Source organism: Arthrobacter sp. P1_B3 (assembly GCF_056406615.1).
The window spans coordinates 1-52,525 of sequence record NZ_JBFTZV010000028.1 but is presented as its reverse complement, the minus strand read 5'-3'; the positions used below and the strand labels follow the sequence as shown (position 1 = coordinate 52,525).

Sequence of the window (52,525 nt, the reverse complement as noted above, 5' to 3'; positions counted from 1 at the left end):
GGCGGACGGCCAGACCAAGGCCCTTGCCCTTGCCCTGCGGGTCGTGGAGGACCCAGGCGAACTCCAACTCGCGGTCGCCGAACTGCTCGACGCCAAGCCCGTCGCGGCTCCCACCGGCGACAGCACCTCACCCGCGACCAGCAAACCGGCATGTGATGGCACCGTCCTGAAAATACCATCCCCCCGGCATGGACCCCTCGGCTTCTCCCGCCCCCGGGCGCCCTTCACACCGGCCGAATCCGCCCGGGCACACCGGCTAGCCGAGCTCGCCGAGCTCACTGAATTGACACGAAAACACCCAGTACGGCCTCGGCAATAGAAAACCGGGAGGTGTCGTCCCCGCTGCGGGAACCGCCCCGAAAGGAGACAACCATGACGGCAGCCCAGTCCTCACCTATCCGCTCATGCTCGGAACTTTCCTACGGAGACGAAATCGAAGCCTGGCGCTTCGGCAAGCTCCTGCACCGAGGAAGGGTGAACCAGACCCTGCCGTCCGTGGAGATGTTCTGGATCATTTGCTCAAGGACCGGAACACGCAAGCTCGTGGACATGGAGGCCGCCGCCATTCTAAGGATTCCAACAGCACCCCGAGACGCGAGATCTGCGGCACCGCCGTCGTCATCCCGTTGATGAACCGGGTCGACAGACCGCGGACTGGTAAGCCGGCACCCGGACACAGATGACCGAAGGAGCGTAAGCATCCCCCTTAAACCCGAGGGCGGGAGGCTGGCGGACGCCGCCGTGAGGGACCGGCTTGGGCAGGGGCGTCAGCCCATCCAACCGTTCGGCGGGAGTGACTCCAAACCACTGCGGCCGACTCGGGCGGGCCTCAACTCCAACCCGGGGCGGTGCCGATTTTGCGTTGCTGCAGAGGATTGCCGCCGCGCTTTGCGATGGTGGATCACTGCGCAGGAACGAACTCCCCCTCATCAAAGCCGCCAAAGCCAGGCGCCCTCAGGCGGCAACGCTACAGGACCGCACAATCAATGGTCGGCGCCCTGGCTCTCACCAAAGGCGGCGAGTTGGCCCTCCAGACCCATGATGATCGTGTCCAGCGCCAGGTGGAAGACGCGGTTCTCGTCACGGCCTGGAGGGGTGAGCCCATCTTCGCCGACACTGGGGGGGTTAAGGCTCGACCACCGGTGGAGCGCGCCGGTGAGTTCGGCGGTGAGGACACCGTTCATGGCGAAGCCCACGAGAGCGGTGAAATGAGAGAGCTCCGAGTGCGGCACCCCTGCGGCGTCCAGGATCGCGGTGAGCTCAGTCCAGAACGGGTCGTCGGGCTGGATGAAGTCCGACTGCAGGCTGAACGAGTAGCCCATGAACCTGGGGTGGCTGTGCGCCAGCGTCCGGAACTCCGTGGCGAGCAGGCGGATGCGCTCCTGCCAGGAAGCGTCCTCCAGCGTCACGGTGCGGAACTGGGCGCCGACCATTCTCGCCACGCCCCGCAGCACGGCGTCCTTGTTCGGCACGTGGTAGTAGAGCGACATCGGGTTCGCATCGAGCGCGGTGGCAAGTTTACGCATGGTGAGCGCCTCGACCCCGTCCGCGTCGATGAGCCGCAGGGCGGCGGCGTAGATCCCGGCCTCGGTCAGAGGCACCTCTCTTTTCCTGGTCCCCCGCGGGGAACTCTTCGTTTTTTCCATACTCGGACACTATCAAATTCGTACAGCGTATGGAAATAACCTCGGCCGTGCGGCGGAATGAAGCCACTCGACATTCCGGGTTGCGATCGACCTTCCGTACGATGTATGGTTGCAATTCCATACAACGTATGTTTCTGCGGTGCATCTCCAACATCACCGACGCAACAGCCCATCCACGCCCTGCACAAAGGAGCAAACCCATGACCACTCAGTTCAAGAACGAATCGCGACCCATCAGGTCTCCGCGCGCGGTCCCGCTCTTCGGCCACACGCCGCAAATCCCCAGCACCAACCCGGTGGAGTACTTCGGCGAAGTGTCCAAGCAGTTCCCCGAGGGGCTCTACAGCATGGAGATCGCCGGCATCGAGCAGGTCTTCGTCTGGGACCCGGACCTGGTGGCCGAGGTTTGCGACGAGTCGCGGTTCTTCAAGCAGATCGACAAGACGCCCCTGGCCCATGTCCGGGACTTCACGGGCGCCGGCCTGTTCACGGCCCACCAGCACGAGGAGGAATGGGGCATGGCGCACCGAGTCCTTCTCCCGGCCTTCAGCCAGCGGGCGATGAAGGGCTACTACGGGCAGATGCTGGAGATAGCCCAGAACCTGGTGGGCAAGTGGGAGCGCAGGGAGGGCCAGCCGGTCAACATCACCGACGACTACACTCGGCTGACCCTGGACACCATCGCCCTGTCGGGGTTCGGTTACCGGTTCGACTCTTTCGCCAAGGAGGATCTGCACCCCTTCCTCAACGCGCTGCTGGAGTCGCTGGTTGAGTCGCTGCGGCGCACGCAGGAGCTGCCGATGATGACCAAATTGCGCAAGGCCGATGACAAGAAGTACCGCGCGAACATCCAGCAGATGCGGGACCTGGTCGAGAGTGTGATCAGGGAGCGCCGTGAGGGGAAGGGCACTGCAGAGGATGACCTGCTGGGTCTGATGCTGGAGGCCACCGACCCGGAGACCGGCAAGGGGCTGGACGACGACAACGTCCGTGACCAGGTAGTGACGTTCCTGATCGCCGGTCACGAGACCACCAGTGGTCTGCTGTCGTTCGCCACGTACTCGCTGATGCGCAACCCGCACGTACTGGCCCAGGCCTACGCAGAGGTGGACCGCCTGCTTCCGGGCGACACGGTCCCGGACTACGACACGATCATGCAGATGGACGTAATCCCGCGCATCCTCGAGGAAACCCTGCGCCTGTGGGCTCCCATCCCGATGATCGGCAAGTCCCCGCTGGAGGACACCGTCATCGGCGGCGGCTACGAACTGAAGAAGGGAGCGCGGGTCAACATCCTCGAGGGCCCGCTGCACACCCACCCCAAGGCGTGGGACCGGCCGGAGGAGTTCGACATCAACCGGTGGCTGCCGGAGAACCGGGTCAACCACCACCCGCACGCCTACAAGCCGTTCGGCAACGGCGTGCGTGCCTGTATCGGCCGGCAGTTTGCGCTCACCGAGGCCCGCTTGGCCCTCGCGCTGGTGCTGCAGAAGTTCAAGTTCGCCGACACCAACGACTACAAGATGGACGTCCAGGAGGCGCTGACGCGCAAGCCCGGCGGCTTCGAACTGGAAGTGCGGTCCCGTCAGGAGCACGAGCGGACCGTGTTCGGCGCAGTGGACCTGCAGACCGGCGACACGCCGGCGCAGGCCGCAGTCAGCGGTGTCGGGGTGAACCTGACCGTCGCCTACGGCTCCAGCCTCGGCTCGTGCGAGGACCTGGCGCGCACCATCGCCGACCGCAGTGAGCGCTCCGGCTTCGGCACCACGCTGATCGGTCTGGACGAGCTGGGCGACAACCTGCCCACCGAGGGCCTGCTTGTCGTGGTGGCCTCCAGCTACAACGGCAAGGCCCCGGACAACGCGCAGCGTTTCGACGACCTGCTCGCTTCCGGACTCCCGGAGGGTTCGCTGTCGGACGTGCGGTTCGCACTGCTGGGGGCCGGCAACACCCAGTGGGTGGCCACTTACCAGGGCTTCCCCAAGCGGATCGAAGAAGGCCTGCTGGCCGCCGGCGCCACCCCCGTCATCGAGCGCGGCGCCGCGGATGCCGCCGGTGACTTCGACGGCATGGCCAGCCGCTGGATGGAAACCCTGTGGGCCACCCTGGCCGAGGAGTACGCCGCCGACACCTCCGAGGTGAGCAGCCCGCGCTTCCAGGTGCAGTTGCTCACCGAGGCGGACGTGCGCCCCGCGATCGTCTCCGAGCAGGCCTACCCCCTCACGGTGGTGGCCAACGAGGAACTCGTGGCCGACGCCACCGGCCTGTGGGACTTCAGCCTCGAGCCGCCGCGCCCGGCGGCGAAGTCCATCACCATCGGCCTGCCGGAGGGTGTCACCTACGAGACCGGCAACCACCTGGCCGTCTTCGCCAAGAACGAACCGGCCCTGGTGAACCGTGCCCTCGCGGCGCTCGGCGTCGACCGCGATCAGGTCCTGCGCCTGGAGCTGCCCACCGGCGGCCGCACCCACCTCCCTGTGGGCACCCCTGTGACGGCAGGACTGCTGCTCACCGATTTCCTGGAGTTGCAGGACGTGGCCACCCGCTCCCAGATGCAGACGCTGGCTGAGCACACGGAGTGCCCGTGGACCCGACCGCAGCTTCAGGCCTACACGGCCGACACCGCCGAAGCCGAGGAGCGCTATCAGACTGAGATCCTGGGCAAGCGTGTCTCCGTGCTGGGCCTGCTGGAGCGCTTCCGGGCGGTCGAGCTGCCGCTCGCGGTCTTCCTGGACATGATGGGTCCGATCCGCGCGCGGTTCTACTCCATCTCCTCCGCCCCGCTGGCCAACCCCCGCCACGTGCGCCTGACCGTGGGCCTGCTGGAAGGCCCGGCCCTGTCCGGTGACGGCCAGTACCGGGGCACCTGCTCGTCCTACATCGGCGGCCTTGAGCCCGGGGACGTCTTCTACGGCTACGTGCGCGTGCCCTCCCCGACCTTCGCCCCGCCGGCCGACCCCGCCACGCCGCTGATCCTCATCGGCCCCGGCACCGGCATCGCGCCACTGCGCGGCTTCCTGGAGGAACGCGCATCGCAGCACGAGAGCGGCACGAAGGTGGGTCTGTCGCAGGTCTTCGTCGGCTGCCGCCACCCGGAGCACGACTACTTCTACCGGCAGGAGATGCAGGACTGGGAGCAGGCCGGGATCGCCCAGGTGCACACCGCCTACTCCGCGGTGACCGGCCACCCGGCCCGGTTCGTCCAGAACGCCATCGCCAACGCCGCCGACACAGTATGGCAAGCCATCGAAGACGGCGCGCACATCTACGTCTGCGGTGACGGCCGCCGCATGGCGCCCGCCGTGCGCGAGGCCCTCGCGGCGATTCACCGCGAGCGGACCGGCAGCGACGACGAGGCCGCCCAGCAGTGGCTCGCCCAGCTCGAAGCCGATGCGCGCTACCAGCAGGACGTCTTCGCCTGATCCCCCAGACGCCGGGAGGGTGCGGCGGTCCCGACACCCCGCCCCCTCCCGGCCACCACTGAGCAAGTCAACAAAAGGAGTCATCATGGCGACGGAAACCCAGGCCACGGCCGCCCCTCACGGAGGCATCCTGGCAGCCACCGGCAAAACCGATGCAACCACATTACCGCCACCGCAACTTCCGCCTGCTCACCTTGAGCACCGGCGGGCTTGCGAGCTGACCCATACGCCATGGGCCGGCTGGTACTGCGAGACCGCAGCTGACTGAAAACCGCGGCGGTGTCCACACATTCGCCTGATCCCCCAGACTCCGGGAGGGTGCGGCGGACCCGACACCGCACCCCTTCCCGGCCACCACCCGATTGCGAACCACCACAAACCACACGGCAGCCATCGGCCCGAACCGCCAGGAAATGCCGCTCAGAGAAAGCAGATCACCATGAATACCATGCTCGCCGGACGCTTCCACCTGGACAGCAAGAAGTTCGCCGTGGAGGAGGTCCCCATCCCCGTTCCGGGCCCGGGTGAAATCCTGATCGAGGTGAAGGCCGCAGGTGTCTGCCTGTCGGACGTCCACCTGCTCGACGGTTCCCTCGTCCCACTGTTCGCCACCTCCGACGCGGTCACCGTCGGCCACGAGGTCGCCGGTGTGATCCACACCCTCGGCCCTGACCTTAAGCGCGGACTGACCGTCGGCACCCGCGTTACCCTTGAGGCCGGCAAGACCTGCGGCCAGTGCGGCGGCTGCGTGCGCCGCCGCCCCTGTACCCAGATGCGCACCGCCGGCATCGACTACGACGGCGGCTGGGCCCAGTACACCCTCGCCCGCGAGGACACGCTCATCCCCATTCCCGACAACCTCCCCTTCGATCAGGCAGCGATCATCCCCGACGCGGTTTCCACCCCCTACGCCGCCGTCGTTGCCACCGCCGGGGTGCGCCCCGCACAGTCCGTCGGCATCTGGGGCGTCGGCGGAGTCGGCGCCCACAACGTCCGGGTCGCCCGCATGGCCGGCGCCGCGCCGGTCATCGCCGTCGACCCGCTGCCCAGCGCCCGCGAGCGTGCCCTGGCCTTCGGTGCGGACTTCGCCCTGGACCCTGCCGCCGACGACTTCGCCGACCACATCCGCATGGCTACGGGCGGACGAGGCCTGGACTTCGCCTTCGACTGCGCCGGCGTGCCCGCCGTCCGAGAGCAGGCCGCCTCCGTACTCGGCCTCAACGGCGCCCTCATCCTGGTCGGCATCAGCCCCAGGCCCCTCACCATCACCGAGGGCCTGACCTTCAACTACCTCGGCAAGCAGGTGCGCGGCCACTACGGCGGCACCCCCGAGTCCGTCAGCGAGCTGGTCCGGCTGGCCGAGGTCGGACGTCTAGACCTCGCCCCCTCGATCACCGACCACTTCCCGCTCGCCGAGGCGGCCGACGCGGTGAACCGGCTGGCGAACAAGATCGGCGACCCGATCCGCCTCATCCTGGTGCCCTGACAGCTGAACAGCAGTTCATCAAGACCAGCTCGGCAGGAGCGGGTGGGCGCCGGTGCTTGAGGGAGCACCGGCGCCGGCCTCTCGTGAACTGTCGGTTTCGTCCCGGGTCTTCAGACCCACATAAGCGACAACGAGGCAGCAACGAACCTTGTTCAGCGCACATATTCACCCCCGTGACCTACCCAACAATCGAGACAATCGAGGATGCCATGTCTAGGAAACGTCACGAGTCCCCGACGGCTGCTTCGAAGGAAAAAGTCAGCCTATGGGGGCTGGTCCTACTCGGGTTTCTCGCCTCCCTAGCCTTGGTCGCGGCGCTATCTTACGTCTTCGCCGCCTACACCACGCAGAGTCTGACACCCTTGGGAAATCAGCAGACGCTGACGACTGATCAACAGTCCGGCGTTCTTCGGAACGCCGTGACAGCAGGGGCTGCGCTCGGTGTTGGTGTGACGCTGCTCCTCACCTACCGGCGTCAAAGAGCGACAGAGGAAAATCTCTCGATCACCAACAGCCTTTTGGAACTACAGCAACGGCAGCATGATACCCAGGTGGTCTCCGCCCTTAGGGACCGATACTCACTTGCAGCAGAGCAGCTGGGGAGCAAAAAGCTCCCCCTTGCCATTGCTGGCGTCCATTCAATCGAGTCCCTGACCGATGAATGGTTTGCGGAGCGCAACGAAGTTGAGCGGCAAAACTGTGTAAGTCTTTTGACTGAATTTTTAAGACTGGCCAAGAAGGACAAAGATAATCTTTCGGATGTAGGCTCTCTCATTACCGCGACCATCCTCCGCCGCTTAAAGGCAGGGCTCGAGGAGGGACGGTACTGGGGGCTGCGCATCAACATGGCATATCATGCCCCGTCCAACATTTCCGACCTATACGTCAATGGCGCACAGCTGGACCTCCGAGGCGTTCGTGCCGAGGACCGTGGAGACCATGACCTCGGCTACATGGCCAGGTGGTACGTGGCCGCCGGCAGCGTCGACCTGACCGATCTGCAGTTGGACATGGGCAATCTTCTCTTCCAGGACTCCGTGTTTCATGGCGGCAGCGTCAGATACAGTATCGACGAAAACGGCAGTGGTCGCGGTCGAATCGAATTCAACCGATGCACTTTCAGCGGAACAAAATTTGAAAATGTCGAACAAAGCCGCGATGCCCTGTCCCTAACGTTCAAAGATTGCCGATTTGAAGACGGTAGCTTCAACTTCGCCACGTATCAGCGGCCCAAATCCTTGTCCTTCATCAACTGCACCTTCGACAAGAACATATTTACAGGCAGTAAAGAAATGAGCGGGTTTGACTTCACCGAACTCTTGATTCACAACTGCGAATTTGCGGACGGCCTCCAAAAACTCGAAACCCGGAAAGCGCCAGAGGTTCCAGAGCGCGATTAGCATGGTGACGGTCGTTCCCCGCCGGCATCCCGAGGTCGGGCAATTCAGCGGGCAGCGTCTCCGTTCGCTGCCACCTCGTCGACGGCACCGCGCAGCCCGGCCGTTTGGAGTTCGGGGAGTGGACTGCTACATATTGCACGCGCTTCGTTGGCAGAGACACCCAACATTCGCAGCAGCGCCTCGGTCGCCCGATCCGTCGTCTCGGCGTCGTCGCGGTCCGGTTCGGCATGGATGAGCTGTCCGAGGAAGGTTGCCGCACCGACGGCGCACACCACGGCTACGTCGACGTCTGTCATTGTGAACCGACCGGAATCGACGCCGGCCTGAATGTCACGCCGGACACGCGGCGCCAGTCCTGTCTGCGCGCCGAGGATGTCGAGAGTTGCGTGCAGGATCACCTTGCTGAGCTGAGGTTCACGGCGGTGGAAGCGACCGGTCAACCGGAAGCTGGTGGCAAACGCGACGGCGGGGTCGTCGACGTCGGTGGTGAGCTCGTCCAGGACCGCGCCGAGGAGGTCCATGACGTGCTCGACCGCTGCCTCGAACAGCTGGTCTTTCGACTCAAAGTGGTTGTAGAAGGAGCCGATCCCAACGTCCGCGGCCTGAGTGATCTCCAGCACCGGCGTATTGGTCCGTCCTTGAGCCAGGAAAGACTGTGCTGCGCGGATCAACGCGGCGCGAGTCTGCGCCTTCCGTCGATGCGACCGGGTGGGTTCCGGGGACGAAGTTGGGGCTTGGGTCATCGCTGGCTCCTTGAAGTCATCCGGTCAAAGGAATCCTACCAGCGCGCCATCAATATAGTGAAGAAATCTTCAACTGCCCTTGACTGACGATATCTTCATAATCGAATATAGATTCAGAAAGTGAGGCTATCCATGAATGACCACCATGACCACCCTGGGACCCACAGCGACCTGCACACTGACCTGCATAGTGAGCAAGGGGCGCTGCGAGGCGAGCACCGCGGACGGGCGGCGAACCCGATCATCAAGGTGCATGACATCGCCTGGCTCGAGTTCCAGAAGCCAGACCTGCTCGCTGCCGAGACCTTCGCGCACGCCTTCGGCTTCGCCACGAGCCTGCGCACCCCTGACGAGCTGCACCTCCGAGGCACCGACACCGGAGCGCCGTGCGTGATCGTACGGCGCGGACCGAGATCGCAATACCTGGGCGCCGCGTTCACTGCGGCCGAGGCCTCGGACGTCCTTCGCCTGGCTGACGCGACAGGCACGACCACGAAAAAACTACCGGAGACCATCGGCGGCATAGGGGTTAACCTCGTGGATCCGAGCGGCGCGGCGATTCGCGTCGTCGCAGACACGCACAAACTCCCTGCACTACCGGCCCAGACGCCGCTCACGTTCAACTCCGGCCACGAGCTGGCGCGGGCCAACCAGACCCAGCGGCCACTGCGTCAACCAGCGACGGTTCAGCGCCTCGGTCACGTCGTGCTTCAGAGCACAAAGTACCGTGAAACGCTCGACTGGCACCTGGAACACCTCGGCCTGATCGTCAGCGACTTCCTCTACTACCCTGGCCAGCGCGAGCGCGGTCCGACAATGAGCTTCATCCGCTGCGACCGGGGTTCGACACCAACCGATCATCACACCATCGCGATGACGCTGGGACCGACGAACCGCTACGTGCACTCGGCATACCAGGTCGCTGACCTCGATGCCCTTGCCGCCGGCGGTGAGCTTCTGCACGACCTTGGGTACCGCCGTTCGTGGGGGATCGGCCGCCACATCCAGGGCAGCCAAATCTTCGACTACTGGCGCGATCCCAACGGATTCCTGGTCGAGCACTTCACCGATGGGGACATGTTCGACTGCACCCTCGAGCCCGGTTGGGCACAAATGTCCGCCTCCAATCTCGCCCAGTGGGGCCCTCCGGCGAGCAAGGACTTCCTCGGTATCACCCCCGGCCGGGAGTCGCTGCGCGAGCTGGCCTCGATGGTCTCAGCCCTCCGCGACGACAACGAGTTCGATTTCACGCGCCTGCGCGGCCTGATGAAAGTAGCCACCTCATGACCGTCTCCATCCTGCGTACCGCCGACAATTGGTGGGTCCACACGCCCACCGGCGCCGCCCGTATCGCCACTCTTGCGACCACCACGGGCGAGCTGATCGCCGATCGGGCGGCCATCAATGCCGCGATCGGCGGCAGCGAAACTGTGCCGGTGGAAAACCTGGACCTCATCTCGCCGGTCACAGTGCCGTGCCGCGTGGTGGCCCAGATGACGAACTTCGCCTCGCACGTGAGGGACGCCGGCATGGATCCTAAGAAAATCCCACTGACCTTCTTCCGCAAGTCCTCGGGCTCGATCAGCGGGCCCCATGACGACGTCGTCCGGCCCGGGCACGTGCGGTTCCTCGACTACGAGGCTGAGATCGGCCTCGTGATGGGCCAAGAGACCCCGGTCGGCTCGGTTATCACCGACGACACGATCGCCGACTACGTCGCTGGGCTCGTGATCACCAACGACATCTCTGCCCGCGACCTGCAACTGCCGAAGACCCAGTTCTACGAGTCCAAGTCCTACCCGAGCTTTACGCCCGCCGGACCGACACTCGTGCTCTTCGATCCCGAGGACTGGAACCGCTTTGGTGAGCTGCGGCTGCGGCTGTGGGTGAACGGCGAGGTCCGCCAGGACATGACGGTGGCCGACATGATCTACCTCCCCGTCCAGGCGCTGGGGGCACTCACCCGCTTTCAGCACCTCTCCCCCGGCGACCTGGTGCTGACTGGCACCCCTGTCGGCACCGCACTGAGCGCACCACCGAAGCCAGTCGAGATCATCAGCAATCTGCTGCCCCCGGCCACGAAGTGGCGCCTGTTCTTCAAGGCCCAGGGCCGCAATCCGAAGTACCTCAAGAGCGGTGACGTCATCGAGATCGCCGTCAGCACCGACGACGGGAAGATCGACTTGGGGCGCCAGCGCACGACGGTGAGGGACGCCCGGTGAACGGCACGACTCTCTGGCCACGGTACTCGAGCCCAGATGACATCGTCGACATTGAGAGGACCCCCCTGTCCGAACGCGGACTTCCGGCATCGACGTACGAGCTGCTGTGCCGAGCCGCCCGGCTCTGGCCGGATCGGACGGCAGTGGCAGTACTTCGGAACGCCGAGCGCTGGCAGGAACCCGCCACGCTGACGTTCGCTGAGCTTCTCGCCAATGTGAACCGGATGGCGAACCTGCTGAGACAAATCGGGGTCGGCCGCCAGGACACCGTGGCCTTACTCTCGCCCAACTGCCAGGAGCTCATCTCCGCGACCCTCGCCGCCCAGGCTGCCGGAATCGCCGTCCCGATCAACCCCGGCTTGTCCGAGGACCACATCGCCGAGCTGCTCCAGCGCTCGGGCGCGCGGGTGCTGGTGGCGGCCGGGCCCGATCTCGATCCCGTCGTCACCGAGGCCGCTTTCAGCCTCGCTAAGAAGGGCCTGGTGGACTACGTGCTCCTCATGTCACCGACCGGGCAGGCACCCGCTGGCCCGGCCTCGACCGTCGGATTCGCAAGCGTGGACTACCTGACGCGCCGGGCAGCAACCGCGTCGTCCGAGCAGTTCCACGGCGATCGGCCCGGACAAGGCGATGTGGCGGCACTCTTCCACACTGGCGGCACGACCGGCACCCCGAAGCTGGCGGCACACACCCAAGCCAACGAGGTCGCCGACGCCTGGATGCTCGCAGCCAACGACCTCCCCGGCGAGGACGCCGTGTACTTCGCCGCCCTGCCGTTGTTCCACGTCAATGCACTCGTGGTGACCGTCCTCGCTCCCCTTTTCAAGGGCCAGTCGGTCGTGTGGTCCGGACCGCTGGGCTACCGCGACCCCGCCCTCTACGGCGTCTTCTGGAAGCTGGTCGAGCACCACCGGCTTACCGCCATGAGCGCCGTCCCTACCGTCTACGCCACGCTCGCCGCGTCTCCCGTGAACGCCGACATCAGCAGCCTGCGCCACGCCATGGTCGGAGCCAGCCCCTTGCCCCCGGCCGTGCGTGCCGGCTTCGAGACAACCACCGGCGTCGCCCTCATCGAAGGGTACGGCCTGACGGAAGCTACGTGCGTAAGCGTCCGAAGCTTCCCAGGCGCCACTAACAGTTCGCTCGGCTGCCGGCTGCCCTACCAGCAGATCAAGTCGGTGCACGTCGACGACGCCGGTCACTGGCACGATGTCGGACCAGGCGTAAGAGGCCAGCTGGTGATCAAGGGCCCGACGGTCTTTCCCGGCTACGTCATCGGCAACGGCCCCGACGGCATCCTGCTCGACGGCCTCGGCAAACTGCGGGACGGCTGGCTCGACACCGGCGACCTCGGACAGGTCGATGAGGACGGCTTCGTCCAGCTCACCGGCCGTGCCAAGGATCTGATCATCCGAGGTGGCCACAACATCGACCCGGCAATCGTCGAGGACGCCCTCCTCACGCACCCGGATGTGACGGGCGCAGCGGCGGTCGGCAGACCCGACCGCCATGCGGGAGAGGTACCTGTCGCCTACGTAACATTGGCTGCTGGTGCGACCACCAGGACCGAGGACCTGATCCGATGGGCGGATGACCGGGTCGGGGAACGGGCGTCCTCGCCGAAGTCGGTCACAATCGTCAACCAGCTTCCGGTCACTGCCGTCGGCAAACTCTACAAGCTCGCGCTCCGGGCGGACGCCACCAGGGTAGCGCTGAGCGAGGCCTTGCGGGAGACGGCCGCCGTGCACGCCGTGGAGACCGATATCGAGGACGGCACGATAGTCGTCACCGTGCGAGCTGACGAGGCATCGCATGCGGCCGTCAAGCGCACCCTCGACGAGTACGGCGTCCGATGGCGGATCACGCATCGGCCCGCAGGAAAGGCGAATCGATGATCATCGTCCTCACGATAGCGCTGGTTGAATGTTTTACGGCGGCAATAGTATGAGCGCCCACAACGAGGGCGTGGCGCCGGTGGTCGTGGTCGGCGCTGGCCCTTCCGGGCTGGCTGTCGCCACCCTACTCGGCCAGTACGGCGTCGAGTGCCTCGTCCTGGACCGCTGGGAGGGCGTCTACCCGCTACCACGGGCGGTACATCTCGACGACGAGGTCTATCGCATCCTCCACCGTCTGGGCGTGGGGACGCAATTCGCTGGGCTCAGCCGACCTGCACACGGGCTACGTTTGCTCGCACCCAACCACCGGGTGCTCGCGGAGTTCCAGCGACCGGCCGATGGCGGCGCCCACGGCTATCCCCAAGCGAACATGTTTGACCAGCCGGACCTCGAGCAGCTCATGCGCAACAACCTCCGGATCATGCCTACGGTGACCCTGCGCGGAAATGTCGAGGTTCTCCGTGTGACCCAAGGCAACGCGGCAGTCCAGGTGGACTTCACGGATCGTGCCACAGGGGCACGCGAGTCGGTCCGTGCCAGCCATGTCCTCGGCTGCGACGGCGCCAGCAGCATGGTGAGGGGGGCCATCGGCGCGGAGATGGAGGATCTGGGCTTCGAACAGCGCTGGCTGGTTGTCGACGTCGACACTTCGGCGCAACTGAACCAGTGGGAAGGCATCCACCAGCTGTGCGACTCCCCCCGCGCCGGTACCTACATGCGCGTCGGAGAGCTCCGCTATCGCTGGGAGTTCCGGCTGCTGCCTGACGAGACTGCCGCCGACTTCGCGACGATGGATACGCTCCATCCGCTGATCCGGCCCTGGACCGGCGACGTCCCGGTGGACGATCTGCGCGTGATCCGGGTCGCCGACTACACCTTCCGCGCCCAGGTCGCCAATAAGTGGCGCGACCGCCGGGTCTTCCTCCTCGGCGACGCCGCTCACCTGAGTCCTCCCTTCATAGGCCAGGGCATGGGGGCGGGACTCCGAGATGCGATGAACCTGGCCTGGAAGCTCGCCGGTGTTCTTGCCGGCGAGCTCCCCGCAAGCACGCTGGCCAGCTACCAGACCGAGCGCAAGCGGCACGCGAGAAGAACTATCACCGTCGCAAAGCTGTTCGGCCTCACCATGACCGCGGGTGGTCGCGCCGGTACGGCCCTGCGGAGGTTTTTCGCACCGGGCCTACACCTCGTGGCGGGCCTTCCCGCACAGTCATGGACAGCTATACCCCTCGGCTCCCGGCTCTCGGCACTCGCCCGCACCTCCGCCGTCGGACGTCTATGCCCCAACGCCCGCACTTCGGTCATCCCGGACGGCAAGCGATTCGATGACGTCGCCGGAGACGGATTCGCGCTGCTAGCTCTCGCGATCACTCCCGAAGAGCGCGAACGGATCCTGCTCAGGGGCGCGGCGCCCGTCGTCCCGGACCCCGGATCTGAGCTCCAGCAGTGGCTCGTCCGACATCGGATCGCTGCTGCCGTTGTCCGCCCGGATCGTGCCGTGATGTTCACTTCCGACTCCGTCGCCGGGAGCCTCGCCCGCCTGCCGTCCTTTCACTCCGCGGCCGCGAAGACCGAGCGGACAGAGCGATGAAAGCGCATCGGCTCCCCATAACGTCCTCGGGCATGACCGCACTACCGGACCGGCCAAGGTGAGGCGCAGCAGAAGTGGCCGTCACACCCCGCGGGATCAACCGCTCCCATACCCGAACACAAAAGGAACACCATGAACCCCACGACAACCTACGCCACGATCCACGACAGTCTCGCCATCGACTCCGACAGCACTCAACGGCTCTTCCTCGAAGCGCGGACCGCCAATAGCTTCTCCTCCAAACCGGTCTCAGCCGACACATTGGCCGCGATCTACGAGCTGACGAAGATGAGCCCCACGATGATGAACAACCAGCCGCTGCGCATCACCTGGGTCCAGTCACCCGAAGCCCGCGAACGCCTTGCCTCGCACCTGGCCGACGGTAACCAGGAGAAGACCCGCACCGCCCCCGCAGTCGCGGTGCTGTCCTATGACAGCGACTGGCACGAACACTTCCCAACGTTCTTCCCGCCCGCCCCCGAACGCAAAGCAATGTTCGACGGCGACAGAATCAAACGCGCCGAAATCGGCAAGAACAACGCCTGGCTCCAATCCGGGATTTTCATCATGGCGGTACGTGCAGTCGGGCTCCATGCAGGCCCCATGGGTGGATTCGACGCCGCCGGCGTCGACGCTGACTTCAACGCCGGCACCACACACCGGGCGTTCATGGTGGTCAACGTCGGGGAACCWGGCGAGGACGCCTGGTTCCCACGCCTGCCCCGCCTCGCCGCCGACATCGCCGTACGAACCATCTAACTAACCACAATCCACAACCGGCAGGGTTTTCTCCTTCGACGCAGCGAAGAAGAAAACCCTGCCTTTTGTGGTGCATGGGCCCCCTCGGGGAGCACGTGCTTTGCCGCAGGACGTGTGCCTCTCGCCTTAAACCGGTGGCTCCTCACAGACGTCCTGCGAACAGAATGGGGCTTGCGCGAAGCCGCCATCTCGGGCTGGGGCGCCGTCAGCAACCGCATTGCCGCCTTGAAGGCGGGACTTGACCTGGAAATGCCCGGCACCGACGGCCCAGCGCTTACCTGGCGGCTCCCCCGCCAGCCAAGCGATACGACTCCTGCAGCAGCTCGTCCAGTTCCTCGACGTCGATCCTATCCAAGCGGACCAGCACCAGTTTCGGGGACCGCTCGTGGTGGGGCGTCCAGAAGTAGGTGTCGGGGCCGGTCCCTGCGAGTGCTTCCCGTTCCTCGGTTTTCACGGTGAGGACGCCGTCTTCCCAGATACGTGCCATCAGGGTTTTTCCGAACCATGCCGGCTGGCCCCAGCTGGGCCGCTCGCTAACCCCCGGCAGTCCACGGCAGATCTGGCGGACATCTTCCTCTGTGGCCATGGTTCACTGTGGCACCGGAGCCCCTGACCAGGCAACGCCTGCCCTCCCTAGGGAGACTTCCAAAAATTGCTTCGACCACAGGCGGTCAGTATTGCGGCCTACCTTCCATACGTTGTATGGTTAAGCTTCCATACAACGTATGTTTCCGCGGTGCATCCCGCATCGTCGGCGCCGTTGCCAATACCGCCCTGTACAGAGGAGCAACCCATGACCGTCCACTCCACGGACGACCTGCCATCCAGCCCGGAAGACATCGACGCCGTCAAACCGCAAAGACACGGCGCCGGTGGGCGTTCGCGCTGGGATCTCAGCACTCTGCGCGAGCTGTGGCGGTTCAAGGAATACGGCCGGCCCGAGCGAAAGTCGCTGGCCCTGGGCGTGCTGATGAACGGCGGGCAAATGGCCGCCAATCTTGCCGCCCCCTGGCCGCTGGCGCTGGTCATCAACGACCTGCTCCAGGACAAGGGCCAAGGTAACGGCCAGGGCAAGAGCGGGATCCTGCACGCCGTCGCCGGGTGGTTCGGCGGTTCGTCGATGGCGATGCTGCTGGTCGCGGCGAGCGCGGTGGTGGCGATCACCGCTGCCGCGGGGATGTTCTCCTACCTGGGCGACATGTACATGAACGGGTCCGGCCAGCGGATCACCTCGCGCATCCGCGCGGATGTGTTCGCCTACACCCAGCGGCTGCCGATGGCCTTCCACGACCGGCAGAACGTCGGCGAGCTGACCAGCCGGGTCGTCTCCGACACGTCAACGGTGGAATCGACCCTGCGGGATGTGGGCACCGACCTCGTCCCGTCCGTGCTCACCCTGGCCGGTACCGCCGCCGTGATGGTCGCGGTGGACTGGCGCCTCGGGCTGATCGGGCTCGTCGTCGCCCCGCTGGTATTCCTGACCGCCAACCACTTCGCCGGCCTGACCCGGCAGTACGCCCGTCGCAAGCGCGCCGCCACCGGCGACCTGACCGGGCTCGTCACCGAGTCCCTGATGGGCATCCGCACCGTGCACGCGTTCGGCAGCCAGCGGGTGCAGGACCAGCGGTTCGCCACGCAGAACGACAACGTGCTCGGCCTCTCGCTGCGCTCGGTCAAGGTCAGCGCCAAGTTCTCCCCCACCCTGCAGTTGGTCGCCTCCGTGGGCACCGCGCTGGTGTTGTTCGTCGGCGGTTACGGAGCGCTGAAGGGCTGGTGGCAGGTCGGGGTGCTGGTGGTCGTCACCAGCTACCTCAAGACCATGCTCTCGCCGATGAAGTCCCTGGCCAAGCTGGCACCTAGCTTCACCCAGGGCGCCGCCTCCGCCCAACGGATCGCCGACATCCTCGACCAGCCCACCGACCACCAGGGCACCGAGGAGCCGCTGCCGGCCCGCGTCGACGGCCGCATCGAGCTGCGCAAGGTCGTGCTGGACTACGGCACCGGCCGCGGCCCGGTCTTCACTGACGTCGACCTGACCGTCACCCCGGGCGAGCGGATCGCCCTGCTCGGTGACAACGGCGCCGGCAAGTCGACCCTCCTGTCCGTGATCGGCGGCCTCTACCGTCCCACCTCCGGCCAGGTCCTGCTCGACGGGCACTCGGTCCCCGACCTCCCGGAGCGCTGGCTGCACCAGCAGGTGGCCATGGTCCTGCAGGACACCTTCCTGTTCTCCGGCACACTGATCGACAACATCCGTTACGGCCGCCCCGACGCCACGGACGCCGAGGTGGCTGCCGCCGCAGAGGCGGCCCTGGTCAGCGAGTTCGCCGATGACCTCCCCGACGGGCTCGACACCACCGTCGGTACCGGCGGGACCGGGCTGTCCGGCGGGCAGCGCCAGCGCGTCGGCATCGCCCGCGCACTGCTCGTCGACGCCCCCGTAGTGCTCCTCGACGAACCCACCACCGGCCTGGACGTTCACGCCGAGGAACTCGTTGTCCAGGCGCTGGGCCGGCTCGTCAAAGGTCGCACGATCATCGCGACGACGCATCGGCCCGCGGTCACTGCGCTGGCCACCCGCACCGTGTACCTGCGCCGGGGTGGCGTTCTGGACACCGAGCTGCCCGAGACCGCTCCGGCAGACCCTTCCGCCGACCGCACCCACCTCACAACCATCGGAGCCCTCTAATGACCATCACCGCGACGAACACCCGAGAGCCGTCCACCCACCGCACCAAGCCATCGAAGAACCAGACGGCGACTGCGTCCCCGCCCACGGCCGGCGAGGTGGTGCTGCATGCCCTCCTCGCCCAGACCAGGGCACTTCGGGAGGCCGAGCGCAAGGTGCGCGACGGCGACCCGAAGGGGGTCACCAAGATGCGCGTCGTGATCCGCCAGCTGCGTTCCACACTTCGCGGCTTCTCCCGCATCCTCGATCGGCAGGTCACTCGACCGGTGTGCGCCGAGCTGGCGTGGCTGGGCCGCCAGCTCGGCGAGGAGAACGACACCCAGAGGACACTCATCGAGCTGAAACGACAGCACGACGCCCTGCCGTCGGAGTTGATCGTTGGCCCGGTGTTCGACCACGCCCGGACCCAGCTGGACCAGCTCGCCGTCAGTAGCAGCCAGACCACCCATGCCACGCTCGACAGCGATCGCTACGCCGCGCTCCGTCAGGTGCTGGACTGGCCGCCGGCCGACCCGCCCTTCACCGAGCGCGCGGCGCGGCCCGCGGCGGAGGAGCTGCCAAAGAGCATCGCCAAGGCGCTGCGCACGCTCGACCGTCACCTCGTGGCCGCCCAGGCGCTGCCGGCGGGGACAGAGCGGGATGAGGCGCTGCACGACGCCCGCAAGGCCGACAAGCAACTCCGCTACGTGATCCACGTCGCCACCCCCGTCGTCGGCAAACCCGCCCGGCGGCTGGGCCGGCAGGCCAAGAAGCTCCAGGACCTGCTCGGCGACTACCAGGACGCGGTCGTGACCCGCCCAGTGGTGCAAGGGCTCGGTTCCGCCGCGTCGGCCAAAGGTCATCCGACCGGCACGTACTACCTGGTGGACGCCCTGGAGCAGGTCCGCACCGACCGTGTCCTGGAGAAGCTTCCGCGCCGGTTAAGCAGCCTCTACGACGAGGCGGCCTGGCTGCCCAACGCCGCCTCCCTCCAGTACGACCCGGGGACGTCAGCCGCGCGGACCGGGAGCGGGATCTGAACGCACCACAGCTGCCAACTCGAGCGTTACCGGCGGTCGAGGGGCCGCCGCAGCCGAGCGTCGGCTCGGTCTCAACCGACCACCAAGGCCAGACAGCTCCGGCCGCGTCGCGGGCCTGACCCCGCGACGCGGCCGGAACCGGGGCGCACTGTCCGTGGCTCAGAAGTCGTCGCCGAACGAGACGGGACCGCTTCGCGAAGGACTTCGGGTGATCCTTCACCCCGTCGGGGCCCAGCTCACCCCGTTGTGGGCCTTCTAGCCGAAATTCACCGCCGCCGCGCTGATCGACTGGTGCGACACCGCTGGAGTCGACACCGCCTTCATCGACCCGAGATCACCCGACAGAACGCCTTCATCGAATCCTTCAACGCCCAGTCCAGAAGGGAACAACTTTCTGGTGAAATCATCCACACCATGGCCGGAGCCAACTATTTGGCCGAGGAATGGAAATCTATCTACAGTCATGAATGGCCCCACGAGTAGCTGGACGGCATGAGGCCGAAACGCTTCTAGGAAACATGGACCGAAACAGGCCAAATTAGCTATCGCGTAGACGCTGGACTGCTAATTGGGGTCCGACCATTCACGCTGACCGGGCTGAGAACGAAACAATGAGACCTAGACGTGTGTTCGGCTCAATGTCACACTGCCYCAATGGCACTACTGAAGTTTAGCCTTGCGCAAGTCGGGCTTGTTGGGATCATGCGTCCAACGGGTCGCGGCGAGGGTGTGGAGTGTGCAGCGCTCCGACATCTCGCATCTCATCGAGGGTCACAGGTAGGAGACCAACACGCAGCGGTTCGCTTCGCTCGGACTACCCAAGTTGCTCCCGCTGCCGCAACGACAGGTCGCACTTTTTAGAATCACGCCCGGTAGGCCGGATGGGGAGGAAGCGAAGTAAATGAGCGCTGATCGGGCATTTTGGCTCCGGATCGCCCGAGTGATTGGCATCAGCGCCCTCGCTGCGTCCATTCTCCTCTCCGGCTTCGGGCCCGTGGCCACATCGGCGGCAGCGGAGTCGATGGCCGTTGCGGCGGCGTACACGCCTGACGAACTTGCGATGCTTCCTGGCGAGACGCGTGCGACAGGGCTCCGCATCCAGAACCCCACGAGCGCCCCTGTGGTGGTCAACCCGAAGATCAGGCAGGAAAGCGGCGCAGTTAGTCCACTCGTCATAACCCTTGACGAGACACCCGTGTCGATTCCGGCGGGCGGCTCGCTGACTGTGCCAGCAATCGTCACTCTCCCCGCCCGGCTGTTGTCGTCCGTCACAGTGGTCACGACGATCGGTTACACCGGAGTGGACTCGGCGGGGTCAATCCTGGCTACGCTGAAGGTCTTGCCCGGGACGATTCCGGCGCTGGCGTCGAATGCGCTCACGATCTCCCAATCTGGCGACACGGCGATGGTCGATACCCAAGCCGCAGACCTCTATTTCGGCGTCCAGAACACTAGCGCTCTGACGCAGCGCATCACAGGGGCAACGCTCACTTTCCCGACCTTTCTCAAAGTCGAATTGACTAAGGCCTCGCGCCCTGCTGACGCCCCCACAGGTTCCCTTACGCTGGATCTGCCGGACACCCTCGCCCCCGGAGACGGCGCCACCGTGCACCTACACGTAAGCGCGCCGAACGGCGTTCAGCCTGGAAGTGCCCTAGTCGTTCTATCAATAAACTACGAGGACTCGGTCGGCCAGAACGCCGGATTCGCCACGGACAGTCACAAGATTTCCCTGAGCGTGTTTGGGGAGGACGCGTTGACCGGCGCCTTCGGCGCGGCGATCGCGCCCGCGCTCTTCGTCGTTCCTGGTCTGCTGTTCGTGCTCGTCGTCTGGTTCCTGTGGTGGCGTGTGTATCCCCGCGAGTTGCCTATCGAGATCACGCCGCCGCAGACGATAACCGGCACGGTGGCCTTGGCGATCCTCGGTGTTCTTTTCGCGATGCCGTTTCCTTTTCTTTATACGGAGATTTTCGGCCGGAACTACAGCGCTGTCTACGGATTCGTCGATATCGTCCGGATCTGTGTACTAGGCATCGCAACCGGGGCAGCAGTCTGGGCGGTCGCGATAGCAGTCCGATGGGTAATCCGCCGAAATCGTTTTCAGCCGAATGACAGTGCCCGAACAGTCCTCCGCAAAATCACGCGCTTCAAGGGCAAGGCTAAGACCAAGGACAAGCTGGATCAGGTAGCTAACGCGAACTACACGAACCAGAACACAGGCAGGGTGTTTGTGCTCCGCTTCGGCCCGACTACAGCCTTAGTATGCCCCCGGATCGTGTCAAAGCCTTCAAAAGAAGGCGAGAATGCAGCAAGGTTCGATGCTCTCCTCACGGAAGGAAAGAATCGAGAGCTCTACGAACTCGTGACGGGCCCGGACTTCAGCTCCCCCGAATACCAGCCAACCAAGGATGTCGCGACTGTTACTAAGGTCAAACTGACTGACCTGACGGACTTCGGTCACGGCAGGATTGTCAGCACGGAGTCGTAATGGGTGATCGAGTCGAAGGTAAAAATGAAGGGCCGGGTGCGAGCACCCGGCCACGGCCCGCCATCGGGCGGCCCAATTTACTTAAAAGTAAATTCTATCTACTCAAAGATAGTTATTCAGTCAATTCGTTTATATCAAGTGGCCGCAAGGATAGCAATAGGGGCAGATGTCATGGCTAGTATCACTCGTTTTCATATCAGCTGGCTGCTGACATCTGCGCTTCGGGAGGTTGTCATTGATGGACTCGGTAAGCCGTCACTTAGCAGTCTGACCTCCTACACGACCGCCTTCATGGCGGCACCCACGACGGGAGCAGAATGGCTGAAGCCGTGGGGCTCCTACGAGACGGGGCACAAGTACTGGGCGGCTCTGCTCGGCTCTGGGTATTCGACGGCCCAGGCGTACTCGGGGTGGATCAAGCAGGTACCACTGTTGCGGTCTAGGGGGTTCGTGCCGACAACAAATCGCCTGAATGTCATCGTGACCTGTGAGCGCTACCTCTACCCATCCGGAGTCGGCATCGCGGTCACCGCGACGTTTGAAGGGGATTTGACGCTCGAAGCCGCGGCATCCCTCCAACAGCAATTAACTCAACTCGCGGTGTTCAAAGCATCCGACGACAAAATCCGAACGATCGATATGATTCTCCTTCACGAGGTGCAGCAACTAGAGAAAGACGTTCTCGGCAGTCCGAGTAGTAGCCCTGTGCGCGGCCTCGAGCTGACTACAGTGACAACCATTTCAGGAGCCACGGGAACAACTTCAACTGAGGAAGCGACGGCTCTGTTGAGGCAGATGTGCTATCCGGGGCAGCCTCCTGGAAATACTCTCATCATCGCTAATAAGCACGGCAAGTTTGCCGAGACGATCCGCCTTGCAGGACAGAACACGCAGGCGTCATGGTCGCCGAAACGCAGCACTACGCCCAAAGAAAGTGATGGACTAACCTGCTATCACCACAACACAGTGTTGTCCGCGCTCCACATCGCACAGTTGCTCAACCTGGCCGAACTAGCCGGCCCACAACCTGCTAAAGAGCCTGCCCACGCACAGCAGCTGTATACGCGGGCAGGCGCTGTCCTCGGCTGGGCGTACGGTGGAGAGTCTGTTTACTCGACGTATTTCGCACCGGCAGCCATCGATGATTCGCACCTCGTCAACGGCATCAACTTGATACGCAAAGACCTAGCCGGTCACGGGCCGATCCATCTCCGGAACGCCCCGACCGGACCTCAAACCACCGGTGAGCCTAGCTAAGCCTCGATCCATCGGTCAACTTGGTCGATTAGGGTAGCCAGTGCGTGATCACCTTCTACCGACGTTCGCGCCCAAGTAGCCGGGCAGCGTCAGCCACCGGTTGGCCAACTCCCGCAGTTTGAGAGCCGATCGGCATGTGGGGACGAGTAGGAGCGGACAGACCGCCACCGAATCCCGCGCGGGCAGCTCCCGAGGGCTTCGGCTCGACGCCCAGATCTGACGATCATGCCATTTGAAGCCACCGCCCGGAGGCCCTGAATGTCTCGTCGGATGCTGCTCTTCCCGGGCACGACCTGCACAGTGGGCGTCTACGCCTCGGCGAGCGGTGGAACCTTTCGCACATCCTCGTGTCATGGCCGGACGACGAGCACCTCGCGCACTGGACATGGATTCCCGCCGGGAACGTCCGCCGCTTCAGCGACTCCGAATGGGACATCGAGGAGGACCGGCGGTGTCCGGTGAAGCTGCGAGGCATGCGGTGGGTAAGCCGTCTGCCGGGGTTCCTGCCGGCATGAGGGGATCATGTGAATGGCAAGAGTTTCTTCACCACCGAGTTCTTGACGTTGCGAGGCCCGCAGCAACTCCCGCAACGGGTACCGGCACCGGGGCTTCGACACCCGCACCGGCACCCTGGACGTCGCCATCCCCTAGCTCCGGCAGGGATAGTGCTTCCCGGACTGGCTGCTGGAACGCCGCCGCCGGGCCGAGGTCGCCCTGACCACCGTGGTCGCGACCTGCTACCTGCTCGGGGTCTCCACCCGGCGGATGGAAAAGCTCCGCGCTGCTGCGTATCTGGCACGGGACGTCAACCCAAAATGATCTAGCCGCTGGTCACGGATCTTGCCGCCGACGGTGTTCCCGTGGCGGTGGACTGCAGGGTGTCGGGATTCAGCAAGCAAGGCTATTACCGGTGGAGAGCCAGCCCGGTCACGGAACGCGACTGGGTCGACGCACACCTGGTAAACGCCGCCCTGGACATCCATGCCGACGATTCTGCGTTCGGGTACCGGTTCATCGCCGACGAACTCCCCGAGAAGGGCATCATGGCCGGTGAGAACAGGGTTCAGCGCTTGTGCAGGGACCACGGCATTTGGTCTGTATTTTCCAAGAAGCGCGGACTGAACCGGAAACCGGGCCCACCGGTCCACGACGACCTGGTGGAGCGGGACTTCACCGCCGCTGCGCCGAACGAGCTGTGGCTGACCGACATCACCGAACACTCCACCGCCGAGGGCAAGCTCTACCTCTGCGCGGTGAAGGACGTCTATTCCGGAAGGATCGTTGGCTACTCGATGGACTCGCGGATGAAGTCTTCGCTGGCCGTCGCCGCGCTGGAGAACGCGGTGCGGACACGCCGCCCGGCGGGGACCGTGGTGCACTCGGACCGCGGCTTCCAGTTCAGGTCTCGCCGCTTCGTTGAATCGCTCCGACACCACGGGCTCACAGGCTCGATGGGCAGGGTCGGCGCGTGCGCGGACAACGCCGCGATGGAATCGTTCTTCTCCCTGCTGCAGAAGAACGTCCTGGATAGGCAGCGGTGGACCACCAGGCAGGAACTCCTTTTAGCCATCACGACCTGGATCGAACGGACCTACCACCGCCGGCGACGGCAAAGACGGCTGGGAAAACTCACACCAATCGAATATGAAACAATCAACCGGACCGCGCTCAGAGCGGCCTAAGACCCCGAGCCAACAAAAGCCGGGGCAGTCCCGAGCAGCTTTTCGTGGTCCTGGATAAGCGGCCCGTATGCTGCAGTTAGCACTATTTGGTGATCCTCTTGTACGAGAGCTGGATGGCTTGTGGAGTCCTGGCTTGCATCCGAGCACGGACCATTAGTCCGCCAACGACTAAGCGTTTTACGTTCCTCCCGTCAGTCGTCTGCTGCTGCCGGTCGTATCCTAGCGGCCCCGCCCCATACCGGAGCTTGATCTGAACGCCGGCCGGAACCTCAAATTCCGCAACCGTGTTTGGAGCTTTGATCGTAAATACCTCCAGATCGTGCCAACGCCCGGCGGATAGATGCGTGTGTACGCGGACTTCAGCCATGATTTCTCCAGCCCTCAATTAAAGTCGCCATGAATTCCAATTCCGTTGCTGGCGCTAACATGATTGTTTTGCCTCATCCCGGTGCCAAGGGTGGGACGTTGCCATTTGTGGCCGTCGACTCGAAACCCTTGAGAGGGTCGCCCGATCCGCCGGCGCCGTCCCATTCGTTGCCGACGCTGCATCGGAGAACGGTGTACGCGAACTTGTTGCAACTACCGTTGAGCGATTCGGATCGATCAACGGTCTCGTGCTGAATGCGGGCATTGTCAGCCCCGGGGCAGTCGGTGAGTCGGCGAACGAAGACTCGGACGCAACGATCCGTACCAACTGACGGGTCCCTTCCTTCTGGCCAAGGCAATCGTGCCGCACCTCATAGCGGCTGGCGGCGCCATTGTGGGAGTCGCCTCAGCCGCGGCGCTCAGGGCAACCGCAGGTATCCCCGGGTATAACGCCTCAAAGGCGGCGCTAACAATGCCGATGCAGTCGATTGCCGTGGACTACGGCCCACTTGGGGTCCGAGCGAACGCCGTCTGCCCGGGGTGGACCCGCACCGAAATGGCAGACCAGGAAATGGATGAATTCGGCGCAGAACTCGAGCTGAAACGTCAACACGCTTACTCCGTGGCCACATCATTCGTGCCTACCCGACGGCCAGCAGAGGCGCTCGAAACCGGAAACGTGGTGGCGTGGCTGCTCTCTGACCAAGCCTCGTATGCCAACGCAGCCGTGATACCGGTGGACGGCGGAATGATTGCCATCGATCCAGGTTCGCTGGCCGTGATCCGCGTGTAAGGATTTCAGGCGCCCAGTCGGCTGTGATGCAAGAACGAAGGTGAGCCTCTCCGCAGACAGCCATGTCACGAGCCTCGGGCACCCGGCCAGACAACGGTCTGTTCATCCAGCAGACCACGCAGACACAGCCGTCACGCCTTCTGTTCCGGCCGATCATTCGAAACATGCAGCCGGGGTATCCAGCCCCGTCACGACCGCACTATCCTGGAAACACGGACCTGAGCTATCGCTTTCGCTCCTGTATTGCACCCGCCGCTGACCCGAACGGTTCAATGCGGCAATGGCCCGCCGCGCAGCCCATCTGACCCTGCCCCGGCGCCCGAAAAAACCGAAGAACTGCCCGACTCCCTGATGGTTAACGGAAGCTCCCAAATAGGGGAGGAACCGCCGTCGACATCGGCGCTGGCCCGGGCGTAGGCTAGCAGCATCGGCGCATGTGCCCGGTGACTCTGCGTCGATACCTCAATCGATGAAGGAGGACCAATGAGTGCCGTACGTGAATTCATGAGTACGGATGCACAGTGTATTAAGGAGAACCAGTCCCTCGTAGATGCCGCACGGATGATGCTGGATCTGGACTGCGGATCGTTGCCGATCTGCGGTGATGACGGCAAGTTGAAGGGCATGATCACTGACCGGGACATCGTGCTCAAGTGCGTTGCCGTGGGCCGTGATCCACGCGAGATGATGGCCCGCGACCTCGCCACCGGTGCGCCCCACTGGATTGACGCCGATGCGAACGTTGACGCCGCCATCGAAATGATGGAGAAGTACCAGGTCCGGCGGCTCCCGGTCATTGCTGACCACAAGTTGGTCGGCATCATCAGCCAGGGTGACATCGCGCGCAACTACTCGGAGGAGCGTGTGGGCGAACTGGTGGAGCACATTTCGGAACGCAAACATATGCAGTCGAGCAGTTCATAAAGTCAAGCAATTCATTAGCAAACAAGCGCCACGGAGTACACTCCGTGGCGCGATTTTGTGCCCGCATGGCCTTGTCCGAGGCAGCCTCACCATCGCTCCCCGCCGCGCCCAGCCCCGCGGAGGCCTTCACCGACGGCGCCCGGCGCTTCGCTTCCGGCGACTCACGCCCGGCCGCTCATCGCCCTCGATGCCGCTGCCTGATGACACACCAGAGAAATAGAGACCATCCGCGCATCGGGCCGGACACCGAGCACGGTGCAGCCGGCTGCTTGGAACTGGCGTCCGGCGATACCGGCGCGGTGGGTGTCAGGCCGCCGGGTCTTCGACTTTCACGGCGGAGATTTCGAATTCAAGGGTGATCTTGTCCGAGATAAGGACCCCGCCGGAGTCAAGAGCCGCATTCCATGTGAGACCGAAGTCCTGCCGGTCAATCCGGCGTGAGCCTTCAAAGCCCGCCCGGAGGTTACCCATGGGGTCACGTTCGACGCCGATGAAGTCCAGCGGGATGGCGATGTCCTTGGTGACCCCGCGGATGGTGACGTCACCGCCAACGATGAAGTGGCCGTCGTCGACCTGGTCCACCCGGTTGCTGGAGAACGTGATCTCCGGAAACTGCGGTGCGTCAAAGAATTCGTTAGTACGCAGGTGCTGGTCGCGGTCCGCATTGCGAGTGTCGATGCTGGCCACCTTGATGGTCATCCGTGCCGACGACTGCTCAGGGTTTTCGGCATTGACGTGGATGGCGCCCTCAACGTCGTTGAACGCCCCGCGCACTTTGGTCACCATTGCGTGGCGCGTAGAGAAACCGATGCGGGTGTGGGTGGGGTCAAAGCGCCACTCACCCGAAAAGTCCGTCAAGATTTCAGCCATGGAATGCCTCCTGTGCAGGCGTGCCGGCACAGGGACTGTGCTACGGAAAGGTGTAGCAACAGTATCAGACCGGCACCCTGGGACATTAACTTCCGCGACGCGAGGTCTCCGGAAACTCATCAGGCTGAGCTCCGGGTCGGGCGAATCCTCGCCGTTCAGGAATCGTCGTCCTTTTCCGCACCGGCGTCCCTCCGGTTCCATGCGCCGAAAGGTGCCGGGCGGGAGGGCCCTCCAGGTGACCGCACCCCACGGACGGCAACCATGGCCCACGCCCCGATCAGCACGCCGATAACCACGACGAAAACACCGACGGTGAACCAGCCCTCCCGACCGAAGATCATCAGCGCAACACCCGCCAGAGACAGGCCCTTCGCCRCGATGTCCAGATATAAAGGACCTCTCAGGTGCCCCATGGATCTAAGGTAACCCTGGMGACAGTCCGCTGGTGCCCTGACTGATTCCGGTCGTGGTGGTTGCGCCAAGTAATTCCGGCCCGGAAGAACAGTTGAAACTGGCCCCACCCTGTGACGATGGTGAACGTCGAAAACCGAGCCAAAGTGACCCTGAGCGCCTTCTCTTATTAGGGCTGGGGCAAAACTGCACCGGTATCTATTCCGCACGATTCCTGTGGGACGTCGCAGGGAGGATAGTTGTGGAACGAAAATCACGGCGTGAGTCGCCACATTTCGAGGGACTATCATGGGTTCCGCTTCCTAGGAACTGGGACGGCCACGCTTGGAATGATTCGGCGGCTCTTCCGATCTCGCTGAGGCGGCGCGATTGCCGCTCACGTCGGCGCCGCCACGACTCTTTTCTATACAGGCCCAGACCAGGTTGACCGCATCGCCCGGAACACCGCCGAGCTGATCGGCCTGGGCCGGGAGCTCCGTGATGACGAAATCAACGTCATGGAGGGTTGGGCCGGAGACCTGTACGGAGTCGATTCCACTCTGGAAGTCATCCGCCTTGGCGCCTCGCTCGAGGCCATGATCACCGACCCGGTCTACGACGGAAAGTCCCTCGCCGGGCTGATCGACCTCGTGACAAGCCGGGAGATTCCGGCCGGTCGCAATGTCCTCTATGCCCATCTGTCCGGCCAGATCGCCCCCAACGCCTACAGCGGGCTCTTCCGGTCCGGACCAGGGCAATGGCCTCCCTGCGCCGGTGCCCCGGCCGGCAGCTGACGGCAGTCCGACGGCGGCGGGTCCCCGGCGACGGGTCCCGCCGCCCGTTGAGCCACCGGATATCGGCCCACCCCGGCGGTATTCCGATCAGCCTGCGGCGGGCAGTGCGTCCGGGATGCGCGGCTTGGCGTTGCCGGCGAAAGTGAACTTCGCGTCGTCGCCCTCGCCTTCGACATCCACCACCACGATGTCGCCGGAGTGCAGCTCGCCGAAGAGGATCTTCTCGGAGAGCTGGTCCTCGATCTCGCGCTGGATGGTGCGGCGCAGCGGCCGGGCACCCATGGCGGGGTCGTAGCCGCGGGCCGCGAGGAGCACCTTGGCCGCGGACGTGAGCTCGATGCCCATGTCCTTGTCCTTCAGGCGCTTCTTGAGCCGGCTGACGAACATGTCCACGATCTCGATGATCTCGTCCTGGGTCAGCTGCGGGAAGACCACAACATCGTCAACACGGTTCAGGAACTCGGGGCGGAAGTGCTGCTTGAGCTCCTCGGTGACCCGGGCGCGCATCCGGGTGTAGCCGGTCTGGGTGTCCGTGCCGGACTGGAAGCCGGTGGCAACACTCTTGGAGATGTCCCTGGTGCCGAGGTTGGTGGTCATGATGATCACGGTGTTCTTGAAGTCGACCACGCGGCCATGGGAGTCGGTCAGGCGGCCGTCTTCCATGATCTGCAGCAGCGAGTTGAAGAGATCGGCGTGCGCCTTCTCCACTTCATCGAACAGCACCACGGAGAACGGACGACGGCGGACCTTCTCGGTCAGCTGGCCGCCTTCGTCGTAGCCCACGTAGCCCGGAGGGGCACCGAAGAGCCGCGAGACCGTGTGCTTCTCCGAGTACTCGGACATGTCCAGCGTGATCAGCGCGTCTTCCTCGCCGAACAGGAACTCCGCGAGGGCCTTGGCGAGCTCGGTCTTGCCCACGCCGGTGGGGCCAGCGAAGATGAACGAACCGCCCGGACGCTTCGGGTCCTTCAGTCCTGCACGGGTGCGCCGGATCGCCCGCGAAACCGACTTAATCGCTTCCTCCTGGCCGACCACACGCTGGTGCAGCTCATCTTCCATCTTCAGCAGCCGCGAGGACTCTTCTTCGGTCAGCTTGAAGACCGGGATGCCGGTGGAGTTCGCCAGCACCTCGGCGATCAGGTCCTCATCAACCTCGGAAATGTCGTCCAGCCCGCCGGTCTTCCACTGGCGCTCCTTCTCTTTACGCTCGGCAATCAGTTTCTGCTCCTCATCGCGCAGTGACGCGGCACCCTCGTAGTCGGAGGCGTCGATCGCGACGTCTTTGGCCTTCCTGACGGCAATGATCCTTTCGGCAATAGCCTTAAGCTCCGGCGGGGCGGTCATGCGGCGGATGCGCAGCCGTGCCCCGGCCTCGTCGATCAGGTCGATCGCCTTGTCCGGCAGGAACCGGTCCGAGATGTAGCGCTCGGAGAGGTTCGCGGCGGCGACCAGGGCGCCGTCGGTGATGGTGACCCGGTGGTGTGCCTCGTACCGGTCGCGGAGGCCCTTGAGGATCTCGATCGCGTCGGCCACGGAGGGTTCCTTGACCTGGATCGGCTGGAAACGGCGCTCCAGCGCGGCATCCTTCTCGATGTGCTTGCGGTACTCGTCCAGCGTGGTCGCACCGATGGTCTGCAGCTCGCCGCGGGCCAGCAACGGCTTCAGGATCGAGGCCGCATCGATGGCACCCTCGGCGGCACCGGCACCCACCAGTGTCTGGATCTCGTCGATGAACAAAAGAATGTCCCCGCGGGTGCGGATCTCCTTGAGGACCTTCTTCAGCCGCTCCTCAAAGTCACCACGGTACCGCGAGCCGGCCACCACGGAGCCCAGGTCCAGAGTGTACAGCTGCTTGTCCTTGAGGGTCTCCGGGACATCCCCACGGACAATAGCCTGGGCCAGGCCCTCAACGACGGCGGTCTTGCCGACGCCCGGCTCGCCGATCAGCACGGGGTTGTTCTTGGTGCGGCGGGACAGGACCTGCATGACGCGTTCCATTTCCTGCTCGCGGCCGATCACGGGGTCCAGTTTGTTCTCGCGCGCCGCCTGGGTCAGGTTGCGGCCGAACTGGTCCAAAACCACGGAACCGGAGGGAACCGCTTCAACGTGATCCTGACCGGGGCCTGTGGCCTCCTTGCCCTGGTAACCCGAGAGCAGCTGGATGACCTGCTGGCGGACCCGGCTCGAGTCGGCGCCGAGCTTGACGAGCACCTGGGCGGCAACGCCCTCGCCCTCCCGGATGAGGCCGAGGAGGATGTGCTCGGTCCCGATGTAGTTGTGGCCCAGCTGCAGGGCCTCACGCAGCGAGAGCTCCAGGACCTTCTTGGCACGAGGGGTAAAGGGGATGTGTCCGGACGGGGACTGCTGGCCCGGGCCGATGATCTCCTGGACCTGCTCGCGGACACCGTCGAGGGAAATGCCCAAGGATTCAAGGGCTTTGGCGGCAACACCCTCACCCTCATGGATCAGACCCAAGAGGATGTGTTCGGTACCAATATAACCGTGGTTCAGCATGCGTGCCTCTTCTTGGGCAAGCACAACTACGCGACGGGCACGGTCCGTAAATCGCTCAAACATTTCGCCACACTCCTGGCTGCCCCCATACCTTGATGCTACGTCGCCTCAGGCACGCTTGGGGCGTTCGCCGGAGGCAGATATTAGAGAGCCGGATTCAGCTGACGTCCCCCGGGTGAGTGGTGATGATCAAGGACTTGTCCGTTGTGCCCATGGCGTTGCCTGTCGGCTGGGCGCGCAAATGTGAGTCGCCGCGTATCCACTGAAACCGACCGTTGGGTGGAACCCAGGATCTGGATCCGGTGCCGACACACCGGGAAAGCCTCCGCCGTGCAGGACCGCTGCACCTCAGGGACGTCGTGGCGGTCCGCAATTGTGCAGCTTGGAGCCACTGCCGCGTCCGCCGGTGTCTTCGCCGGACATCCTCCACCTGGAGACGGCTGAACTCGCCCCTGGACCTCGACCTGGACTTCGACCTCATGGACTGAGACCCGAAACGATGCCCCGGCGGAACTATCAAAGAAATGGGCAACCGGGCACAAGGTCCTGTCTGACCTGCGGGATGGACCGGACAGGAGCGTCRGCGCTTTCTAATTTCAGCGCCCAGTAGCACCTTCCCGCATGGTCCGGGCCCATCAGCACGTGCCCGAACCGGACCGCAAGAACAATATGAGCGATGCCCACGACGCGGCCGCGCCAGAGGCTGCCCGCCGGCGGAGCGACGCTACCGGCCGGTGCGTTTGTCCCGGCGGGGCTGCCGGTGGCTGGCGCCTGTGCGGCAATATACTTCGTGCTCATTAGACTGCGGCTTTGGAGTCGGCGTCGATGGGGAACATCTGGCCGGAGATGGTGCGGGCGTGCGGGCCGGCGAGGAACAGGATCAGGGCGGCGATGTCGTCCGGGTTGATGAATTTCTTCACGGACTGGTTGGCCATCGCGGAGTCGATTTCCTCCTGAACGGTGCGGCCGGACACGGACGCACGGCCCTCGAAGACGCTCATGATGCGCGGGCCGTCCACGGCGCCCGGGTGGATGGTGTTCGAGGTAATGCCAAACGGGCCCAGTTCCATGGCGAGCGTCTTGGCGAAGCCGACCAGGCCCCACTTGGTGGTGGAGTAAGCAACACGGTTCGGGTAGCCGAACCGGCCGGCCAGGGAAGACATGGTCACGATGGACGCGGCGTCGGATTCCTTAAGCAGCGGGATAGCCCGCTGCGTGACGTTGAAGGTCCCCTGCAGGTTCACGCCGACGACGGCGGCGAAAGCGCCGGCGTCGTATTCTTCCACCGGGGCGGTGGGGCCGGCGATGCCGGCGTTGTTGACCAGCACATCCAGACCGCCAAGCTCCTTCTTGACGTCCTCGAACAGGGCGGCGACGGCGTCGGGGTTGCTGACGTCCGTCACGGATCCGGTGATGTCCGGGTTACCGGCGCTGGCTGCGGCCACGGCGTCGGCATTGATGTCGGCGATGTGAACCCGGGCGCCGGCCGCTGCGAAGGCCTTGGCGGTGGCCAGGCCGATCCCGCTGGCTCCGGCGGTGATGAGTACGCGTTGTCACATTGTCTTCTCCATGTGTTCAGGCGGAGGGACAGAGGCGGGTGGGCTGTTGCCCGCTCGTCGGTGTTCCCAAATTTACGCATTTTTCTCTCGAGCCATGAGCATGTGCTGTGCGCTCAGGCCCGTCATCATTCCGCGGCGGTCGCTGTGGCGTTCTGCAGCCCGAGCAGCCGGATCGCATTCTCGCGCATGATCAGCGGGCGCACCTCGGGTTTGATGGCCAGTTTCTCAAAGTCGGCGATCCAGCGGTCCGGCGGGATCATCGGGTAGTCGGAGCCGAACAGGACCTTGGTCCGCAGGAGTGAGTTCGCGTACTGCACCAGCTGCGGCGGGAAGTACTTCGGGGACCAGCATGTACGCCGCGAAGAAGAATTCGGCCACCTCAACGCTGCAGAGGTTGCTCGCTGCAGTGAATGACCGGCCCTCCACCTCGGTGTCCATCAGCGACGGCACCACAAAATTTTCCATTCAACGCGGGACGTCCAACGAAGTTGGTCCAACAGTCGGCAGCGCCGCACAGGAGGTCACGGCATGAGCGACGCCATTGAAAATTCCCACGGCTGGGTACTGGATGTCGACGGTTGCCTGATGCGGACAAAGCGCGCCGGCGGTGCCGGCGGGGAAGCCATGCCGGGCGCCGCGGAGCTGGTGGCAGCGCTCTACGCTGCCGGACACGCCGTCGTAGTCTGCACCAACGCCTCGGAGAAGACCCCGGCCGAGTACGCGGCGCACCTCCGCTCCCAGGGAATCGGAATCCGCGACGAGGATTTTGTTACCGCCGGCAGCGCAGCCGCCGAGTACATTGCCCACCGCCACCCCGGGGCCCGGGTGCTGGCGCTCGGAGCGGAGGGTCTGGCCGCCCCATTGCGCAGTCTGGGCGTCAACCTGGCCGATCCCGCACAACCGGAACTGGCCGACGTCGTGGTTGTCGGGGCTGCAAACGGGTACAGCACTGAACAGATCAACGCGGCCAGTTTGGCCGTCGACGCCGGCGCCCAGCTCTACACCACCCAAGACCATCGTCATGACAGGCCGGCACAAGGCCGCACTCATCATCTTCGGGCTCGGCATTGCGTTCATGATCTTCGCGATGCTCATGTGGAAGTGGGGCATCCCCCAGCTCACCGGATACTTCGTGTTGATCGCCATCCTGATCGGCATCGCCAGCCGGCTGAGGCCAGGGCAGATCGCTGACGGCTTCGTGGACGGTGCACGCCAACTGCTGTTCGCCGCACTTCTGGTCGGGTTCGCCCGGACTGCCCAGATCGTGCTTGAGCAGGGGCAGGTCATCGATTCCGTGATCAACGGCCTCGTCCAGCCACTTACCGCACTGCCGGCAGTGCTGGTTCCGGGCCTGATGGTGGTGGTCCAGAGCCTGATCAACCTGGTCATCCCCAGCTCGTCGGCAATGGCCGTTGTCACCATGCCCATCATGACCCCGCTGGCGGATCTGCTCGAGATGCAGCGGCAGACCGCCGTGCTGGCCTACCAGTACGGTGACGGCATTACGAACCTTATCCTGCCCAGCTACGCAGTACTTATCGGTGCCCTGGGCCTGGCCCGGGTTCCGTTCAACAAGTGGTTCCGGTTCATTTGGCCGCTGACCCTGATCCTGCTCGCCACCGTATTCGCCTTGGCCATAGTCGCTCAGCTCATCGGTGTTGGTCCGTTCTAACCCGTTGAAAAGCACGTAACCCCTGAAAAGGACTACGCGGCGCCCCTGAAAAGAGGCGCCGCGCAGAGCTGCTTTGGTCGCCGATACTTGCGCCCCATTGGATCGACAATTCGATAGAACTGCGCCGGTGACAACAACTGTCCCGGTGAAGCTGGCCCACAACGCACCAACCACTGCCGGTCCGGGGAAAACCATGACACTGAACCCAGCGACCGCCCGCAGGCATGATGATTGGCACCTGCTGATCAACGCCCGGCCGACCCGAGGAACTCGACGTTCACCCAAGAACCCGGAAGCGGTAGAGCCAATTGCGGCGCCGTTGTCCCACACCCCCGCTCAAGCACCGAAGGGCGCACACGGTCACCGCGGCCCAGTTTTCGACGGTCCCCATCATCGCAGGGTGGGGCCAGTTTTAACCGCCCCTTCCGTGGCCAGAAATACTTGACACAGTCATTGTGTCCTGATCGCTGTTGCTGGCCCAATGAAGGTTCCAAGGACGTAGCGCGCGCTCTTGAAATCTGAAGGGGGCTGGACGTCAGATGGTGTCAGACAACCACACCCAAGGAGGCCACCATGACGGTCACTTTCAACCACACCATCGTCTACGCAACGGACAAGCGCCGTTCGGCGAAGTTCCTGGCCAACGTGCTCGGGCTGCCGGAACCCCAACCTATGTGGTCTTTCATGACCGTGCCCCTTGACCATGGAGTGGCCCTCGATTTCGCCACGGCGAACCGGCCCATCTCCCCGCAGCACTACGCCTTCCTGGTCAGCGAGGAAGACTTCGACGGAATCTTCGCAAGGATCCAGGCCGAGGGCATCCCCTACTGGGCAGACCCGGGACGGTCCCGCCCACAGCAGATCAACCACAACGACGGCGGACGCGGCGTCTACTTCGCGGATCCTGACGGACATTTCCTCGAGGCGATCACGCGCCCGTATGGATCGGGTGCTGCATGATTCCCAGTTGCCGGGTTTGATGTAGTTGGCGCGAGGCCAGGGTCCTGGATGAGCGGGACAAAGGCCGGGGAAATTTTCGACGTCGGATAAGTCGGCTACTTCTTAGCCTGCTTCGTACGCCGCGGTTTACCCTCTTCGTTGGCAATGGGGTTCACCGTGGGAACGGGTTTTTTCGCGAAGACCTTCGCGCACTTGGCCTCAGTCTCCTTGTCCCCCACCAAGGCGTCGCCCTGGAGCACTAGACCTTGCGGACCTTTTCCGTTGTGAACAACACCTGATTCCCCGGGGGGCACTCCCTCACCGGGCGAGCCCCGGCCCGGCCATGACGCGCTAGAAAAGGGACGTAGAAACCCGCCGGAAAGTCATGTCACACAGACTTCCAGGGTGCATGAACTCGTGTCAGCAGAATAGGCAACGAGAGCATCACCGATGAGCAACGGCATCACGTGGACACGGGTGTGGACGGTAATGATGGACCCCACATCCGCGGCAAACGTCTCGGACGGAGTGGGCGCGACCTTGCCCCTCACAAGGCTCATCCCACATGGCGCCATCATGAACCCAGCGTTCGCGTGCAAATGACAGGTACGCGTCGGCCCGCGACAAGGTTCAGACCTGCATACGCCGGTCCCTCAGGGCAGAAAGCCGGGACCCCTGTTGAGTAAGGAGTCCCGGCTTCCTCAAGCGTGGCCATCTGACCAGACTGCGTCAGCGCAATCTAGGATTGCCGGACAATCGGACCTTCTGATGGTCGGAATGACTGTCCCGCGGTGAGCAGATCCACGTACTCCCGTGCGAACTCCGAGTATGCTTCGCGTGCCTTCCTGATGATGGTTGCGGCGCCGGTTGCAAGTGTGGTCAGTATGCTCAATGGCTTCTCATTTCACTCCGCTGTGCGCCGCGGTGCGCCGCGGAGTTGGTTTGCCGATGGTATCGAGGTCAAGGTCCTTGGATTCCTTGGCTGCAGCGACTGCCGTCACGGCGATGAGGGTGGTCACGACGATGATCACGACCAGCGGCCAGGTGCCGCCGGACCAGAGGACAAGGGCGCTGGCGATCACCGGAGTGAACCCGGCCAGAAGGATGGCTGCGGTCTGGTAGCCGACCGAGATACCGGTGTACCGGACTTCCGTGGGGAACAGTTCGCAGTAGAAGGCCGGCAGCACGGAGTAGACCGCTGCGTGGCCCAGGGTGAGGAAGATCGCGACGCCGCCGATGATCGTGAACGGGTTTCCGGTCTGGATCATGGCGAAGATCGGCCAGGCGCTGACGATGATGACGGCTGCGCCGAAGAAGAAGGTGTTCTTGCGGCCGATGCGGTCAGAGATGGCGCCGAAGACCGGAATCATGGCGATGTTCAGTGCCGATCCGATCATGACGGCCACCAGGCCGTAGKATGCCGGGAGCTTCAACGTTGTGGCCACATAGGAGAGCAGGAAGACGGTGAAGAGGTAGTAGTTCCCGGCTTCCGCGAAGCGCGAGAACAGGGCAATGACCAGAGCCCTGCGGTGCTCCTTGAAAACCACCGGGATCGGAGCCTTTTGCTTTTCCTGTTTCCGCTCGGCCTCGGCTTTGGCGGCGAGAAAGGCAGGGCTTTCACTGGCGTTTAGCCTGATGTAAAGCCCGACGGCGGCGAGCAGCACGCTGAGGAGGAAGGGCAGACGCCAGCCCCAGACGATGAACTGGTCCCCCGAGATGGCTTGGGCAATGGCGACAGCCCCGGTGCCAAGGAGCAAGCCGCAGGAGACACCGATTTGCGGCCAGGATCCGAAGAATCCGCGTCGTCCCTTCGGCGCGTTCTCGACGGCGATGATCGCCGCTCCTCCCCATTCGCCGCCGACGGCGAACCCCTGGGTGAGGCGGAGGATGCACAACAGGACCGGAGCCCAGAACCCGACGCTCTGGTATGTGGGCAGCAGGCCGATGGCGGCCGTGGAGATGCTCATGATGAGGAAGGTCAGGATCAGGGTGGATTTGCGGCCGATCCGGTCACCGAGGTGGCCGGAGACGAAGGCGCCGACGGGGCGGGCGAGGAAGCCGACGCCGAAGCTGGCAAGGGCGGCGATTTGGGATACGCCGGGTTCGCTCGAGGGGAAGAACAGGGTGCCGAAGACGAGGGCTGCGGCGGTTCCGTAGACAGTGTATTCGTACCATTCGATGATCGCTCCGACGGTGCCGGAGATCAGGCTCTTGCGGCGGACCTGGTTAGGGGTCAAGGCGCGGTGTGTTGTTGTCATGGTGATATTCCATTCACTATGGCGTGGAGAGCTCGGGGCGGGGCTCAGCTGTGTCGTCCATAAGGATCGCGGCTCGGGTGACTTCGCGGGCCAGGGACTTTTCCAGGGCCTCTTCAACGTCGTCCAGAGTGAACGTCGCGTCGATCATGGCATCGAAGGGGTACTTGTCCCGGTGCTCCGCGAGGAAGGCCAGGGACTTGTAGAGGTAGCGGCCTTCGTAGCGGTCCACGTGCTTGATGGTGAGCGCTTTGCGAGTGACATAGCCGGGGTCGAACGGCACGGTCCGGCCAGGAGAAAGGTTGCCCATGACCAGGTAGCGTCCTCCTCGGCGGATCTGCCGCAGTCCTTCGGCAAAGGCGTCGGGGAYGCCCGTCAGTTCAATTGCGACGTCGGGGCCCTGGCCTCCGGTGAGCCGCTGGATGGCGGTGATCCTTTCCTCAAGGTCCGGGATTTCGGCCATGTTGATCGTGTGGTCCGCTCCGAAGCGCTGCGCCTGGGCCAGGCGCGGCTCGGAAGGGTCGACGACGATGACGGTTGCGCCGCGTTCCTTGGCGACCGCGGCCGCGTTCAGCCCCAACCCTCCGGCGCCTTGGATGAGCAGGGTTTCCCCGTACTGCAGGCCGATCTGGTCAATGCCGAAGGTGACCTGGGAGAGGGCACAGTTGGCGCTGGCGGCCACGGAGTCGGGGATTTCGTCCGGGACTTTGTAGACGTGCTGGCGTGGGTGGATGTAGTAGTGGGTGCCGAAGGCGGCGTGGAAGTGGGGGGCTTCCTCCGGCTGCTTGCCGAAGAACTCGTAGGCGTTGTCGCAGAGGTTCGGCTGCCCGCCCAGGCACCGGGCGCAGCGATCGCAGGTCTGGAAGTAGGTGGCGACGATGCGGTCTCCCGGGTTGAGCGGCTGGCCGGCGTTGTCGGTGGGGCGGCCGTCCCCGATGGCGGCGACGGTTCCGACCATTTCGTGGCCGAGGCCTCCGCTCTTCTTCACGGGGTGCTTGCCGTTCCAGATGTGCAGCTCGGAGCCGCAGACGTTGGCCCGGGTCACTTTCATCAGGATCGCCCCGGGTCCCGGGGCAGGCAGGGGATACTCGGCGTAGTCGAGTTCCCGGGGGCTGGTCATGACGGCCACGCGGCCGTAGGCGGGTTCAGACATCTAGGGTCTCTTTCGTCGAAGGCAGTTGCCAGCGGCTCGTCGGCGCCCCGCAACTGCCTGGTCGAGGGTTGTTAGTGGGCTGACTCGTCGGCCGGGGCTCCCCCGGCGACGGCCGGGATGTGCACGGGGTCGGCGACGTGCTGGTGCTTGCGGGAGAAGAGGACCGCGACGCCGGAGAGGACGCACGGGATCGCTCCGAAGAGGAATGCGGCGGTCGCCCAGTTGCCGCCGCCGGAGAGCAGGGTGGCCGCCAGTGCACTGGATAGGATCGCGCCGATGGGGCCGACTGCTGCAACAAAGGTTGCGCCGCGGCCGCGGATGCGGGTGTCGTAGCTTTCCCCGACGAAGAAGAGCACGCAGGAGTACGGTCCGATGAGGAAGAACGTTCCGAGGCTGTAAAGCGCGACGACGGTCCAGAAGTCGCTGGGACCGAAGATCATGGCGGTGAAGACGATGCCGCCGGTGATCCAGCCGAAGGCGATGACGTTGCGGCGCCCGAACTTGTCGCCGAAGAACCCGTGCGTGAGGTAGCCGAGGTAGGCGATCACGTTGGACATCAGGAGAATGGCGAGGGAGTTGGTGAAGGACACGTTGTGGACGCTGACCAGGACGGTTGTGCCGAGCACGCTGAAGACCTGGACGGGAAAGTAGTTCAGGATGTGGCCCAGCCCCAGGGCCAGGGTGGTGCGCAGGCTCCGGCCGCGGAAGACGTCCGCGAGGGTGCTGCGGGTTTCGTGCTCTTCGATTCCGAGGGCGGCGGAGAGGTCTTCCGCGTCGGCATGGCGGCCTGTCTTTTGGAGTTTCCGGATTTTCTGGATGGATTCGAACTGCGGTGATTCTCGCAGTTTGCGGGCCAGTGCCGCGACAATCAGGGACGGGATGGCTGCGAAGACGAAGCATCCGGCCCATCCGATCACGGGAAGCAGGACAGCGGTCAGCGCGGCGGCGAGGATGGCGCCGATCGGCCAGCCGCCCTGGACGAGGGAGTAGATGAAGCCTTGGCGCTTCTTGATCCGGGGGTCATCGGACGCGCCGTAGAGCTCGCTGAGGTAGGCGCCGTTCACGCCTTGTTCGGACAAGCCCAGGCCGCTGAGGGACCGGATGGCCACGAGGACGGCGACCGGGACGATTCCGCCGAGTGCGGTCAACGCCGAGGCGATGCCTGCTCCAGCGGTGGTGAAGGCGAGTCCGGCCTTGCGGCCGAATTTGTCGACGACGGGCCCTGCGATGAGGCCCATGCCGACGGCGCCGACGGACATCCAGGTGACCATGGTGGCCTGTTCGGCTTCGTTCAGGCCGAGTTCTCTCCCGAGTTCGGGCAGCAGCGTGCCGAAGAGGATGAAGTCGTAGACCGCGAACGCCCAGGCCAGGAAGCAAAGGATGGTCGCGAATTTGATCTGCCGGTTGGTGACGTGCGCCGGCCGCCAGGCCGTGTTGCTGTTTGTGGACATGATCCACCTCCATTGGTGGGTTCAGGGGGCTGAGGTTGGGGTGTGCAAGCGGTTTTTGGGCGTGACTGCCTGGGGACGTGGCGGCAGCGGTGCCTGTCAGGATGTGATGCGCGCCGGTGATGCGGGCGCCGGGTGCGGCGGGCCGGGGTGTCCGGCCCGCCGGCGGTAGGTCCTTAGCGGGACTTGGCTTCGATCTCGGCGAGGATCGGCAGGAGGAACTTGCGGAATTCGGGGTAGTTCTCGGTGACCGGGAAGTGGCCGAGTTTGGGCATTTCCCAGAACTTGGAGCCCTTGACCAGGTTCGCGACTTCCTTGGTTTCGGCCGGGGAGGTGTTGGGGTCGTATTCGCCCGTGAGCAGGTACAGCATGCACTTGCTCGTGTCGATGGCGGCTGCCTCTTCCGGGGAGACGTTGTGGTCGTAGTAGTAGTAATACAGGTCGCCGGCGAAGACGCCGGGGCCGCCGGACTGGTACTCCCACTGGATCTCGCGGACGTTCTCCTCCGGGGAGTACGGCGAGATGTTCAGGAGCATGGCCGCCCCGATGGAGTTGCGGGAGACGTTGGGGTTGTCGAACTCGCGGCGGATGCCGTCCATGCCGACTTCCACGTACTCGGCCGCGGAGCGCAGGGCCCCTTCCACGGAGATCGTGGCACGGTAGCGGTCGTTGAAGTTGGAGGCCAAATCGATGGCGAGGTGCCCGCCCATGGAGCTGCCCAAATAGACGGGACGGTCCAGCTCGAGGGCTTCGGAGAGGGCGTTGGGGAAGGCCATCATCCGGGATTTGGTCATGTTGTATTCCTGGGTCCACCACTTCTCCCCGTGCGGGGGAAGGGACTTGCCGTGGAAGGGCAGGTCGAAGGCGATGACCCGGTAGCGGGACGTGACCTCGGCGTCGTTGAGCAGGTGCCGGTACTGGCGCCCGTCGGAGCCGGCGGTGTGCCCGACGAGGAGCGGGATGCCTTGCCCGGCCTCTTCGTAGTAGACCCGGTATTCGACGTCCTCGACGGTGAGGTAGACGTAACCGCCCTTGATAGGTTCAAACTTTGCCATGACTTACGCTCCTTCGACGTTGAGCTGGCGGAAGATTTGCATGAGCCGGTTCAGGGCCGGCAGGTAGGCATAGAGCTGGTGGGTGTTGCTGAGCAGGACTCCGTGCTTGGCGGAGGAGCTCTGCAGGGACTGGAAGAACGGGCGCGGGTATTCGGCGGTCATGTCCTTCCACTGCTCGTCGGTGCCTTTGATCCAGATGGCGGCATCCTTGGGGTCGGTGCCGGAGGGTTCGACCGTGAGGAGCTTGCCGTCGTCGTAGGAGGCCAGCCAGGCCTTGTCGCCGATGGCGACATGGAGTTTGCCGGTGTAGTAGCGCATTTCGCGGTTGAACTCGAAGTCCTTGGTGGCGCTCTGCAGCACCTGTGCGAAGTCATGCATGGATTTGCCTTTCATCGTTGAAAGCCGGAGTGGTGGTGGCGAGGTATTCGTACATCCTCGTGTGGTCCTCGGCGCCGTGGCCGGCATCGAGAGCGGACTGCCAGATGTTTTCGCAGTCGTGGCTGAACGGGGCATCGATGCCCAGGGAATCTGCCAGGGCCGTGGCGATCTTGATGTCTTTGGTCATCAGTCCGATCGGGAACCCGGATCCGAACGTTCCGCTGAGCATGAACTGTCGGACCTTGTTTTCGGAGGTGTTGCTCCGTCCGGAGGACGCGTTCAGGACCTCGGTCATCGTCGCCGGATCGATGCCGAAGCGCTCACCCACGCGGATCGCCTCGACGGTCGCGGCGACCGACGCGGCCGAGACGAGGTTGTTCAGTGCCTTGGCCGCGTGCCCGGTGCCGGCCTTGCCGATGTGTATGACGGATTTGCCCAGGACGTCGAAGATGTCCTTGGCCTGGTCCAGGTCGTGCCAGTTGCCGCCGACCATAATGGCGAGCTGCCCGTTCTGGGCACCGCGGACTCCGCCGGAGACCGGGGCGTCCAGATACCGCATCCCTTGCCGTTCCAGCCGCTGGCCCAGGTTCCGGGAGCGGATAGGTTCGGAGGATGACATGTCGATGAACAGGGTGTTCAGGGACGCGGCCGTGGCGACTCCGCCGTCGGTCAGCACCCCTTCGACGATGTCGGAGTTGGGAAGCATCGTGATGATGACATCGGCTTCCTGCCAGGCGCCCTCGTCGGCGGCGGTCCTAGCGTCCGGGTGTTCGTCCTGAAAGCGCTGGACGGCGCCCTCATCACGGTCGTTGACGATCAGCCGGTGGCCGGCGTCGGCAAGACGTGAGGCCATGGGGAAGCCCATGTTCCCGAGTCCGATGAAGCCGATGGCGCTCATGCCTCGGCCTCCATTTCCTTGAAGACCTCGCGGGCCAGGCGGAAGCTTTCCAGTGCGGCGGGGGCGCCGCAGTAAATGGCGACCTGGAGGAAGACCTCTTTGATTTGTTCCTTGGTCACGCCGTTGCGGATGGCGCCGCGGACGTGGACCTTCAGCTCGTGGGGCCGGTTCAGGGCGCTGATCATGGCCAGGTTGATCAGGCTGCGCTGGGCGCGTTCAAGGCCCGGCCGGTTCCAGACATCGCCCCAGCAGTATTGGGTGACGAGTTCCTGCATGGGCATGGAGAACTCGTCGGCGCTGTCCATGCTGCGCTGGACGTACGCGTCGCCGAGGACTTCCCGGCGGGTGGCGAGGCCTTTGTCGAACAGTTCCTGGTTGGTGGTGGTGGTGCTCATTGGGCTACTCCTTTTGCTGCCTCTTCGGCGGCGTTGAGTGGTGTCTGGTCCCAGACCGCCTGGATGTTGGTGAATTCGTGGACGCCGAGGTAGGACAGCTCCCGTCCAAAGCCGCTCTTCTTCACACCGCCGATGGGGATCCGGGGGTCCGAGATGGAGAGGCCGTTGATGAAGACGCCGCCGGCGTCGATCCTGCGGGCCATGGCCCGGGCTTTGGCGTTGTCGCCGGTCCAGATGGCGGCGCTGAGGCCGAATTCGGAGTTGTTGGCCTTGGCCAGGGCATCCTCGGCGTTCTCGGCGGCGATGACCGTCGCGACCGGGCCGAAGATCTCTTCCTTGAAGGCGGTCATGGACTCGGTAACACCGGCAAGGACAGTGGGGGCGTAGAACGAACCGGGACCGGGCAGCCGATGGCCGCCGGTAAGGAGCTCGGCCCCCTCCGCGACGGAGCGTTTGACCTGGTCATCGACATCACGCAGGGCATCCTCCTTGGCCATCGGGCCAACGAAGGTTTCCGGATCTGCGGGGTCCCCGACCTTGAAGCTTGCAACGCGGCGGGCCAGTTTCGCGGTGAACTCGGCGTAGACGGCGCGTTCGACAATGATCCGCTTCGCCGAGATGCACACCTGTCCGGCATTCACCATGCGCCCGGTCGCCGCAGCGTCCACCGCCTTGTCCAGGTCGGCGTCGGCAAGGACGATGAACGGGTCCGATCCCCCGAGTTCCAGGATGACCTTCTTCAGGGCCCGCCCGGCCTCCGCGGCCACGCTCTGCCCGGCCGCGGTGCCGCCGGTAACGGCCACGCCAGTGATTGCCGGGGTATGGATGATGGCCGGCACGTGATGGCGGTCGCAGTTCACGACGGCAAAGGTGCCTTTCGGAAGACCCGCTTCCTCCCACAGTGCCTCCAGGGCCAGTCCGCAGCCCACAACGTTCGAGGCGGGCTTGAGGAGGTAGCCGTTGCCGCCCAGAATGATCGGCGCGGCGCCCCGGAAGACCTGCCAGACAGGGAAGTTCCACGGCATGATCGCCAACACTGTGCCGGTGGGCAGGTAGGAGACGTAGGCTTCCGGACCGATCGTCGTCGCGGTGTCCTCGAGCATGGCCGGGCCGTTCTCGGCGTACCAGTCGAGCGTGTTCGCGCACTTGGTGACTTCGGCCTGGGCCTGGGTGACCGGCTTGCCCATTTCTGCGGTAATCACGGCGGCAAGCTTCGCGGTGTCGCGGCGCAGCAGTTCCGCCAGCCGGCGGAAGACCTCCGCGCGCCGTGCTGGAGACGTGTCCCGCCAGCTGGCGAAACCCTCGGCGGCGGACCGGACGACGTCCGTGACGGCCTGCTCATCCAGATACGGGTATGTCGCGACGTCTTCGCCGGTGGCCGGGTTCGTCGACTTCGCGACGGCAACTTCGATAGTGCCCATGATGTGTTCCTTCAAGTTCGTGTGATGGGGCTAACAACGACTCTAGAAGCACGGGACACTTTGATAAATAAGAAGTTTCCGAAGTTTCACTTCTCGTAAAGAGAACGATTAGCCGGTGTTTAGCTTGCCCACTCCCCTGTCGCCCTGCATCGGTTGAAAAGGAACCGGAGGGCTGTCATCCTTCTGTAAGCGTGATGTTTTGGTTACATCACTTCGCTTTTGGAGAACAGAGGACCATGGAGATCTCGCAGCTGGAAATCTTTATCGCCGTCGCGGAGACGGGCAGCATCACCAAGGCGGCCACCAAGTTGCTTCGTGCTCCCTCGAACGTTTCGACCCGTATTCAGCAGCTGGAGCGGGAATTGGGCGTCAAGCTCCTCGTGCGCGACAAGCGGCAAAGCTCCCTCTCGGCCGATGGCGAGCTCTTCCTGGACCATGCGCAAAGGATCATTGACCTGGTCAATGATGCCAAGGCGTTCTCCACCCAGGGCACACCGCGCGGCCGCTTCCGGCTGGGAGCCCTGGAGAGCACCGCAGCGGTGCGCATCCCGCCCATCCTCGCCGCCTTCCACCTCCACTACCCTGCCGTGGAACTGGAACTGGACGCCAATTCCTCCGGCCACCTCTTTGACCGGCTGCTCAACGGCCAACTCACGGCGGCCTTTTCCGACGGCAAGCCGGCTGTACCTGCCCTGACGGGAATCAAGGCCTTCAGCGAGAACCTGCGCATCATTACACCCCAGTCCGTGACCGAGATCAACGATGATTTCAGGGCTTCCCATCCGACAGCCTTTGTTTTTGGCCGTGTCTGTTCCTACCGGCAGCGGTTCGAGGACTGGCTCGAATCAGAAGGTATCGTGCCCGGGCGGATCGTTGAAATCTCGTCTTACTACAGCATGCTCGCCTGCGTCGCGGCGGGCGCCGGCATCAGCATGATCCCCGAATCCCTCCTCGAAACGCTGCCGGGCGCAACCAGGGTCCAGGCGCACGAAATGCCCGGCCGGCTCGGCAGCGCTGAGACGTGGCTCATGTGGCGCCGGGACTGCCGCTCGGCCAATCTCAAGGCCTTCATCGCCGAACTTAAGGATCACCTTAGCCCTGCCGACACGGACATCACCGTGGCCGCGTAGAGGACCGGCACACGTGGTTTGCGCCACGGCAGAAGGCCCCCGCTGTGTTGCGAGCAACAGCGGGGGCCGGCTTGTGCTCAGGCAAACGTCCCCGGCCCGGGCAAGGAGCACGTCATCGACAAGGGCGACGTAGAAGTTGAGCTTGCCGGCGTACTCGGGCTGAAACTTGCCCGTCTTGAGCTCGATAACCACATAGCCCGTTGACCGCACTAACGACCCATCCGGCGGTTGATGCCCGGCACGACTCCCCCGCCAGAACCGGGCCAGTTTGTGCAGACACTGTCTGCACAAACGCCCCGCTCAAGTGTTATCCCTGGATTTGCCGCTGCTGGGCATCCAAGTCTTGACGAGGTAAACGAGACATGTCCTGGGGAAAGACGCTGTTCCATGCGGATTCAAGTCATTTCTGAAGTGCCTGCTGGAGCGCAGGAGAACTGGGAGCGGACCGCCAAGGATTTCCCCTGACTTCGTGGTGCCCTCCCAGCCCGCGGCGGCGATCGGCTGCCTGACTTTCGTTCGTCGCGGTATTCGCCGTGGCCTCGTTCCGGTTCTTCGGCATTTCCCGCGGGGCTGAGCCTAGCTCGCATGAGGCGCCGTCCTGGGCTCTGCCCCGCTACCGCCGAATTTACGTCGCTGCTTCACTCTGGTGATCTGTCTGAAACATAGAAACTGTGTACTTATGGACGTTCGGTGCTGTAAAAATGAAATAAAGCGGCACCAGCAGTTCATGTAGCTCAATTTATAGACACTCGCACAAAGGAGTGTTCCCTTAGTTTCCAGAGGAGAAAAACGTGGTTGTCGCCGCTGTCGATCCCGGTTCCACAGATATCACCGCTTTGATCCACCACCCCGTCCTGTGGGCCTCCGCGGTGGGCGTTTTCGCCGTCGTCATCCTCCAGTCGGCCATATACTTCAAGGCCATCAGGAAGGCGGCTCCCGCAGCGGAGCTGACGCCGGCACAGGTCACCAGTTCGGTCCGCTCCGGCGCGGCCGCCGCCGTCGGTCCATCCCTTGCCGTGGCGCTCATCGCCATCTCGCTGCTCCCGCTGTTCGGAACGCCCGCAGTGCTCACGCGGATCGGCCTGGTTGGATCGGCGGCCTTCGACGTCGCGGCAGCCGGCATTTCAGCGGGCACGCAGGGCGCACAACTGGGAGGCCCCACGTACACGCAGAAGATCTTTGCGATCGCCTTCGCTGCCATGACCATCGGCGGCCTCGCCTGGATGCTGACCGCGCTGATCCTGACCCCCATTCTGAGCAAAGGCGACGCCAAGCTCCGCAGGGTGAACCCTGCAGTGATGGCCATCGTGCCGACGGCGGCGCTGCTGGGCGCCTTCTTCACCCTTGCTTTCCAGGAGGTGCTCAAGTCGCCCGTCCACCTTGTCACGATGCTCGCCTCCGCGGCGGCGATGGGCGTCTGCCTGCTGCTGGCGCACAAGCTCCGGCTTCCGTGGCTGCGCGAATGGGGGCTGGGAGTGTCCATCATCGTGGCCCTCACCGGCGCGTTTCTCATGACCGCAGCAGCCTGAAACAACCGACAGGAGCCCTTCTGATGTCCACCTCGACTTCCACAGACACAACTGCACAGTTTTCGGCGTTCGACCGCACCACAAACATCTGGGGCCCCATCACGCTGGGGCTCGGACTACTGTTTTCCCTCGCTGCCGCGCTGTACGCCGCCTTCGGCACCGGGATGGGAGTGACGCCGCTGGAACTGGTCACCGCCGTCGGTGCCGTCTTGGCCACCTTCGGCATCATCGCCGTGATCGAGCCGGTGTCCTACTTCCCCATTCTGGGGCGTTCGGCCATGTACCAGGCGTTCCTGATCGGCAACATCGCCAATAAACTGCTGCCGGCGGCCATCGTGGCCCAAGCCAACCTCGGGGAAAAACCGGGCACCCGCCGCGCCGAACTCATCGCCGGCAGCGCCATTATCGGGGCGGTGCTGGTCCACATCACCACCCTCATCCTCTTCGTCGGCGTATTGGGAACCTGGCTCGTGGGAATGCTCCCCGCGCCGCTGATCGCCACTACCCGCAGCTACATCCTGCCCGCGATTTTCGGGGCCGTGGTGCTGCAGAGCGTCATGGCCATGAAAAGCCGCCGGACCACCATCGCGGCGGTCATCGTTGCCGCCGTCATCGTTTTCGCTGTTGTGCCACTGGCACCGGGACTGACGTACTTTGCCACGGCGCTTGCCGTCATCATCACCATCGCTGCCTCCTGGTTTGCGCGGTCCAAGGATCCGCAGGTCCCGGCGGCTGAGTCGACCGAAACCAGCCAGGCCACCCGCATTTCCGAACCCACCCACTGATAGGGAAGCCAGCAATGACCATCATCACAGGCGTACGCCTGACCCCTGCCGTCGAAGTTCCTGAGTCGTTCATAGAGGACTATGTCGGCGTCTACAAGCACCTGCATGCTCACCCTGAGCTCTCCGCCCAGGAATTCCAGACCGCCGAATACATCGAGCGCCACCTCGCCGGGCTGGGCATTGAATCCTTCCGCTGCGGCGTGACCGGGGTTGTGGGCATCCTGCGGAACGGTGACGGCCCGGTCATCGGCTTCCGCGCCGACACCGATGGCCTGCCCATCGCAGAACAAACCGGCCTGGACTACTCCAGCCACGCCAACGGCCAGTTGCCTGACGGAAGCATTGCTCCCGTGATGCACGGCTGCGGCCATGACACCCACATCGCGTCCGCCCTGGCCTTGGCTACGCTGCTCAAAGAACGCAGCCGCCTCTGGGGCGGAACGCTGGTACTCATCTTCCAGCCCGGCGAAGAGACCGCCTACGGCGCCAAGGCCATGATCGACGACGGCCTGTGGGACCGCGCTCCCAAACCGGAAGTGGTGCTTGCCCAGCACGTCATGCCCATCAGCGAGGGAAAGCTGCTTATCCGGGGCGGCCACATGGCGAGCCTCGCCGATTCGTGGAAGATCACCGTGCACGGCCAGCAGGCCCACGGCTCCCAACCGGAAAGGTCCATCGACCCGATCGTCGCCGCCTCCGCAATGGTGCTGCGCCTGCAGACCATCGTCTCCCGCGAACTGGCGCCCTCGACACCCGCCGTTGTCACCGTGGGGACATTCCACGCCGGCCTGAAGGAAAACATCATCCCGGAATCCGCCGAGTTCTCCCTCAACGTCCGGACACCGGATGAGGACACCCGGGCAATGGTCCTCGCTGCGATCCGGCGGATCATTTCGGCCGAAGCGGCTGCCTCGGCAGCGCCCGAGCCCACCATCACCGAGCTCAACAGCTTTCCGCGCTGCTACAACGATCCTGCGTCGGCGGACCGGGTGATCGAGGCGTTCACGGCGGACTTCGGAGCCGACGCGCTGATCGATGCGCCGCTGGGCATGGGGTCGGAGGATGCAGGGTGGCTCAGCGACGCCATCGGTGTTCCGGGCGTTTTCTGGGCCTTTGGCGCTTTCGACCCGGAGCTTTTCGACGACGGCGCCGCACCGGCCGGCAACCACTCACCGTTCTTCGCACCGGACGCCCGTGCCGCCGTCGTTGGCGGAACAAGTGCCGCGCTCTCCGGGGTGCTAGCCTATCTGGGCCGGAACTGAAATGCGCGGGGCGGCGGCKAGCCCGCCGCCCCGTTCCCCTTCCGTGGGCGCCGCCTTTCGGTGTCATAGCCTTCGCAGTRACAGGACAGGAGCCGGGACGTGGAGGAGCTTGATGGGCTCGACCGGCAGATCGTGGCTGCGCTGGTGCGCAACGGCCGCGCCTCTTGGCGCCTGATCGCTGACGTTTTGGGACAGCAGGAACGCACTGTGGCGCGTCGCGGCAACAAGCTGCTGGAATCCGGTGTGGTGCGCACCAATTCCTTCATTAACCCGGCATCGGTCAGCTCGCGCTCCGCTTTCCTGCTGCGCGTGACGGCCGCCCCCCGGGAGCTTCGCCAGGTCTGCTCGTGGCTGGCTGCGCAGGACGAGTCGTCGTGGGTTAGTGCGCTGTCCGGCGCGAACGAGGCTGTGGCTGAGATGTTCATTTCCGCCGATGAACTTGGCGGGCTGCTCTACCGTCGCCTGGCGGAAGTGGCGGGTGTGGAATCCTTCACCATGACGCCGTTGCTGGAGTATTTCCGGACCCCCAGCGGCTGGACTCCGGCGATTCTGGACAATGAGCAGTATGCGGCGCTGCATCGCGACGAGGACGGCCAGCTGGCGGGAATCCGCAGCGGGCACCCGGTGGCGTCACTCGATGAAACGGGTCGGTCGCTCGCTGAACTGCTCCACCGCAACGGACGCGCCACCGCGGAAGAACTGGCATCCGAATTGTCGGTGTCCAAGGCAACAGTCAGCCGCAGGCTGGAAGCAATGACCAGTTCCGGTGCGCTGTTCATCAGGGCGGTGGTGGACCCGGCGGCGCTGGGGTTCCCCGTGGAAGCGCTGGTCACCATGACCCGTTCCGGCGCGGCGTCGGGCGGGCCGGGAAAGCATCTGGCCGGCCTGCCGGTGACCCGGTGGGCCGCGGCATCCGGCGAGGATGTGCTGGCGCAGGTGGCTGTGGCCACCCTGGATGACCTGCGCGTGCTGCTCGACGATCTCCGCGGGATGGAAGAAGTGACCGCTGTCCGGTCCTCCATTTACGCGGAGATCTTCAAACGCAGCACCGTGATGTACCGGGACGGGGTACCGGAGAAGCCGTAGGCATTCCCGTGACGAACTCGATGCTCGCGGCTTGCACATTTCACCGGCAGCCGCCCAAAAATTCGACCCCACCGGGCCGGTGACCTTAACCTTCCACGGAGCTTGGTCGGTGGAATCGGATCACTTCATAAGATCCGTTATCGGCGTTCCAAAATCCCCGGAAACGCGTGGGGTAAGAGACTATCTGGGGCCGTTTTTGGGGGGCTCGACGGCGCGTACTATCCGGAGCTGGTCACGGCTGAAGTTAAAGCACAGGGAAAACTTTGAGGTCATCTGCGGTGGTTCATCGGACCGATCACCCCGCCCTGGGAGGTAGTGGCCGGCCTTGTCCTGAACGGGCAAATGCGGATCGTCGGCCGGTCCACACCTCTGAAAACAGGGGGCCGCCCGCGAGCTGGCACGGTGGCTGCAATCTCCCAAGCCGTAAGCCCCAGGAGAACGTTCACCACGCGCCAAGCTCATGGTTGTCTGCAACCGAGGTGGACGGAGATCCGGAGCGCGCGCGAGCCAAAACTTGGAGAAGCCGGCTGCGCGGAACCTGCATCCGTCAGCAACGCTGGTGGCTGCAGACTGCTAGCAAGTGGGGACGTTCTGCCCTAGCGCCTAAGCCCCATAGACCCAACAGTGAGGTCATGACGACCAGGTGGGGTTGCAGGCTATGCCTGCTCCGCAAATTGTAGGTTGCAAGGGCAGGTGCCCCGCCTGCCAGCCTGTCTTGGCCTTGCCCCTGATGATGAGCGCCGCCTCCACCCTGCTCAGACCCGGCCGGCGCCTTGGTCGGGCAGGCTCCTGACGGGCATGCACACGTCCTTCACAGCGGCAAGGAATATGGGTCGTCGTTGYGGTATGTCAGGTGTCGGCGCGCCCCTCTGTTTTCTGCGCTCCAAGGAGTACAGGGAACCCCGAGACCCGTGTCCAGGAGACCGAAAATGACACCAAGACCACATGTCGACCGGGTGAGCGCCGAGGACATGATGTCTCTGGACGCGGACATCGGCTCAGCACCAATGCAAGTGGGGGCCATTCTCATGCTCAGCACGGAAGCCGGCGAAGACCCGGTTTCCCTTCTGGATACACTGGCGCTTCGGATCGGCGCTGTTCCCCGGCTGCGTCAACGACTGGTCACTGTCCCCTTCGGTTGCGGGCGTCCCATTTGGACAGATGATTCCGGCTTTGATCCGGCACATCATCTCGTCGTGATCGCCTGTCCGGCGCCTGGCGGCGAGGAAGCCGTGCTCAACATTGCAGCCGAAATGCTCGTCACCCCGTTGTCCCAAGACCGTCCGCTCTGGTCAGCCAAGCTCATTACCGGCGTAAGCCAGGACCGCACAGCGCTTGTTTTCATTTTTCATCATGTCCTCACCGATGGAATTGGAGGCCTCGCCGTCCTGGAGGCCCTGGCAGCCACGGAAGAAGACGGGTGGGGTGGCCGCCGGGAGCCAGAGATCCCAGGCTCGGCGCTGCACCTGGCCATTGACGCTGCAAGGAGCCGATTCAACGCACTGGCCCGACTGCCGGCCGCACTGCGGACCGCACTGCGGACCGCAGCCGCCGGAGCCTCCGAGCTGCGGCCGATGGGCAAGACCAGGGCTGCCCGCACTTCACTCAACCGCCCGACGGGTCCGCAACGGACGCTTGCCGTCCTCCACTGCGAGGTGGAAGAAGTCAAAACCGCCGCACACCTGCAGGGAGCGACAGTCAACGATCTCATCCTCGCCGCCGTCTCGACCGCCCTGCACCGCCTGATGCTGGGACGGGGCGAATATGTCGAAGAGTTCGTGATCTCCGTATTATTCTCGGCACGCCGCCACACATCAGTCACCTACCTGGGCAACCGTAGCGGAATAATCCCTGTACGCGTTCCCGCGGTCGGTCCGGCCAAGACACAGCTGGCGGCACTTGCCGCAACAATGAGGATTGCCAAGCAGCAGCCTCCCGGAGCCTCCGCTGCACTCATCGGCCCCATATCTCGGACCCTCGCCCGCCTTGGCGCCTACCGATTCTTCATAGACCACCAACACCTTGTCCATACCTTCGTCACGAATCTGCGGGGGCCCGAACATGCCTTGGTGATCGCGGGCAGGCCGGTAACCGGGATCATTCCGGTCGGAGCGATCAGCGGTAACGTAACGGTTGCGTTTGCAGTCCTCTCCTACGCCGGCGTGCTGACCATCACCACAATCGCCGACCCCGAGACATGCCCGGACCTGACAAGACTGCATGAGGAACTTGCCAGGGCCCTCCACGCTCTGACGGTGACTGGACCTCCATGAACTTCGACCCGAGAATTCCGCCCTCAATCAATTCGATTCAGGTCGATCCATTCTGCGAGAGCAGACGGTTTCCGTCGGCGTCGATCACGACCCAGTGGTGGTGGGCTTTGCCGGCGTCGATACCGGCCCACAATTTCGCCAAAACAGCCTCCAGTCTGTCGGATGGGTTAGGGCCCAGCAGATAACCGCGCCGTCGTGTCCTTATCCGGCGATCATGTCGCGTCTCTCAATCAGCGGTCGGGTCATCGCGGGGCGGCGGGCGGCCAATCCTACGGAGCCCTCACGACACGAGTCTTCCGGCCACAGCAACAAATTCATACCCGCCCCTCCCCCGGAC

At 64.2% G+C, this 52,525-nt stretch carries 37 protein-coding genes and 8 pseudogenes; 28 read left to right on the top strand and 17 right to left on the bottom strand.

The genetic code is table 11. The annotated features are described in order from the left end of the window. Together AC1D2F_RS20780 and AC1D2F_RS20775 are read left to right on the top strand one after the other, a co-directional pair. Positions 1-319, top strand: a pseudogene (locus tag AC1D2F_RS20780) (amino acid-binding protein); the annotation flags it as partial. 53 nt (positions 320-372) lie between these two features. Then, entirely contained in the window at positions 373-630 is a 258-nt protein-coding gene (locus AC1D2F_RS20775; RefSeq protein WP_476967610.1) for a hypothetical protein, read from the top strand. Between the two features lie 353 nt (positions 631-983). On the opposite strand, the gene AC1D2F_RS20770 is transcribed toward AC1D2F_RS20775, so the two are convergent. After that, complete coding sequence (locus tag AC1D2F_RS20770) at positions 984-1,601, bottom strand: TetR/AcrR family transcriptional regulator (RefSeq protein WP_229995190.1); 618 nt, start codon at positions 1,599-1,601, stop codon at positions 984-986. A gap of 245 nt (positions 1,602-1,846) precedes the next feature. On the opposite strand from AC1D2F_RS20770, the gene AC1D2F_RS20765 reads away from it, so the two are divergent. The 3 genes from AC1D2F_RS20765 to AC1D2F_RS20755 all read left to right on the top strand — a co-directional run bounded on the left by AC1D2F_RS20765 (position 1,847) and on the right by AC1D2F_RS20755 (position 7,954). Further along, entirely contained in the window at positions 1,847-5,068 is a 3,222-nt protein-coding gene (locus AC1D2F_RS20765) for a bifunctional cytochrome P450/NADPH--P450 reductase (protein WP_364742610.1), read from the top strand. A 439-nt stretch (positions 5,069-5,507) separates the two neighbouring features. Next, on the top strand, positions 5,508-6,554 hold the full coding sequence (locus tag AC1D2F_RS20760) for a zinc-binding dehydrogenase (protein ID WP_229996153.1): 1,047 nt from the start codon (positions 5,508-5,510) through the stop codon (positions 6,552-6,554). Between the two features lie 173 nt (positions 6,555-6,727). Next, positions 6,728-7,954 carry a pentapeptide repeat-containing protein gene (locus tag AC1D2F_RS20755; RefSeq protein ID WP_229996154.1) on the top strand — a complete coding sequence of 409 codons (1,227 nt, stop codon included), beginning with the start codon at positions 6,728-6,730 and terminating at the stop codon, positions 7,952-7,954. A gap of 44 nt (positions 7,955-7,998) precedes the next feature. On the opposite strand, the gene AC1D2F_RS20750 is transcribed toward AC1D2F_RS20755, so the two are convergent. Further along, positions 7,999-8,697 (bottom strand): TetR/AcrR family transcriptional regulator, encoded by a 699-nt coding sequence (locus tag AC1D2F_RS20750; RefSeq protein ID WP_229996155.1) that lies wholly within the window; start codon positions 8,695-8,697, stop codon positions 7,999-8,001. A 120-nt stretch (positions 8,698-8,817) separates the two neighbouring features. Here AC1D2F_RS20750 and AC1D2F_RS20745 point away from each other — a divergent pair, with 120 nt between their 5' ends. From AC1D2F_RS20745 to AC1D2F_RS20725, 5 genes are all read left to right on the top strand, one after another. Then, the gene (locus AC1D2F_RS20745; protein WP_476967609.1) at positions 8,818-9,984 is read left to right on the top strand and encodes a VOC family protein; all 1,167 of its coding nucleotides are present in this window, start codon (positions 8,818-8,820) and stop codon (positions 9,982-9,984) included. After that, a complete protein-coding gene (locus AC1D2F_RS20740; RefSeq protein ID WP_229996090.1) occupies positions 9,981-10,919 on the top strand; it encodes a fumarylacetoacetate hydrolase family protein in 939 nt (312 codons plus the stop codon). Before AC1D2F_RS20745 ends, AC1D2F_RS20740 begins: the two co-directional genes overlap by 4 nt. Then, positions 10,916-12,814 (top strand): acyl-CoA synthetase, encoded by a 1,899-nt coding sequence (locus tag AC1D2F_RS20735; RefSeq protein ID WP_476967608.1) that lies wholly within the window; start codon positions 10,916-10,918, stop codon positions 12,812-12,814. Before AC1D2F_RS20740 ends, AC1D2F_RS20735 begins: the two co-directional genes overlap by 4 nt. Positions 12,815-12,863: 49 nt before the next feature. Further along, the gene (gene mhpA / locus AC1D2F_RS20730; protein ID WP_476967607.1) at positions 12,864-14,405 is read left to right on the top strand and encodes a bifunctional 3-(3-hydroxy-phenyl)propionate/3-hydroxycinnamic acid hydroxylase MhpA; all 1,542 of its coding nucleotides are present in this window, start codon (positions 12,864-12,866) and stop codon (positions 14,403-14,405) included. 132 nt (positions 14,406-14,537) lie between these two features. Beyond that, a complete protein-coding gene (locus tag AC1D2F_RS20725; RefSeq protein WP_476967606.1) occupies positions 14,538-15,164 on the top strand; it encodes a malonic semialdehyde reductase in 627 nt (208 codons plus the stop codon). A 274-nt stretch (positions 15,165-15,438) separates the two neighbouring features. Here the strand turns inward: AC1D2F_RS20725 and AC1D2F_RS20720 are convergent, their stop codons facing one another. Further along, a complete protein-coding gene (locus tag AC1D2F_RS20720; RefSeq protein WP_229992326.1) occupies positions 15,439-15,750 on the bottom strand; it encodes an MmcQ/YjbR family DNA-binding protein in 312 nt (103 codons plus the stop codon). 207 nt (positions 15,751-15,957) lie between these two features. Between AC1D2F_RS20720 and AC1D2F_RS20715 the strand changes: the two genes are divergently transcribed. From AC1D2F_RS20715 to AC1D2F_RS20680, 8 genes and pseudogenes are all read left to right on the top strand, one after another. Continuing rightward, positions 15,958-17,853, top strand: coding sequence for an ABC transporter ATP-binding protein (locus AC1D2F_RS20715; protein WP_476967605.1), 1,896 nt, complete (start codon positions 15,958-15,960; stop codon positions 17,851-17,853). Beyond that, positions 17,853-18,872 carry a CHAD domain-containing protein gene (locus AC1D2F_RS20710; RefSeq protein ID WP_229992324.1) on the top strand — a complete coding sequence of 340 codons (1,020 nt, stop codon included), beginning with the start codon at positions 17,853-17,855 and terminating at the stop codon, positions 18,870-18,872. The genes AC1D2F_RS20715 and AC1D2F_RS20710 overlap by 1 nt, the downstream gene beginning before the upstream one ends. Before the next feature lie 259 nt (positions 18,873-19,131). Then, a pseudogene (locus AC1D2F_RS20705) lies at positions 19,132-19,352 on the top strand (integrase core domain-containing protein); the annotation flags it as partial. 421 nt (positions 19,353-19,773) lie between these two features. Further along, entirely contained in the window at positions 19,774-21,360 is a 1,587-nt protein-coding gene (locus AC1D2F_RS20700; RefSeq protein WP_364742583.1) for a COG1361 family protein, read from the top strand. Positions 21,361-21,363: 3 nt separating this feature from the next. Beyond that, positions 21,364-22,617 (top strand): hypothetical protein, encoded by a 1,254-nt coding sequence (locus AC1D2F_RS20695; RefSeq protein ID WP_229992322.1) that lies wholly within the window; start codon positions 21,364-21,366, stop codon positions 22,615-22,617. A gap of 579 nt (positions 22,618-23,196) precedes the next feature. Beyond that, a pseudogene (locus AC1D2F_RS20690) lies at positions 23,197-24,296 on the top strand (transposase); the annotation flags it as partial. 473 nt (positions 24,297-24,769) lie between these two features. Further along, a pseudogene (locus AC1D2F_RS20685) lies at positions 24,770-25,458 on the top strand (SDR family NAD(P)-dependent oxidoreductase). 483 nt (positions 25,459-25,941) lie between these two features. Continuing rightward, a complete protein-coding gene (locus tag AC1D2F_RS20680; protein ID WP_229992321.1) occupies positions 25,942-26,382 on the top strand; it encodes a CBS domain-containing protein in 441 nt (146 codons plus the stop codon). A gap of 306 nt (positions 26,383-26,688) precedes the next feature. On the opposite strand, the gene AC1D2F_RS20675 is transcribed toward AC1D2F_RS20680, so the two are convergent. Next, positions 26,689-27,252 (bottom strand): YceI family protein, encoded by a 564-nt coding sequence (locus AC1D2F_RS20675; RefSeq protein ID WP_229992320.1) that lies wholly within the window; start codon positions 27,250-27,252, stop codon positions 26,689-26,691. A gap of 155 nt (positions 27,253-27,407) precedes the next feature. Further along, the gene (locus AC1D2F_RS20670) at positions 27,408-27,665 is read right to left on the bottom strand and encodes a hypothetical protein (RefSeq protein ID WP_476967604.1); all 258 of its coding nucleotides are present in this window, start codon (positions 27,663-27,665) and stop codon (positions 27,408-27,410) included. A gap of 378 nt (positions 27,666-28,043) precedes the next feature. Here AC1D2F_RS20670 and AC1D2F_RS20665 point away from each other — a divergent pair. Then, positions 28,044-28,436: pseudogene (locus AC1D2F_RS20665) on the top strand (1-aminocyclopropane-1-carboxylate deaminase); the annotation flags it as partial. 87 nt (positions 28,437-28,523) lie between these two features. Here the strand turns inward: AC1D2F_RS20665 and AC1D2F_RS20660 are convergent. The 3 genes and pseudogenes from AC1D2F_RS20660 to AC1D2F_RS20650 all read right to left on the bottom strand — a co-directional run. Next, positions 28,524-31,013, bottom strand: a complete 2,490-nt coding sequence (locus AC1D2F_RS20660; protein WP_476967603.1) for an ATP-dependent Clp protease ATP-binding subunit — start codon at positions 31,011-31,013, stop codon at positions 28,524-28,526. A 734-nt stretch (positions 31,014-31,747) separates the two neighbouring features. Beyond that, positions 31,748-32,491: an SDR family oxidoreductase gene (locus AC1D2F_RS20655; RefSeq protein WP_364743708.1), complete on the bottom strand. Its 744-nt coding sequence runs from the start codon at positions 32,489-32,491 to the stop codon at positions 31,748-31,750. A 143-nt stretch (positions 32,492-32,634) separates the two neighbouring features. Then, a pseudogene (locus AC1D2F_RS20650) lies at positions 32,635-32,856 on the bottom strand (amidohydrolase family protein); the annotation flags it as partial. A gap of 181 nt (positions 32,857-33,037) precedes the next feature. Here AC1D2F_RS20650 and AC1D2F_RS20645 point away from each other — a divergent pair. From AC1D2F_RS20645 to AC1D2F_RS20635, 3 genes and pseudogenes are all read left to right on the top strand, one after another. Beyond that, positions 33,038-33,328 (top strand): annotated as a pseudogene (locus tag AC1D2F_RS20645) (hypothetical protein); the annotation flags it as partial. Positions 33,329-33,530: 202 nt separating this feature from the next. Further along, positions 33,531-34,181: a hypothetical protein gene (locus AC1D2F_RS20640; protein WP_476967602.1), complete on the top strand. Its 651-nt coding sequence runs from the start codon at positions 33,531-33,533 to the stop codon at positions 34,179-34,181. Positions 34,182-34,754: 573 nt separating this feature from the next. Further along, entirely contained in the window at positions 34,755-35,141 is a 387-nt protein-coding gene (locus AC1D2F_RS20635) for a VOC family protein (RefSeq protein ID WP_229992315.1), read from the top strand. Positions 35,142-36,019: 878 nt separating this feature from the next. Here the strand turns inward: AC1D2F_RS20635 and AC1D2F_RS20630 are convergent. The 8 genes from AC1D2F_RS20630 to AC1D2F_RS20595 all read right to left on the bottom strand — a co-directional run bounded on the left by AC1D2F_RS20630 (position 36,020) and on the right by AC1D2F_RS20595 (position 44,123). Next, the gene (locus AC1D2F_RS20630; RefSeq protein WP_476967601.1) at positions 36,020-37,378 is read right to left on the bottom strand and encodes an MFS transporter; all 1,359 of its coding nucleotides are present in this window, start codon (positions 37,376-37,378) and stop codon (positions 36,020-36,022) included. 16 nt (positions 37,379-37,394) lie between these two features. Continuing rightward, positions 37,395-38,528 (bottom strand): zinc-binding dehydrogenase, encoded by a 1,134-nt coding sequence (locus tag AC1D2F_RS20625; RefSeq protein WP_476967600.1) that lies wholly within the window; start codon positions 38,526-38,528, stop codon positions 37,395-37,397. A 71-nt stretch (positions 38,529-38,599) separates the two neighbouring features. Then, on the bottom strand, positions 38,600-39,979 hold the full coding sequence (locus tag AC1D2F_RS20620; protein WP_364742565.1) for an MFS transporter: 1,380 nt from the start codon (positions 39,977-39,979) through the stop codon (positions 38,600-38,602). A gap of 173 nt (positions 39,980-40,152) precedes the next feature. After that, the gene (locus tag AC1D2F_RS20615) at positions 40,153-41,031 is read right to left on the bottom strand and encodes an alpha/beta fold hydrolase (protein ID WP_476967599.1); all 879 of its coding nucleotides are present in this window, start codon (positions 41,029-41,031) and stop codon (positions 40,153-40,155) included. Between the two features lie 3 nt (positions 41,032-41,034). Then, positions 41,035-41,409, bottom strand: a complete 375-nt coding sequence (locus AC1D2F_RS20610; protein WP_476967598.1) for a hypothetical protein — start codon at positions 41,407-41,409, stop codon at positions 41,035-41,037. After that, a complete protein-coding gene (locus tag AC1D2F_RS20605) occupies positions 41,402-42,307 on the bottom strand; it encodes an NAD(P)-dependent oxidoreductase (protein WP_476967597.1) in 906 nt (301 codons plus the stop codon). The genes AC1D2F_RS20610 and AC1D2F_RS20605 overlap by 8 nt, the downstream gene beginning before the upstream one ends. Beyond that, complete coding sequence (gene pcaC, locus AC1D2F_RS20600) at positions 42,304-42,702, bottom strand: 4-carboxymuconolactone decarboxylase (protein WP_476967596.1); 399 nt, start codon at positions 42,700-42,702, stop codon at positions 42,304-42,306. The genes AC1D2F_RS20605 and pcaC overlap by 4 nt, the downstream gene beginning before the upstream one ends. Beyond that, entirely contained in the window at positions 42,699-44,123 is a 1,425-nt protein-coding gene (locus AC1D2F_RS20595; protein WP_476967595.1) for an NAD-dependent succinate-semialdehyde dehydrogenase, read from the bottom strand. Before AC1D2F_RS20595 ends, pcaC begins: the two co-directional genes overlap by 4 nt. Before the next feature lie 236 nt (positions 44,124-44,359). Between AC1D2F_RS20595 and AC1D2F_RS20590 the strand changes: the two genes are divergently transcribed. Next, the gene (locus AC1D2F_RS20590; protein WP_364742553.1) at positions 44,360-45,253 is read left to right on the top strand and encodes a LysR family transcriptional regulator; all 894 of its coding nucleotides are present in this window, start codon (positions 44,360-44,362) and stop codon (positions 45,251-45,253) included. 105 nt (positions 45,254-45,358) lie between these two features. On the opposite strand, the pseudogene AC1D2F_RS20585 reads toward AC1D2F_RS20590, so the two are convergent. Then, positions 45,359-45,448 (bottom strand): annotated as a pseudogene (locus AC1D2F_RS20585) (PDDEXK nuclease domain-containing protein); the annotation flags it as partial. A gap of 596 nt (positions 45,449-46,044) precedes the next feature. Between AC1D2F_RS20585 and AC1D2F_RS20580 the strand changes: the two are divergent. The 5 genes from AC1D2F_RS20580 (at position 46,045) to AC1D2F_RS20560 (ending at position 52,188) form a co-directional block, all read left to right on the top strand. Next, on the top strand, positions 46,045-46,782 hold the full coding sequence (locus AC1D2F_RS20580) for a DUF5058 family protein (protein WP_476967594.1): 738 nt from the start codon (positions 46,045-46,047) through the stop codon (positions 46,780-46,782). A gap of 23 nt (positions 46,783-46,805) precedes the next feature. Next, positions 46,806-47,567 carry a hypothetical protein gene (locus tag AC1D2F_RS20575; protein WP_476967593.1) on the top strand — a complete coding sequence of 254 codons (762 nt, stop codon included), beginning with the start codon at positions 46,806-46,808 and terminating at the stop codon, positions 47,565-47,567. 14 nt (positions 47,568-47,581) lie between these two features. Next, positions 47,582-48,829, top strand: a complete 1,248-nt coding sequence (locus AC1D2F_RS20570) for an amidohydrolase (protein ID WP_476967592.1) — start codon at positions 47,582-47,584, stop codon at positions 48,827-48,829. 99 nt (positions 48,830-48,928) lie between these two features. Beyond that, a complete protein-coding gene (locus tag AC1D2F_RS20565) occupies positions 48,929-49,915 on the top strand; it encodes an Lrp/AsnC family transcriptional regulator (protein WP_229992302.1) in 987 nt (328 codons plus the stop codon). A gap of 929 nt (positions 49,916-50,844) precedes the next feature. Further along, positions 50,845-52,188, top strand: coding sequence for a wax ester/triacylglycerol synthase domain-containing protein (locus AC1D2F_RS20560; protein WP_229992301.1), 1,344 nt, complete (start codon positions 50,845-50,847; stop codon positions 52,186-52,188). Positions 52,189-52,525 lie beyond the last annotated feature (337 nt).

Excerpts from the sequence above, each read along its gene's own strand:
- AC1D2F_RS20775 (WP_476967610.1), top strand. The coding sequence starts at position 373 with ATGACGGCAGCCCAGTCCTCACCTATCCGCTCATGCTCGGAACTTTCC.
- AC1D2F_RS20765 (WP_364742610.1), top strand. The coding sequence starts at position 1,847 with ATGACCACTCAGTTCAAGAACGAATCGCGACCCATCAGGTCTCCGCGC.
- AC1D2F_RS20760 (WP_229996153.1), top strand. The coding sequence starts at position 5,508 with ATGAATACCATGCTCGCCGGACGCTTCCACCTGGACAGCAAGAAGTTC.
- AC1D2F_RS20750 (WP_229996155.1), bottom strand. The coding sequence starts at position 8,697 with ATGACCCAAGCCCCAACTTCGTCCCCGGAACCCACCCGGTCGCATCGA.
- AC1D2F_RS20740 (WP_229996090.1), top strand. The coding sequence starts at position 9,981 with ATGACCGTCTCCATCCTGCGTACCGCCGACAATTGGTGGGTCCACACG.
- mhpA (WP_476967607.1), top strand. The coding sequence starts at position 12,864 with ATGAGCGCCCACAACGAGGGCGTGGCGCCGGTGGTCGTGGTCGGCGCT.
- AC1D2F_RS20720 (WP_229992326.1), bottom strand. The coding sequence starts at position 15,750 with ATGGCCACAGAGGAAGATGTCCGCCAGATCTGCCGTGGACTGCCGGGG.
- AC1D2F_RS20715 (WP_476967605.1), top strand. The coding sequence starts at position 15,958 with ATGACCGTCCACTCCACGGACGACCTGCCATCCAGCCCGGAAGACATC.
- AC1D2F_RS20710 (WP_229992324.1), top strand. The coding sequence starts at position 17,853 with ATGACCATCACCGCGACGAACACCCGAGAGCCGTCCACCCACCGCACC.
- AC1D2F_RS20700 (WP_364742583.1), top strand. The coding sequence starts at position 19,774 with ATGAGCGCTGATCGGGCATTTTGGCTCCGGATCGCCCGAGTGATTGGC.
- AC1D2F_RS20680 (WP_229992321.1), top strand. The coding sequence starts at position 25,942 with ATGAGTGCCGTACGTGAATTCATGAGTACGGATGCACAGTGTATTAAG.
- AC1D2F_RS20675 (WP_229992320.1), bottom strand. The coding sequence starts at position 27,252 with ATGGCTGAAATCTTGACGGACTTTTCGGGTGAGTGGCGCTTTGACCCC.
- AC1D2F_RS20660 (WP_476967603.1), bottom strand. The coding sequence starts at position 31,013 with ATGTTTGAGCGATTTACGGACCGTGCCCGTCGCGTAGTTGTGCTTGCC.
- AC1D2F_RS20640 (WP_476967602.1), top strand. The coding sequence starts at position 33,531 with ATGACAGGCCGGCACAAGGCCGCACTCATCATCTTCGGGCTCGGCATT.
- AC1D2F_RS20635 (WP_229992315.1), top strand. The coding sequence starts at position 34,755 with ATGACGGTCACTTTCAACCACACCATCGTCTACGCAACGGACAAGCGC.
- AC1D2F_RS20620 (WP_364742565.1), bottom strand. The coding sequence starts at position 39,979 with ATGTCCACAAACAGCAACACGGCCTGGCGGCCGGCGCACGTCACCAAC.
- AC1D2F_RS20615 (WP_476967599.1), bottom strand. The coding sequence starts at position 41,031 with ATGGCAAAGTTTGAACCTATCAAGGGCGGTTACGTCTACCTCACCGTC.
- AC1D2F_RS20610 (WP_476967598.1), bottom strand. The coding sequence starts at position 41,409 with ATGCATGACTTCGCACAGGTGCTGCAGAGCGCCACCAAGGACTTCGAG.
- AC1D2F_RS20605 (WP_476967597.1), bottom strand. The coding sequence starts at position 42,307 with ATGAGCGCCATCGGCTTCATCGGACTCGGGAACATGGGCTTCCCCATG.
- pcaC (WP_476967596.1), bottom strand. The coding sequence starts at position 42,702 with ATGAGCACCACCACCACCAACCAGGAACTGTTCGACAAAGGCCTCGCC.
- AC1D2F_RS20595 (WP_476967595.1), bottom strand. The coding sequence starts at position 44,123 with ATGGGCACTATCGAAGTTGCCGTCGCGAAGTCGACGAACCCGGCCACC.
- AC1D2F_RS20590 (WP_364742553.1), top strand. The coding sequence starts at position 44,360 with ATGGAGATCTCGCAGCTGGAAATCTTTATCGCCGTCGCGGAGACGGGC.
- AC1D2F_RS20575 (WP_476967593.1), top strand. The coding sequence starts at position 46,806 with ATGTCCACCTCGACTTCCACAGACACAACTGCACAGTTTTCGGCGTTC.
- AC1D2F_RS20570 (WP_476967592.1), top strand. The coding sequence starts at position 47,582 with ATGACCATCATCACAGGCGTACGCCTGACCCCTGCCGTCGAAGTTCCT.
- AC1D2F_RS20560 (WP_229992301.1), top strand. The coding sequence starts at position 50,845 with ATGACACCAAGACCACATGTCGACCGGGTGAGCGCCGAGGACATGATG.